This window comes from Actinomadura sp. 7K507, assembly GCF_004348425.1.
Taxonomy (GTDB): Bacteria; Actinomycetota; Actinomycetes; order Streptosporangiales; family Streptosporangiaceae; genus Spirillospora.
The window spans coordinates 1-40,827 of the sequence record NZ_SMKK01000067.1; the positions used below are offsets into that span (position 1 = coordinate 1).

Consider the following 40,827-nt stretch of genomic DNA (forward strand, 5'->3'; position numbering starts at 1 on the left):
GCGCTACGTCTGGCGGCGGACCGCGCCGCGACGGTACAGTTTGGAAACAGCGTTTCGCCAGTGGAACCAGGAGGCGGCATGGGTCCGGTCAAGGGTCCGGTCCGGGTGGCCGCCGTCCAGTTCGCGACCGGCCGGGACGCCGGCGCGAACCTGGACGCCTGCCTGCGGATGATCGACGAGGCGGCCGGCGCCGGCGCGCGCCTCATCGTCCTGCCGGAGTTCTGCAACCGCATCTCCTGGTACGACGACCGCGCCGCGGCGGAACGCGCCGCCTGCACGCCCGACGGCCCGTTCCTGGCCGCCGTCGCCGCCCGCGCCGCCGCGCACCGCGCCCACATCAAGATCAACGTGACGCTCGCCGCCGGCGGGCGGGTGACGGTCGCCAGCCTCCTCTACGGCCCGGACGGGGCCCTGCTCGGCCGCGCCGACAAGCTCGTCCTGATGGGCGCCGAGGGCGACCACCTCGACGCCGGCACCGCCGCCGGGCCCGTGATCGACACCCCGCACGGCCGGGTCGGCATGTACGCGTGCATGGAGGGCGTCACCAGCGAGGTACCCCGCGACCTGGCCGTCCGGGGCGCGCAGCTGCTGCTCAACAGCCTCAACTCGTTCGCCCTGGACGAGGCGAGCCTGCACATCCCGGTGCGGGCCGCCGAGAACCGCGTGTGGGTGGTGGCGGCCAACAAGGTCGGCCCGCTGCTTCCGGAGGAGGCGCTGCCCGCCATCGCCGCGCGGCTCGGCGTCCCCGCCGGCCTGCTGGACGGCGCGGGCGAGAGCCAGATCGTCGCCCCCGACGGCACCGTCGTGGCCAAGGCGCCGCGCACCGGCGAGGCGGTCGTCGTCGCCGACATCGACCCCGCGCTCGCCGACGACAAGGTCCGCCCGGACGGGACGGACCTGTTCGCCGCGCGCCGGCCCGCCCTCTACGCGCCGATCACCGCCCCGCCCGTCCCGCGTTCCGCGCCCGCCGGGGCCGCGAAGCTCAACGCCGCCGTGGTCCGCTCCCCCGGCCTGGTGGCCGAGGCGGTCCGGGCGGGCGCCGAGCTGGTCGTCCTGCCCGAGCTGGCGTTCGGCGCCGCGGCCCGCCCCGCCGGCGCCATCGCCGCGCTAGCCGAGGCCGTGCGCGGCACCGCCGCCCACGCGGTGACCACCGTGCGGGACGGCGACGGCGGCCACGCGGCGTACCTGGTGGGCGCGGACGGCCTCGCGGGACGCCAGCCCCGGCTGCACGGCGGCGCCGGCGAGAAGCTGGAGATCTTCACGCTTCCCTGGGGGCGGCTCGCGCTCATCGCCGGCGACGACGCGCTGTTCCCCGAGACGTTCCGGCTCGCCGCCATCGCCGACGCCGACGTCGCCGCGGTCCCGTTCACCCCCCTCGAACCGTGGGAGACCGCGCTCGGCCTGCCCGAGCGGTCCGCCGAGAACCGGCTGAACGTCGTCGCGTCCGGCCCGGACGGCGGGCTGATCCTGGCCCTGCCCGCCGACTTCACGCTTTGGACGTCCTGGGACGGCCCCTTCGAGGGACGCATCAGCCATCCCCTGGTCAACCAGGCGGGAGGGCCGGTCACCATCGCCGGCGTCCACCCCGCCCAGGCCGTCAACCGGCTCGTCTCCAAGAACACCGACCTGGTCGGCGGGCGGCCCGCGCACGCGGTCGCCGCGCTGGCCGCAGACGCACCGAGCGGAGCGCCCCGTTGAAGGAAACCCTGCAGCACGTCGAGCAGATGCTCGACGAATCCCCCACCGTGGACGTCACCGAGACCTTCCAGCGGTTCGACGCGATCCTGGACGCGCTCAAGGCGAAGATCGACGCGAGGTTCGAGACGACCCGCGACCCGTCCACGGAGGCGCTGGAGACCTACGGCACCTACCCGGACGGGCCGGGCGGGACCCTCGCCGCCTACAGCGGCCCGGAGGTCGACTGGATGGTGCGCTCCTGGCTCGGCAACCCGGCCGCGAGCTTCGCCAACCTGCACCTGACCGTGTGGCTCGGCCCCCACGTCCGGGTGCCGCACCTCGGCATCGCGCTGCTGGTCTGGCCGGAGGGCTGGTTCTACCTCGACTCGGTGCCGCGCACCAACCTCCTCAGCGACGGCGAGTACTACGACCGGTACTACGAGCCGCTCAACGAGCAGTGGCTGGCCGTCCGCGAGCAGAACCCCGGCTTCGAGTGGTTCACCAGCCGCGCCGGGTTCATCCGGGCGAGCCTGTCGCCGACCGCGCACTGCTACTCCTTCCCGCGCGCGGAGAAGAACATCGACCTCGTCGGGCGGCTGCTGGACGAGCACGTGGACCGCTGGCTCGGCTGGGTGGACGAGGCCGAGACCGTCCCCGAGGCCGAGCGCCCGGCGCTGGCCGCGACCGACCTGGCGATCCGCCGCAACATCGCCGAGCGCGACCCCGCCAACGTCATGGGCGTCCGCTACTTCGGGCAGGAGACCACCGACCTCCTCGTCCGCGGCCTGTGGGGCGGCGACCGGAAGCTGCCGCGCCCATGAACGCCCCGTCCATGAGCACGCTCCCCATGAACGTCCGGTCCCTGTGGTGGTCCGCGGCGAGCGGCGGCAGCCCCCCGTTCGGCACCTCCCACCTGAAGGTCTACTACCCGGCGCGGGCGGAGGGCACCGACGCCGAACGGCTCTCCGGGCAGATCCCGCCCGACCCCGCCGGCGCGCCCTACCCGGTGGTCGTGTTCTGCTCCGGAGTCAACGTCGAGCAGGCCGTGTACCGGCCGCTCGCCGCCGCCATCGCGGCCGCGGGCTTCGTCGTGGTGACGTTCGACCGCGTCGCCGAACTGTTCGGCGGCCAGGTCGGGCTCACCCCGGGCGTCGACCTCGACGCGGCGCGCCCGGACGCCTACGGCACCCGCCCCACCTGCCCGGCGCTGCCCGCCGTCATCGGCGCGCTGGAGGAGATCGGCCTGCTCAAGGGCGTCCTCGACCTCGACCGGATCGCCCTCGGCGGGCACTCGGCGGGCGGCACCGTGGTGCTGCAGTCGGCCCGGTTCCTGCCCGGCGTCCGGGCCTGCTTCGCCTACGGCGCCCACACGATGGTCGCCACCATGCTGGGGTGGCCCGCCGGAACCGTGCTGCCCGCGCAGGTGGACTGCCCGGTGCTGCTCGGCGCCGGCACCCGGGACGGCGTGATCATGGGCAGCAGCGACCGGTACGGGCAGGACGCCGCCGCCGACCCGATCACGCGCACCTTCACCGAGGCCCTCTCCGGCCCGGACGACATGCTCGCCCTGCTGAAGGGCGCCAACCACTTCGCCATCGCGGACCCCGTCGACCCGACGGCGGCCCGCGCCTTCCTCGACCTGGAGGCCGAGACCGACCCCGCCGCGGCCCGCGGCGCCTTCACGGACCTCACCGTCGCGTTCCTCCGCGCCCACCTGCGCGGCGAGGACGTGGCGCCGTCCGCCGACCCGGCGCACATCGACCTGCGGCGCCGATAGGGAGCCGACATGCTGAAGAACTTCTGGTACGCGGTGGAGTTCGCCGACGCCGTCACCCGCACCCCCAAGCGGGTCACGTGCCTCGGCCAGGACTTCGTCATCTACCGCAAGCGCGACGGCGCCGTGGTCTGCCTGTCGGACCTGTGCGCGCACCGCGGCGCGGCGCTGTCGAGGGGCACGCTGGTCGACGACCAGATCGCCTGCCCCTACCACGGCTGGCGGTACGACCCGGCGGGCGCCTGCACGCTGATCCCGGCCAACCCCGAGGGTCGCGGCATCCCGAAGAAGGCCCGCGTCGACTCCTACCCGGTCCGGGAGGAGTACGGGATGATCTGGGCGTTCCTCGGCGACCTGCCCGAGGACGAGAGGCCCCCGATCCCGCACTTCCCCGAGCACGACGACCCGTCGTTCGCCCGGGTGGACGTCGAGATGGTGATCGAGGCCAACTACGAGCGGACGTTCGAGAACGTCGTGGACGCCTCGCACACGCCGTTCGTGCACGGCACCCGGTTCGGAAACCCGGACAAGCCGGAGATCCCCGACTACGAGATCACCCAGGACGACTGGTCGGCCGTGGCCGACATCAAGCTCAGCCCGCCGCCCGCCCGGGGCCTGTGGAAGCGCCTCTACAAGAAGGACGGGCCCAGCGAGCTGGTGGTGACCAACGGCTGGTACCTGCCGAACATCGTCAAGCTGCACGTGCGGCTGCCGTTCGGCGACATGATCCTCTACGACCACAACATCCCGCTGAGCCGGGACCGCACCCTGATCAAGATCGTCGGCTACCGCAACTTCTTCACCGGGAAGTGGGCCGACCGCGACTCCCGCCGCCGCATCGCGAGCATCCTGCTCCAGGACAAGCCGGTGGTGGAGAGCCAGCGCCCCGAGCTGCTGCCCTACGACCTGCCCGCCGAGCTGCACCTGCGCAGCGACTCCCTCCAGGTCGCCTACCGGCGGCGCCGGCAGCAGCTGATGGCCGACGGGTGGTGGATCGGCGACGAGGACATGATGTCCGACCCCGGCCCGCGCAAGAGCGCCACCGTCATCGCCTCCCCCGCCCGCCGCGAGAACCCGGAGCTGGCACGGGCCTGGATGCACAAAGCGCGGGGCGCGGAGACACGCGGCGCGGACCCCGCGGCCGCGGAGACGTCCAACGGGACGGTGCACGAAGCGCCCGCCGAGGAGACCGCGGCGGCCGCGAAAACGACCGGCGAAGGAGAAGACAAGTGACGGCGTCCCTGCCCAGGGCACTGAGCGAACGGACCATGGCGGCGCTGTCCGGCGTCGAGGAGCTGACCCCGGTCACCGTGCGGGAACTGACGAGCCCGATGTCCCCCGGCCCCGTCGGCGAGCTGGAGGTCCTGCGCGGCGAGCGGATCGCCAAGGTCGTCCGCATCGGCCTGACGGTCGAGCAGATCGGCATGGACAGCCACATGATCTTCGCGTTCGCCCCGGCGGACTCGGCCGTCCCGCACTTCACGCTCGACTCGGTCATGGCGGGCGGCTACCTCGCCTACCACATCGACCTCGTCCAGCGCGCCGACCTGGCGTGCCACCTGGAGTACACCAACGCGGTCTACCAGCCGCTCACCCCCGCGTTCGAGGAGGTCCGGGAGCGGTTCGGGCCGTCCACCGCCGCGATCGGCCCCCGCCAGCACGCGATGATGTCGCCCTGGATGCTGGTGAACAGGGCCGACGAGGAGCACTTCGCCGCGATCGGCGAGTACCTCGACCGGTATTTCGAGCACTGGCGCGGCCTGGTCGACAAGGGCCTGCCCGCCGACGTCGTGGCGACCCTCGCCGACACCGACCTGGCCGCGCGCGACGAGCGCAGCCGCGCGAACCTGTTCAGCCCCGAGGTCGACCCGGTCTGGGCCAACGTGACGCGGCTGCTCGGCGACGAGCAGTCCGAGGCGCTGCGCGGCGAACTTCTGACGAACGAGGTGCAGGGTGGCTGAACCGAGCGAGTGGCAGACCCGGATCGCCGGCGAGTGGCACGGCCGCCCGTCGCTGTTCGACGGCACCGGCACCTGGCAGGGGTACGAGGACATCCGCCGGTCGTCGGTGTTCGAGGACGGGACGACCACCTACTACATGGACGGCGGGCTGGAGGGCGGCGGCCCGATGGCCGGCCGGTTCCGGCTGGGCGCGCCGTTCGCGTTCGGGGTGGTCGACTCCGACAGCGACCGCCTCTACACCGGCCCCGACTTCCACGGCACCGGGCAGCCCTACGGCGGCTTCGTCGACGCGCACTACTACGGGCCCGGCTGGCAGGTCGACCTCAACACCTGGAACCACGTGCTGCCCGACGGCGAGACGCAGGTCTACTCGTCCACCCTCTACCAGGGCTGGGCGGTCGTGGGCTGCTTCAACGGCGTCTACCGGCGCAGCACCGACTACGACGCCGACCCCGCGACCAGGGACGCGATCGCCGGGTTCCTGGAGGGTGAGACCCGCAACGGCCCCACCCCCTACATCCTGCCCACCAAGCAGCGCGGCGCCTACTCCGGCACCTGCGAGCTGTGGGGCGCCGACCAGAAGCTCATCGGCGATGTGACCGTGTCGGTGGAGCTGGAACCGCTCGACCTGCTGCGCACCCGCCAGCACGTCACCTGGTCCGGCGCCCTCGACCGCATGTACACGGTCGAGGCGCGGCGGGACGGCTTCCGGCACTTCTACGAGGGACCGGACGCCTGGGGCAACGCGATCTCCTTCGGCCGGGCCAACTACCCCAGCCTGCACTTCACCGACGTGTGGAAGGCCAAGGGCCGCGAATTCATGATCGACGCCGCGCCGGGGATGACCGCCGGCGAGACGCTCACCGTCGCGTACGAGCTCTTCGAGGGCAACGTGCTGACGTGCGTCCTGCACGGCGTCCTGACCTGGGAGGCCGCCCAGTGACCACGCGCGAGACCACGGTCGTCATCACGGGCGGGACGCGGGGCATCGGCCTCGGCCTGGCGCGGGAGTTCCTCGCCCGGGACGCGCGGGTCGCGATCTGCGGCCGGTCCCGCGAAGGGGTCGACAAGGCCGTCGCCGAACTCGGGGACGGCGCGTCCGGCACGGTCTGCGACGTCGCCGACCGCGACCAGGTGCAGGCCCTGTGGGACTGGGCCGCCGCCGGACTCGGCCGCGTCGACCACTGGATCAACAACGCCGGCGTCTCCACCTCCCGCCGCCCGCTCGCCGAGACGCCCGCCGGGCAGCTGGAGACCACGGTCGCCGTCAACTTCCTCGGCGTCCTGCACGGCAGCGCGGTCGCGGTCGCGGGCATGACCGCGCAGGGCGGCGGGACGGTCTGGAACATGGCCGGCCTCGGCAGCGACGGCCGCACCGTCCCCGGCCTGGTCGGATACGGGGCGACCAAGCGCGGCACCGACTACCTCACCACCGGGCTGGCCAAGGAGGTCAAGGGCGGCCCGGTGAAGGTCGCGCACCTGTCCCCCGGCATGGTCGTCACCGACCTGCTGCTCAAGGACTACTCCCCCGAGGAGCTGGAGAAGGCCAAGAAGGTCTTCAACATCCTCGCCGACCGGGTGGAGACCGTGACGCCCTGGCTGGCCGAGAAGATCCTCGCCGGGACCGGGAACGGCGGGAAGGTCGCCTGGCTGACCACCCCCAAGATCATGGGACGGTTCGCCACGGCGAAGTTCCGCAAGCGCGACCTGTTCGCCGAGGCGCCATGACCGACTACCCCGTCTCCCTCGCCGTCGAGGACTTCGTCCCCGTCGCGCTGACCGCGTTCGGGGTGGCGATGCTGCGGCACCGCCACCCCCTCGTCCTGCCGGCGGCGGTCCTGGTCGTGTCGGGCGGCTTCGCCAAGGCGACCTGGAAGCTCATCGTCGCGCTCGACGGCCCCGACATCCAGTGGATGTACCACGCGCTGTTCCCGCTGCTGGCCACCGGCTTCACCCTCCTGGTGTTCGCGCTGACGCGGGGCCGGTGGCGCGCGGCCCTGCCCGTCCCGCTCGCCGCCGCCCTGGCCGCCTCGGCGGCCCTGAGCGACACCTGGCCCGCCATGGTGTGGACGATCGCGGCGGTGACCGCCGTGGCGGTGCTGCTGGCGCTGGACGCCCGCCGCCGCGGCGACCCGCTCGCCGCGTCGCTGTTCGCGCTGTGGCTGGGCGGCCAGTACCTCCTCGGCCCGATGGCGGCGCGGGCCGAGCAGACCATCGCGCTGCAATGGGTCGAGCAGGCCTGCAACACCGTCACCCAGGCGGCCTTCGCGTTCGCCGCCTGGCGGCTCGGCCGGGCCGCGGACGCGAACAAGGAGAAAGAGGAGGCGGTGCCGGCATGACCGACGCACTCGGCTGGCGGCGCAAGTTCGGAGTGATCGCGCCGTCCACCAACACCATCGTGGAACCCGACTTCTACCGGATGGGCGTCCCGGGCGTGACGTCCCACTTCTCCCGCATCCACATCCGCGACCAGAACATGGACGGCGACGCGGGCATGGAGCGCCTGCTGGAGCAGATCCGCGACGAGATCGGCGGCGCCTGCGAGCGGGTCCTGACCTGCGAGCCCGACTACATGGTGATGGGCATGTCCGCCGAGACGTTCTGGGGCGGCGTGGAGGGCAACAAGGAGTTCGTCCGGCAGATCACCGGCATCACCGGGCTGCGGGTGGCGACCGGGGCGGAGGCGTGCGAGCGGGCACTGAACCTGCACGGCGCGCGCCGCATCGGCGTCGTCACCCCCTACCAGCCGGTCGGGGACGAGAACGTCGACCGGTTCTTCACCGAGCTCGGCTTCACCGTCGACCGGATCATCGGCCTGAAATGCCCGACGGCGGTGTCGATCGCCCACGTCGCCGAGGACGAGCTGCGCTCCGCGCTGCGGGAGCTCGCCTCGGGCGAGGTGGACGCGCTCGTCCAGTGCGGCACGAACCTGTCGATGGTCGGCCTCGCCGACGAGGCCGAACGGTGGCTGGGCCTGCCCGTCATCGCCATCAACGCCGCGACCTGGTGGATGGCGCTCCGCGACAACGGCATCGAGGACCGCGTCGAAGGCGCCGGCTCGCTCCTGCGCGATCACTGACCCCGCTCACGGGATCACGGGGTCACAGGATCACGGGGCCACGGGTCACAGGGGCGGCCACGGGATGGCGGGCCAGTCCTCCGGCGGGTAGGGGTGGATCCGGTGCTTGAGCATCAGTTCCACCCGGCGGCGCGTGGCGTCGACCTCGTCGGCGGTGAGGAGCTCGGTCAGGCGGGCGCCGAGGGCGCCGCCGCGGATGCCCTCGTCCACGCGGCCCAGTGCCTCCAGCGCCTCGGAGGTCAGCGGCTTGCCGCGCCACTGCCACAGGACGGTGCGGAGCTTGTAGTCGACGGAGAAGCACACGCCGTGGTCGCAGCCGTAGACGTGGCCGTCGCCGGGCGGCAGCAGGTGCCCGATCTTGCGGTCGGCGTTGTTGACGACGGCGTCGAACACCGCCATGCGGCGGATCGCGTCGTCGTCGGAGCGGGACAGGGCGACCAGGTCGATGTCGGGGTCGGGCTCGACCCACAGCTGCACCATGCCCGGCCCGTACGGGCCGTCGCGGTGCACGGTGGGCGGGACGGTCCCCCAGCCCATGGCCTTGGACACCTCGTACGCGGCGACCTCCCGCTCGGCGAGGGTGCCGTCCGGGAAGTCCCACAGCGGCCGTTCCCCGGCGACGGGCTTGTAGACGCAGGCGCCGGTGAGCCCGTCGAGGTCGACGGAGCAGTAGAGGGTGGCGTTGGACGCCTGGACGAGCCGGCCCTCCACGCTGAGCCGCCCGGACGACAGCAGCTCCTCGGCGGCGGCCACGTCGCGGGGAGGGACCCGGCGTCCGGGCCTGCCCCGCCCGGCGTCGTCTGCGGGCGCCCGGTCCCGGGAGGACTGCGTCATGCGCTCATTCTCCCGGCGGCCCGCTTCTTGATCCAGTACGGCGGGCCCTTTTCGTCCTCACCGGGCCGGGGCGCGGCGCACGCGCGGACGGCCCTGGGGGACGGGTTCGAGGGCGCCATATCAGCCGTGGTATCCGTTCTGGCGCGGGCACACGTGCCCCTCGGCGTCGAGCGGCAGGCCGCACAGCGGGCAGGGCGGGCGCCCCGCGGCCACGACCTTCAGGGCGCGCTCGGCGAACGCGCGGGCCTGCGCGGCGCTGATCCGCACCCGCAGCACCGCGATGGCCGGGTCCTCATCGCCGACCTCGGCGTCCTCCTCGGCCTCGGTGACCTCCTGGGCCTCGATGACGACCTGCTCGTCGTCGGGGTCCCACGCGAGCGCCATCGTGCCGACCTTGAACTCCTCCTCGACCGGCTGGTCGAGGGGGCCGTCGTCCGTGAGCTCCGACGGGGTCGCCGCCGGCACCGGGGCGTCCCCGCCGCTGCGCCGCAGCACCTCGTCCAGCAGCTCCTCGAGCCGCTCGGCCAGCAGCGTCACCTGGAACTTCTCCAGGGCGACGCTGGTGACGCGGCGGCCGGAACGCGCCTGCAGGTAGAAGGCCCGGTCGCCCGGCCGCCCGACGGCGCCCGCGACGAAGCGCTCCGGCGGGTCGTAGGAGATGACGGGCATGACAACGACCCTACGCGCCGCCGCCCACGGGCGCGTCATCCGGGCCGAGTCCGTCTTTCCCGGAACCTTCCTCCGGCGGCTCGGGAACGAGACCGGCCACATCGCCGCCGGTGTCGTTGACGCGGGCGACGAACGGCCGCGTTTCGGTGTACCGGATGACGGTCAGCGAAGCGGGGTCGGCCTGGATCCGCTGGAACTGGTCCAGGTGGAGGCCGAGCGCGTCGGCGACGACCGACTTGATGATGTCGCCGTGGCTGCACACCGCGTAGAGGGCGTCCGGGCCGTGCGCGGCGGCGATCCGCTCGTTCCAGTCGCGGACGGCGGCGACGGCGCGGTGCTGCGCCCCGGCGAGGGACTCGCCGTCCTCGCCGGGGAACCGCGCGGCGCTCGGGTGCGCCTGCACCACCCGCCAGAGGGGCTCCTCGGCCAGTTCCTTGAGGGGACGGCCCGTCCAGTCGCCGTAGCGGACCTCGCCGAACCGCTCGTCCGTCTCGATCTTCTCGATCGGGCGGCCGTGCCCGGCGGCGATCGCCTCGGCGGTCTCGGCGCAGCGTTCCAGGGGGCTGGTCACGATCGCGGCGAGCGGGAGCGGCGCCAGGCGGGCGGCGAGCCGGGTGACCTGCGCGCGGCCGCGTTCGTCGAGCCGGACCCCAGGGGTCCAGCCGGCCAGCACGGGGCCGGTCATCGCGGTCAGGCCATGCCGTACCAGGAGGAGGGTGGTCACAGCGGCCACTCTAGAAGATGACCGGCACCCGACCGGCGGCGGCCACGGCCACGATGCGGAAGAATGCCCCGTGTGATCGTGGACAAGGCCATCTACGCGGGCGGGAAGCGCCACGACATCGACGGCGACATCAGCGACGCCTTCGATCTCGCGCGCGAGAACGGCGAATGCTTCCTGTGGATCGGCCTGTTCGAACCCGACGAGGAGGAGTTCGAGCTCGTCAAGGAGGAGCTGGGGCTGCACCCGCTCGCCGCCGAGGACGCCGTGGCCGCCCACCAGCGGCCCAAGCTGGAACGCTACGACGACACGCTGTTCATCGTGCTGAAGACGATCACCTACGTCGACGAGACGTCCGACATCGAGGTCGGCGAGATCATGCTCTTCCTCGGCCGCGACTTCGTCGTCACCGTCCGGCACGGCGGCGGCAACCCGCTCGGCCCCGTCCGCAAGCGGCTGGAGGACTCGCCCGAGCTGCTCAAGCACGGCGCCACCGCCGTCCTGTACGCGGTGTGCGACGAGGTCGTCGACCAGTACGGCCTCGTCGTCCACGAGGTCGAGGTCGACATCATCGGGCTCGAACGCGCCGTGTTCGACACGGGCGCGCGGGACGTCACCGCCGACATCTACTCCCTCAAGCGGGAGGTCCTGGAGTTCCGGAGCGCCGAGGACCCGCTCGTCCCGGTGATGCAGGAGATCGTGAGGGGCCGCGTCCCCGAGTGCGCCTCCACCCGCGAGTACTTCCGCGACGTCCAGGACCACCTGCTGCGCGTGGACGGGCAGGTCGACGCGCACAACGAGCTGCTCAACAGCGTCCTCACCGCGCATCTCGCGCTGCTCGGCAAGCGGCAGAACGAGGACATGCGCAAGATCTCCGCGTGGGCCGCGATCATCGCGGTGCCGACGGCGATGGCCGGGATCTACGGCATGAACTTCGACCACATGCCCGAGCTGCACTGGACCTTCGGATACCCGCTGGCCCTCGCGGTCATGGCGGTCGTGTGCACGCTGCTGTTCCGCAGGCTCCGCAAGAGCGGCTGGCTCTAGCCGGGCGGCGCGTCATCCGCCGGCGGGGTGCCGCCTGGAGACGCGTCGCCGCCGGGCGCGTCGCCGGCGGACGCGGGGGCGGCCAGCAGCACCGCCCACAGGTGCGACTCGGCGCCCCCCGACTCCAGGCGGCGCCGCAGCCGCTCCACCCCGCCGCGGGTCGGCAGCGCCAGCCAGACCAGCAGCGGGTAGCCGACGACGAATCCGGCGACGAAGACCAGCTCGCTCTGCCCGACCATCGCCAGCGGCAGCCCCAGCAGGATCACGGCCTCGGCCAGCGCGAACCGCAGCAGCACCGCCTGCCGGAACATCAGCAGCGCGGTCCGCGCGGCCGCCGCGGGGCCGGCCCCCGGCGTCATCGCCCGCGGGGTGCGCGGACCGACCGTCATCGCGACCAGCGCCGCGGGCAGCAGCGGAAGGTAGGCCCAGGGCGGGGCGTCCTCGCCGCCCTGCACGATCAGCGGCGTGATCGCCAAGATCAGGACGGGGGCGGCCAGCAGGAAGATCATCATCGCCCGCAGGCGGCCGAGCTCGGTGCCGCCGGCCAGGGAGGCGAGGTAACCGGGGTCGTCGCCCGGTCCCGCGCCGAACACCGGCGCCACGTGCGGCCCGCCGTCGCCGTCCGGCGACTTCGGCGAGTACATCGAGAACGGGGGTGGCGCCATGGGCACGAACTTTAGCCGCGCGGCGGCCCCGGCAATAGATGTCACCAGGATCTTTGCACCGGGCGGGAATCCGCGCGGGCCGATCTCCCGCTTCTCGCGCGGCCCGCGCGGACCGCTACATTGACCGCCTATGAAGGAGCGTCACCTCGGGCGGAGCGGGCTGCTGGTGTCCCGGCTGGGCCTCGGCACCATGACCTGGGGCCAGGACACCGGTCCGGACGAGGCCGCCGCGCAGCTCACCGCGTTCGTCGAGGCCGGGGGCACGCTGGTGGACACCGCCGACGTCTACAACGAGGGCTACGGCGAGCGGATCCTCGGCCACCTGCTCCGCGAGACGGTCGACCGGGACGCCCTCGTCATCGCGACCAAGGCGGCGATCAGGCCGAACGGCCGCTACGACGGGTCCCGCCGGCACCTGCTCCGCGCCCTGGACGCCTCCCTGGACCGGATGGACCTGGAGTACGTCGACCTGTGGCAGCTGCACGTGTACGACCCGGCCACGCCGCTGGAGGAGACGCTGTCGGCGCTGGACGAGGCGGTCGCGTCCGGCCGGGCCCGCTACGTCGGGGTGTCGAACTACGCGGGCTGGCAGGTGTCCAAGGCCGCCGCCTGGCAGCGGGCGTGGCCGGGCCGCGCCCCGATCGTGTCCGCGCAGCTGGAGTACTCGCTGCTGCGCCGCGACGTCGAGCGCGAGGTCGCGCCCGCGGCGCTGGACGCCGGGGCGGGGCTGCTGCCGTGCTCGCCGCTCGGCCGCGGGGTGCTCACCGGCAAGTACCGCACCGGCATCCCCGCCGGGTCGCGCGCCGCCGCCCCGCACTTCTCCGAGTTCGTCCAGCCCTACCTCGACGACGAGTGCGCCCGGATCGTGGAGTCGGTGGTGACCGCCGCCGAGGGCCTCGGCCGCTCCCCCCTCGCCGTCGCGCTCGCGTGGGTCCGCGACCGGGCGGGGGTGGCCGCGCCGATCGTCGGCGCCCGGACGGTCGCGCAGCTCGGCGCCATTCTGGACAGCGAGGACCTGACGCTGCCGAACGAGATCCGCGGCGCGCTGGACGACGTCTCCGACACCGCGTCCGGCCCGTGACACCCTCGGGACGTTCCACCGCCAACCGTGTTCAGCCGCGACGGGAAGCCCGTGACCGAGACCCCTGACCCCGCCCCCGCAGACCTCACCCCCGCGGAGCGGGCGGCGCGCGCCGCGGAGGCGATGCGCGCCGCCGAGGCCGCCGCCGAGGCCCTCGACGTCCGGCGCGACGAGGAACCCCGCGAGCCCGCGCCCGCCGCGCCGCCGGGTCCGCCGCCGTCCGCGCGGGAGGGCCTGCGGGACCTCACCGAGCTGTTCTCCGCGACGGGCGTCCCCGCGCCGCTAGCCGCCGGCGCCGCCGCGCGGCTCGGCCCGGACGCCGCCGCCGGGCTGCGCGCCGACCCGTGGCGGCTGCTGCGCGTCCCCGGCGTCCAGCCCCGGCAGGCCGACCACTTCGCCCGCGCCCTCCTCGGGCCGGACGCCCGGCCCGACGACCCGCGCCGCGGCCGCGCGCTCGTCCTGCACGTGCTGACCGAGGCCGCGCGCGGGGGGCACACGGTCACGCCCGCCGCCGAGGTGGTGTCCGCGCTGGAGGGTTTGCGGGTCCCCGACCCGCAGGGCGCCGTGGAGGCCGCGCTGGACGAGGCGGAGGTCCTCGCCCTCACCGAGGAGCCCGCGTTCGACGAGGAGTTCCTCGACGAGGACGCCGAGCCGCCCGAACCGGAGGAGACGCTCGGCCCGGCACGGTGGGCGCTCGCGGAGGAGGCCGCCGCCGAGGGCTTCCAGCGGCTGACGGCCACCGCCGTGCCGCTGCTGGACGACGCGGCCGTCAAGGGCCTGCGCGACGGGCTGCCCGAGGACCGCTCCCTCGCCCTCACCGCCGCGCTCCGCACCGGGGTGAGCATCCTGCGCGGCACGCCGGACGACCTCGCCCAAGCCGTCACCGGCATCGCCGCGGCGGCGGCGGGCCAGGGCGTGCGGACGGCCATCGCCGCGCCCACCGACCGCGCCGCCGCCGATCTCGCCGCCGCCGTTCCCGGGGGCGCCGAGGGCGTCGCGGTCACCGGCCTGCACCGGCTGCTGGAGCCGCGGGAGGAACCGGCGGCCTCGCCGGGAACCGTCGTCTACGGGCGCGGCGAGCACCACCCGTTCGACCTCGACCTGGTCATCGTGGCGGACGCCTCGGTGCTCGACGTCGAACTGTGCGCGGTCCTGGCCGAGGCGTGCCCCGACGGCGCCCACCTCGTGCTGTGCGCCGAGCCCGGCGCCCCGCCGCCCGCCGGGCCCGGCCGCCCGCTGGACGATCTGGAGGCCTCCGAGACCGTCCCCGTCGTCGCGCTGGACGCCGCGCCGCCGTCCGGCCCGCTCGGCGCGCTCGCCGAGGCGGTGCGCGGCGGCGACCTGGCCGCCGTGGACGCGCCGGGGCGCGAGGTCGTGATCGTGCCCGCCACCGGCCCCGCGGAGGCGGTGCACCGGGCCGTCCAGCTCGTCGCCGACTCGATCCCCCGCGCGCTCGGGATCGCCGTCGAGGACGTCCAGGTCGTCGCCCCGGCCGCGGGCGGCGAGGCGGGCACCCGGGCCCTCAACGCGGCGCTCAAGGAGCGGCTGAACCCCGGGCCCGGCAGGTTCGGCGGGATGGACCCCGGCGACCGGGTGGTCGTCGCCGCGCCGCTCCCCCAGGCCGCGCCCGGCGAGACCGGCGTGGTGACCGGCGGCGGCCCGCACGGGCTGGACGTCGGCTTCCCCGGCGGCCCGGCCGTCGTCGCCCCGGCGGACGCGTCCCGGCTGCGGCACGGCTGGGCCCTCACGGTGGCGCAGGCACGCGGCACCCGGCGGCCGGCCGTGGTCGCGGTCATGTCGCCGGAGGGCCTGTCGCGTCCGCTGGTGGCCACCGCGTTCGGGCTGGCGCTCCGGCACCTTTCGGTCGTGCAGGCGTCCGGTCCGGCGCTGGCCAGGGCCGTCCGCGAGGACGGCGGCTCCGGGCGGCGCACCAGGCTCGCGAAACTGGTGACCCAGTGAGCCGGTGACGAGGTAAAGAAACCCTCGTGTCGCGGTTTACCGGCAGGCCCGTATGGGACACGATGTCAACAGGGTTGGCAAATGCTCACAAAACGGGGTGGAGGAGCGACATGGCTCAGCGGGTCAGGCGTGTCGGTACGGCTTCTGCGGTGGTCTCGGCGGGCGCGCTCGTCCTTCTCCTGGCGGCCCCGGCGTCCCAAGCCGCGGCGGCCGAGGTCTGCAAGAAGGGCGTCGACCCGGAGACCACGATCGAGAACTGGAAGTGCAACCTCGGGAACATGCGCGAGGCGCTCACCCCGAAGACGCCGACGCCCACACCGAAGCCCACCCAGTCCAAGACCACCAAGAAGACCACCACCGGCAAGAAGCCGGCGAACAAGACGCCCAAGGCCCCGGCCAGGAAGCCGCGGAAGCCGGCCTCGGCCCCCAGCGGCGGTGGCGCTCCGGCCCCGCCGGCCACCATGACCGGCTCCAGGATCCCGCAGCCGTACTCGGAGGACGCGCCGCCCGCGACGTCCGGCCTGCCCGGCGTCCTGCCGACCCCGGAGATCGCCGCGGACCCGAACGCCTACCAGAACCCGCACGCCGACACCGTCGCCATGCCGCAGACGCGCCTCATCTCGCCCGTGGCGGCCTCTCAGCAGGACGACGGCCAGATGCTCCTGGTAGCCGCCGCCGCGGCCACAGCAGGCGCCGTAGGCGCCCTCAACATCTCCGTCGTAGGCCGAGCCCTCCGCCGCCGGCGTACCTGACCGCCGCCTAGAGGCGGCGGCTGATCAGTCCATGCCGCCCATGGCGTGGAGGCCGCCGTCCACGTGGACGATCTCGCCCGTGGTGGCGGGGAACCAGTCCGACAGGAGGGCGGCGCATGCGCGGGCGGTCGGTTCGCTGTCCTTGATGTCCCAGCCGAGGGGGGCCGCCTTCGGCCACATGTCGGTCATGCCCTCGAAGCCGGGGATGCTCTTGGCCGCCATCGTGGCGAGCGGCCCGGCGGCGACGAGGTTCACCCGGATGCCCTGCGGGCCGAGGTACTTGGCCAGGTAGCGGGAGCACGACTCCAGGCCGGCCTTGGCCACGCCCATCCAGTCGTACACCGGCCACGCCTTGGTGGCGTCGAAGTCCAGGCCGACGACCGAGCCGCCGTCCTTCATCAGCGGCAGGCACGCCATCGTCAGCGACTTCAGCGAGTACGTCGAGGCGTGCACGGCGGTCGCCACGTCCTCCCAGGGCGTCTCCAGGAAGTTACCGCCGAGCGCGGTCTGCGGCGCGAACCCGATCGCGTGGACGACGCCGTCCAGGTGGTCGAAGCCGTTGTCGCGCAGGTTCCCGGCGAGGGCGTCCAGCTGCTCGGTGTTCATCACGTCCAGCTCGATCACCGGCGGCGGCGAGTCGGGACCGGACGGGAGCCGCTTGGCGGTCCTGGCGGTGAGCGTCGGGCGCGGGTAGGCGGTCAGCGCCACCTCGGCGCCCTGCTCCTGCGCGACCCGCGCGACGTGGAAGCCGATCGAGGCGTCGGTGAGGACGCCGGTGACCAGGATGCGCTTGCCTTCGAGGATTCCCATGCCCGTCAGTGCCCCATTCCCAGGCCGCCGTCGACCGGGATCACGGCCCCGGTGATGTAGGCGGCGTCCTCGCTCGCCACGAACCGCACGGCCTTGGCGACCTCGTCCGGCTCCGCCATCCGCCCCATCGGGATCGCGGACAGGATGCCCTTCTGCTGGTCCTCGGTGAGCGCCTGCGTCATGTCGGTGTCGACGAACCCCGGCGAGACCACGTTCACCGTGATGCCGCGCGAGCCCAGCTCGCGGGCCAGGGACCGCGCGAACCCGACCAGGCCCGCCTTGGACGCCGCGTAGTTGGCCTGCCCCGGCGAGCCCATCAGGCCCACGACCGACGAGACCAGCACGATGCGCCCCTTCCGCTTGCGCATCATGCCCTTCACGCCGCGCTTGGCGACGCGGAACGCGCCGGTCAGGTTGGTGTCGATCACGGACGTGAACGACTCCTCGCTCATGATCGCCAGCAGGGTGTCCTTGGTGATCCCGGCGTTGGCGACGACCACCTCGACCGGGCCCTGCTCCGCCTCGACCTTGCCGAACGCGGCGTCGACGTCCTCGGCGCTCGTCACGTCGCAGCGCACGCCGAACAGCCCCTCGGGCGGCTCGCCGGACCGGTAGGTGACGGCGACCGCGTCGCCCGCGGCGGCGAGCTCCCTGGCGATCGCCAGGCCGATGCCCCGGTTCCCCCCGGTGACGAGGACAGAGCGACTCATCACGACCCTCTCGTTGGCTGTTCGCTGATGACAGCGCACGACACTAGTGGCCTTCCGGCCCCCTGCGGATGTGCCGAACCGACAAGATCCGCTCACCCGGGTTTGTTCGGGTGCCGTCCCGGGCGCGGCGGGTAGGTTCCCAAGGGTGCATGACATCGATCCCACCTTCACCGCGCTGCCGCTTCGAGCGCTGGCCGACGCGGCGCTGTCCCGGGCCCGGGAGCTGGGCGCCGAGCACGCCGACTTCCGCCTGGAGCGCATCCGCAGCCAGACCCTCCGCCTGCACGACGCCGCGCTGGAGACCGCGCTGGACGCCGACGACGTCGGCCTCTCGGTCCGCGTCGTCAAGGACGGCACCTGGGGCTTCGCCGCCGGCATCGACCTGACGCCCGAGGGGGCCGCCCGGGTCGCGGCCCAGGCCGTCGACGTCGCCGCGGTCGCCGGGCCCGTCAACCGCGAGCCCATCGAGCTGGCCCCCGAGCCCGTGCACGGCGAGCGCACGTGGGTCTCGTCCTACGAGACCGACCCGTTCGACGTGCCGACCGCGGACAAGGTGGCGCTGCTGTCGGGCTGGAGCCGCCGGCTCCTCGGCGACGACCGCGTCGACCACGTGGACGCGACGCTGCTGCAGGTCAAGGAGAACAAGTTCTTCGCCGACCTCGCCGGGACCGTCACCACCCAGCAGCGCGTCCGGCTGCACCCCGTCGTGAACGCCGTGGGCCTGTCCGGCGGCCTCGTCGACACGATGCGCACGCTCGCGCCGCCCGCCGGGTACGGGTGGGAGTGGCTGTCGGGCGAGCACTGGGACTGGGACGGCGAGCTGGCCCGCATCCCCGAGCTCCTCGCCGAGAAGCTCGCCGCGCCGTCGGTCGAGGCGGGCGTGTACGACGTCGTCGTCGACCCGTCCAACCTCTGGCTGACGATCCACGAGTCGATCGGGCACGCCACCGAGCTGGACCGGGCGCTCGGCTACGAGGCCGCCTACGCGGGCACCTCGTTCGCCACCCCGGACAAGCTCGGGAACCTGCGGTACGGCTCCGAGGTCATGAACATCACCGGGGACCGCACCGCCGAGCACGGACTGGCCACCATCGGCTACGACGACGAGGGCGTGCGGACCCGGGCGTTCGACATCGTCTCCGGCGGGCTGTTCACCGGCTACCAGACCGACCGCCGCATCGCCCGCCTCACCGGCGCCGAGCGCTCCAACGGCTGCGCGTTCGCCGACGCCCCGTCCAGCATGCCGATCCAGCGGATGGCGAACGTCTCGCTCCAGCCCGCCGAGAACGGCCCGTCCACCGCCGAGCTGATCTCCGGCGTCGAGCGCGGCATCTACATCGTCGGCGACAAGAGCTGGTCGATCGACATGCAGCGCTACAACTTCCAGTTCACCGGGCAGCGGTTCTACCGGATCGAGAACGGGCGCCTGGCCGGGCAGCTGCGCGACGTCGCCTACCAGGCCACCACGACCGACTTCTGGAACTCCATGGAGGCCGTCGGCGGCCCGCAGACGTACGTGCTCGGCGGCGCGTTCAACTGCGGCAAGGGCCAGCCGGGACAGGTCGCGCCGGTGAGCCACGGCTGCCCGTCGGCGCTGTTCCGCGGCGTCAACATCCTCAACGCCCTGAAGGAGGCCGGCCAGTGACGACGATCAGGCCGCAGGAGGCCGTCGAGCGGGCGCTGTCGCTGTCCCGCTCGGACGACTGCATCGTCATCGCCGACGAGGCGAGCACCGCGAACCTGCGGTGGGCGGGCAACACGCTGACCACCAACGGCGTGACCCGCTCCAGCCGCCTCACCGTCATCGCGCTGCGCGACACCGCCGACGGCGTCGCGACCGGCGTGGTGTCGCGGTCGGCCGTCACCGCCGCCGGCATCGAGGACTTGGTGCGCGCCGCCGAGGCCGACGCCGCCGGGAGCGAGGCCGCGGAGGACGCCTCACCCCTGATCGCCGGGGGCGCGCCCTCGGCCGGGTGGGACGACGACCCCGCCGAGACCGGCATCGGCGTGTTCGAGGGGTTCGCGCCGGCGCTCGGCGAGGCGTTCGCCGCCGCGCAGGCCGGCGACAGGCGGCTGTACGGGTTCGCCAACCACATGCTGACCTCGACGTTCCTCGGCAGCTCCGCGGGGCTGCGGCTGCGGCACGACCAGCCGACCGGGCTGCTGGAGCTCAACGCCAAGGGCGCGGGCGGCTCGGCGTGGGCGGGCGTCGGCACCCGCGACTTCGCCGACGTCGACGTCCCCGCGCTGACCGGCGACCTCGCCAGGCGGCTGGAGTGGGGCGAGCGGCGCGTGGACCTGCCCGCCGGGCGGTACGAGACGATCCTGCCGCCCTCCGCCGTCGCCGACCTGATGATCTACCTGTACTGGTCGGCCGGCGCGCAGGACGCCCAGGACGGCCGGACGGTGTTCAGCGCGCCCGGCGGCGGCACCCGCGTCGGCGAGAAGCTCGCGGGCCTGCCGGTCACGCTGTCCAGCGACCCGGCCGCCGCGGGCATGGAGTGCGCCCCGTTCGTCGTCGCGCACGCCTCGAGCCGCGAGTCGTCGGTGTTCGACAACGGCCTGGCGCTCGGCGCCACCGACTGGATCAGCGGCGGCGACCTCGCCTCGCTCACCCAGACGCGGCACTCGGCCGAGCGCACCGGGCTGCCGCTCACCCCGCCGGTCGACAACCTGGCGATGACCGGGCCGGGCGGCGGCGCGACCCTGGAGGAGATGGTCGCCCGCACCGAGCGCGGGCTGCTGCTGACGTGCCTGTGGTACATCCGCGAGGTCGACTCGCAGAGCCTGCTGCTGACCGGGCTCACCCGCGACGGCGTCTACCTCGTCGAGGACGGCGAGGTCGTCGGCGCGGTGAACAACTTCAGGTTCAACGAGAGCCCCGTCGACCTGCTGTCACGCCTCACCGAGGTCGGCGAGACCGGTCCGACGCTGCCGCGCGAGTGGTCCGACTACTTCACCCGCGCCGCCATGCCGCCGCTGCGCGTCCCCGACTTCAACATGTCGACGGTGTCGCAGGCGTCGTGACCGTCACACCGTCCTCCAGCCCCCACCCACCACCATCCAAAGGACGAGCTTCGCTCGGCGCCTGACTGTGCACGGGCCCGCCCAGGCTTAGGGCGGGCCCGTGCGCGGCTCAGCCGTCCTCCAGGCGGAAGCCGACCTTCATGGTGACCTGCATGTGGGCGACCTCGCCGTCCTCTATGTGGCCGCGGACCTCCGTCACCTCGAACCAGTCCAGGTGGCGCAAGGTCTGCGCGGCACGCCTGACGCCATTGCGGATGGCGCTCTCGAGCGACTCCGGCGAGGTACCCACGATCTCCGTCACCCGGTACGTCCGATCGGTCATCTCGTTCCTCCGATGTCTTGACCCGTACTGCTGTCGCCAGCCGGACTCCATGGGCTTACCTTGGAATGGTGAAGGCCAATCACGAACGTGAGCCGGAGATCTACACGGTCACCGACGCTCCCCGGCCCATGTCCGAGGACATCGGGCACCGGCAGCGGCGGTATCTGATGTCCATGGGGGTCCGCACGGCGTGCTTCGTCGGCGCGATCCTGGCGGCGGTGGCCGGTGCTCCGGCGTGGCTGGCGCTCATTCTCGTGGCCGGAGCACTCGTTCTTCCCTACATCGCGGTGGTCTTCGCGAACGGCGGCCGGGAGCCGACCGCCTCCGCGACCTTCGACGATCCGGGCAAGCCGGAACAGAAGCCGGTTTCCGGACAGCGACCGGAAATCGGGTCGTGACATTCTCTTGACTAACCGCGGGGGGTTTCGGTGTACGATTTGTACCGGCGCTCTGGTCCCCCGTCGGAGCGCCCGTGCCGGTGTTCCGGGCCCCCGTCGGAACACCGATGATGCGGCGCCGGGTGGATTGCCCCCGTATCCACCCGGCGCCGCTTTTCATGTCCGGGGTCCTGTCCTGGGACTCCCCCGGGCCGGCGATGACCCGCCCTTGACGGCCGGTCCCGGCCCGCAGCACATCCCCGCGGAAAAGCAAGCCCTGGTCGTGGCCTGCTCCGGCCAGGAGCCGAAACCCCGCCGGATCGAACTTTTCTCCCGCGAATCCGTGTAGCGCGGGGCGTTCCCGGCCGGGCACGGTCGGTCAGAACGACCTGGAAGCGCACCGATCCATTCCCGTGGCTCGCTGCGTACTGCTGAGCGGCCCCGCGTACTGCTGAGCGGCCCCGCGTACTTCCGAGCGGCGGTGCGTACTTCCGAGCGGCGGCGCGCGGCCGAGGCCCCCGTCCGGTCTCGAATCGCCGGAACACTTGACGGAAGACGCCGATGAGACGAACATCACACCTGACCCTGCTGAGACACTTCCTCTATATGTCTCACAGGGCGGCTGTCACCAAGCGGCGCGCCACGCCCCGGCGCTCCCGCCCGGGAAACGGAGATCGGCGATGAGCGGACACGACGACGTGCCCGATTGGGCACCCCGGACCCCGCCGGAGACCGGCGACCCCGACGTCCCCTACACCTTCCTGGGCGCCTCCTACCCGGGCGGCGTGCCCTCCGCGTCCGGGCCGGCGGGCGGCCCCCGGGCCGGCGGGGCGCCGGGCGGCGCGGCCGCCCGCGATCCGTTCGACGCCTTCGAGAGGCCGGACCGCCCGTCCCGGCCCCCCGGCCCGGCGCACGCCGCCGCCAGGCCGGGCCGCAAGGGGCCGTGCCGGCCGCCGCGGCGGATCGGCGGCATCCTGCTCGGCCCGCTGGCCGGCGCGGTCGCGCTGGTCCTGGTGACGGGCGCCGGCGCGTACGCGCTCACCTCGGCCGGCGACGGATGCTCGGACGAGGACGCGCTCACCATCAGCGTGGCCGCCGCGCCGGACATCGCCCCGGCGGTCGTCCGGGCCGCCGAACGCTTCAACGACGACCGCAACGAGATCGCCGGGAGGTGCGCCCGCGCGCTCGTGCGGCCCGCCGACCCGGCCGCGGTCGCGACGCTCCTGTCGGGCAAGGGCGTCGCCGGCGTCGCCGAGAAGCCCGACGTCTGGATCCCCGACTCCTCGCTGTGGACCAAACTCGTCGAGGGATCCCGGCGTGCCGGGGCGGCCGGGGACCTCACGGGCCTCGGCGGGATGGCATCGACCCCGATCGTGCTGGCCATGCCCAGCGGGCTCGCGACGCGGCTGCGGGACCTGGGCGCGCCCGCGCAGCCGTCCTGGAAGGAGCTCCTCGCCGCGGCGGGGACGGCGGCGAACGCCGAGCAGGGCCCGAGCGCGCCCGCGGACGGCGCGATCCCGCCGCGGCTGTTCCGGCTGCGGGTCCCCGACCCCGACGGCACCGCGACCGGCATGGGGACGCTGCTGCTGGCCGACGCGCTGCTGTCCGGGGACCCGCAGGGCCAGGCGGGGTTCACCGGCGTGGTGCGCACGATCCGGGAAGGCGTCGCGGTGTCGGTCAAGGCCGGGTTCGCCGCGTTCGGCCAGGAGCCGGGAGAGCGCTACCCCGTCGCGCTGGCGCCGGAGCAGGCGGTGTTCGGCCACAACGCGAGGCGTCCCAGGCAGAGCGCCGTCGCCGTCTACCCGGCCGAGGGCACGATCTACCTCGACCACCCGGTCACCGTCCTGTCCGGGGACCCGGCCAAGCTGGACGCCGGACGGCTGCTGCGCAAGGAGCTGGCGAGCGGCGCCACCCGCGGCGACGTGCACCGGCTGGGCTTCCGGACGCCCGACGGCGCCGCGCCGGCGGCGTTCTCCGGGAGGACCGGGCTGAGCCGGAGCGCGCCGAAGGCGGTCCCCCCGGTGCCGGCGGCCGAGGTCGGGCGCACCATGCAGCAGTGGGCGCAGCTCTCGCTGAGCATCCGGATGCTCAGCATCATCGACATCTCCGGATCCATGGACAGGAAGATCGCGCCCGGCGCGACCCGCCTGCAGTCCACGATCCGGACGGCGCAGAACGGGCTCTCCCTGCTGCCGGACGACAGCGAGCTCGGCCAGTGGGTGTTCTCCACGGAGCTGGAGGGCGAGCGGGACTGGCGGGAGCTGGTGAGCGTGGGGCCGCTGGCCGAGCGGCTCGGCTCCGCCACCCGGCGCCAGCTCGTCCTGAGCGCGTTCGCCAGGACCAGGGTGAAGGAGGACGGCGGGACCGGCCTGTACGAGACCGCCATCGCCGCGTTCGACCACATGAAGCGGACCTACAAGCCGGAGTACGTGAACTCGATCCTGCTGTGGACGGACGGGAGGAACCAGGACCGGGAAGGTCCCTCGCTGCCGGAGACGCTGGACCACATCCGCCGCGCCTACGACCCCGAGCGCCCCGTCCAGATCAACATGTTCGGCATCGGTGATGGCGTGGACGTCGACGAGCTCCGGCAGATCGCGCGGGCGACGAACGGCGACGCGTACGTGGCCCAGACGCCGGGGCAGGTCCAGGCCCTCTTCCTCAAGGCGCTGTCCCAGCGGGTCTGCGAGCCCGACTGCTGAACCCCGCGCCGGCCGCCGGGCCGACTGCCGGAACGCCGACTCGTATTTGATTCTAGAACTCGATTCGAGTTAGGTTAGCGTTCTGTTAGTTGCGCAGCGAAAGGGGCACAGCGTGCGGCGCACCGTGTTCAACGAGGACCATGAAGCGTTCCGGGAGACGATCCGGGCCTTCATCGAGGCGGAGGTCGCGCCCGTCTTCACCGAGTGGGAGGAGGCCGGCCATCCGCCGCGCGGCTTCTACAACCAGCTCGGCGAACTCGGCGTGTTCGGGATCCAGGTGCCCGAGGAGTACGGCGGCGCGGGCGAGACCAGCTTCAAGTACCAGGCGGTGGTCTCCGAGGAGTGCGCCCGCGCCGGAGTGAGCTTCGGCGGCTACGGCGTGCACGTCAACCTCGTCCTGCCCTACCTGCTGAAGTACGGGTCGGAGGAGCAGAAGAAGCGCTGGCTGCCGCCGTTCATCTCCGGCGAGATGATGACCGCCATCGCGATGACCGAGCCCGGCACCGGCTCCGACCTCGCCGGCATGCAGACCACCGCCAAGCGCGACGGCGACCACTACGTCCTCAACGGCGCCAAGACGTTCATCACCGGCGGCGTCCTCGCCGACCGCGTGCTCGTCGTGGCGCGCACGTCACCGGCCACGCCGGAGAACCGCCGGGCGGGGCTGTCGATCCTGGCGGTGGACACCGCCAGCGAGGGCTACGCGGTCGGCCGCAAGCTGGAGAAGATCGGGCTGCGCAGCTCCGACACCGCCGAGCTGTCGTTCACCGACGTCCGCGTCCCGGCCGAGGACCTGCTCGGCGAGGAGGGACGCGGGTTCGAGTACCTGACGCACAACCTGGCCGAGGAGCGGCTCGGCATCGCGACCAGCTCCTACGCGTCCGCCGCCGCGGCCGTGGAGTTCGCGCGCCGGTACGTCCAGGACCGCAGCGTCTTCGGCAAGACCGTGTCGTCGTTCCAGAACACCAAGTTCGTCCTCGCCGAGTGCGCCACCGAGGTCGAGGCGGCCCGCTCGCTGGTCGACCGCTGCATCGAGGCGCTCGACGCCGGGGAGCTCACCCCCGCCGACGCCGCCGTGTGCAAGCTGTTCTGCACCGAGGTGCAGGCCCGCGTCGTCGACAAGTGCCTCCAGCTGCACGGCGGCTACGGCTACATCCTCGAGTACCCGATCGCGCGCCTGTACGCCGACGCCCGGGTCAGCCGCATCTACGGCGGGACCAGCGAGGTGCTCAAGACCATCATCGCCAAGGACATCCAGGTTTGAGAGGGGCAGTGGAGATGACGGACGATCGCGTTGCCATCGTCACGGGCGCGGCGCGCGGCATCGGCGCCGCCACCGCCGTGCGGCTCGCACGGGAGGGCTTCGCCGTCGCGGTCTGCGACCTCGACGAGGCCGCCTGCGCCGGCACCGTGGCGGACATCGTGAAGAACGGCGGGAAGGCCCTGGCCGTGGGCGTGGACGTCGCCGACTCCGCGCGGGTCCCGGCCGCCGTCGCCCGCGTCGCGGCGGAGCTGGGCCCGCCGGTCGTGCTGGTGAACAACGCCGGGGTCACCCGGGACAACATGCTGTTCAAGATGTCGGACGACGACTGGGACACGGTCATGTCGGTGCACCTGCGCGGCTCCTTCCTGATGAGCCGCGCCGCGCAGGAGCACATGACGAAGGCCGGGTGGGGGCGCATCGTCAACCTGTCGTCGGTGTCGGCGCTCGGCAACCGCGGGCAGGTCAACTACTCGGCGGCCAAGGCGGGCCTGCAGGGCTTCACCAAGACCCTCGCGATCGAGCTGGGCAAGTTCGGCGTGACCGCCAACGCGATCGCGCCCGGGTTCATCGCGACGGAGATGACGGCCGCGACCGCCGACCGCGTCGGCGTCGCCTGGGAGGACTTCAAGGCCGCCGCCGCCAAGGAGATCCCCGTCCGCCGCGTCGGCACCCCCGAGGACATCGCGGGGACGGTCGCGTTCCTGGTCAGCGACGACGCCTCGTTCGTGTCCGGACAGGTCATCTACGTCGCCGGAGGCCCGCGGGCGTGACGGCACCGCGGACGGCCCGCAGGGACGGCCCGGCCCGCGACCGGGAGGCGACCGAGGAGTCGCTGCGCGCGGCGGCGATCGCGCTGCTGCGGCGCGGCGGCGTCCTCGCCGGGCTGAACCTGCGGGAGGTCGCCGACAAGGCCGGCGTCAACCGCGGGCTGGTCTACCAGTACTTCGGCTCGCGGCGGGCGCTGCTGCGCTCGGCGCTGTTCCACCGGTCCCGGCCCAACGCCGAGGACGCGGTGGACGCGGCGGGGCTGCCGCTGCGCGAGCGGCTGTCGCGACTGTTCTGGACGAGCCTGCGCAACCCGGAACCGGTCGTCCTGGCGTCGCTGCTGGTGCTGGACGGCGACGACCGGCCCCGGGTCCTGCTCAACCGGGGCGCGAGCCGGGAGGACCTCGCCGCGGAGGCCGGGCGGGGCGAGCTGCCGGTGGAGGACGTGGCGGCCGTCCAGGCGGCGATCGCGTCGACGATCTACGGGTACACGCTCTTGCGCGAGCACCTGGCGCGGGAGATCGACCTGCCGCCCGAGGAGCTGGACGAGCGCATGGCCGCCTGCGTGGAGGCGATGTTCGCTCGCGGACCCGCCCGCGATGGCCGGGGCGAGGGTCAGTAGGTCCTGGCCGCGGCGAGCCGCCGCGCCAGCGCGGCCGGGGCGTCCGCGAGGGACGGGCCGTACCAGGTGAGGTACCGTCCGTCGACGAGCGCGACGTCGATGCCGGGGAACGACTCGGGGCCGTCGTCCTCGGTGAACCGGTAGGGCTCGTCCGGCAGGACGACCAGGCCGGCGCCGGCCTGGTTCAGCTCGTCCAGCGGGATCTTCGGGTACCGGTCGGGGTGGCCGCCGTAGAGGTTGGACACGCCCAGGCGGGACAGGACGTCGCCGGTGAAGGTGTCGCGGCCGACGACCATCCACGGCCGCCGCCAGATCGGGATGACGGCAGTGCGGGGAGCGCCCGGAGTGACGCCCGACCAGACGCGGGACGCCTCGTCCAGCCAGCCCGGCACGGGAACCCGGCACGCCTCGGTGAGCATGCGCCGCAGTGAGGCGAGGGCCACGTCCACGGTGCGGATCTCCGTCATCCACACCGGGATCCCGGCGGCGCGCATCGCGTCGACGTCGGCGGGACGGTTCTCCTCGGTGTTGCCGAGGACGACGTCGGGCCGCAGCTCCGCGATCCGCTCCAGGTCGGGGTTCTTGGTCCCCCTGACGCGCGGGACGTCCAGGCCGGCCGGGTGGGTGCACCAGTCCGTGGCCCCCGCCAGCAGGCCCGGCGCGGTGACGGCGACGCTCTCGGTCAGGGACGGGACGATCGACACGACCCGCCGCACCCGGTCGGGGACGGGGACCGGGGCGCCGGTGTCGTCGAGAGGGCTCATCAGGGGCCTCACACGTTGCGGCGGTACTGCCCGCCGACCTCGAAGAACGCGTCGGTGATCTGCTGCAGGCTGCACACGCGCGCCGCGTCCATCAGCACCGCGAACACGTTCTCCCCCGACCGCGCCGCCTCCCGGAGCGCGCCGAGTGCCTCCCGCGCCTGGTCGCGGTGCGCGTCCTGGTAGCCGTGGACCCGGTCGAGCTGGGACCGCTTCTCCTCCTCGGTGGCGCGGGCCAGCTCGATCGTCTCCGGCGTCCCGTCGTCGGCGCCGGGGGCGCGGAACGTGTTGACTCCGATGATCGGCAGGGAGCCGTCGTGCTTGCGCTGCTCGTACAGCATCGACTCGTCCTGGATGCGGCCGCGCTGGTAGCCGGTCTCCATCGCGCCGAGGACGCCGCCGCGCTCGCTGATGCGGTCGAACTCCGCCAGCACCGCCTCCTCGACCAGGTCGGTGAGGTCGTCGATGATGAACGACCCCTGCAGCGGGTTCTCGTTCATGGCCAGGCCCCACTCGCGGTTGATGATGAGCTGGATCGCCAGCGCCCGCCGCACCGACTCCGCCGTCGGCGTGGTGACGGCCTCGTCGTAGGCGTTGGTGTGGAGGCTGTTGCAGTTGTCGTAGATGGCGATGAGGGCCTGAAGCGTCGTGCGGATGTCGTTGAAGTCCATCTCCTGCGCGTGCAGGGACCGCCCGGACGTCTGCACGTGGTACTTGAGCTTCTGGCTGCGCTCGTTGGCGCCGTACCGGTCGCGCATCGCCACGGCCCAGATGCGGCGGGCGACGCGTCCGAGGACGCTGTACTCGGGGTCCATGCCGTTGGAGAAGAAGAACGACAGGTTGGGCGCGAAGTCGTCGACGTCCATGCCGCGCGCCAGGTACGACTCGACATAGGTGAACCCGTTGGCGAGCGTGAAGGCGAGCTGGCTGATGGGGTTCGCCCCGGCCTCGGCGATGTGGTAGCCGGAGATGGACACCGAGTAGAAGTTGCGGACCTCGTTGGCGATGAACCACTCCTGGATGTCGCCCATCATCCGCAGCGAGAACTCGGTGGAGAAGATGCAGGTGTTCTGCCCCTGGTCCTCCTTGAGGATGTCGGCCTGCACGGTGCCGCGCACGCTGGACAGCACACGCGCGCGGATCCGCGCGGCCTCCTCCTTCGACGGCTCGCGTCCGTGTTCCTCGTAGAAGGCGTCCAGCCCCTGGTCGATGGCGGTGTTGAGGAAGAACGCCAGGATCGTGGGCGCGGGGCCGTTGATGGTCATCGACACCGACGTCGTGGGCGACGACAGGTCGAACCCGTCGTAGAGCGCCTTCATGTCGTCCAGCGTGGCGATCGACACGCCGGACGTGCCGACCTTGCCGTAGACGTCGGGACGCTCGTCCGGGTCACGCCCGTAGAGGGTGACTGAGTCGAACGCCGTGGACAGGCGGGTCGCGGGCTGCCCCTCCGACAGCAGCTTGAAGCGCCGGTTGGTGCGGAACGGGTCGCCCTCCCCCGCGAACATGCGCGCGGGGTCCTCGTTGTCGCGCTTGAACGGGAACACCCCGCCGGTGAACGGGAACCGCCCCGGCAGGTTCTCGTTCCTCAGGAACCTCAGCAGCTCGCCGTGGTCGGCGTAGCGCGGCAGCGCGACCCGGGGGATCCGGCTGCCCGACAGCGACTCCCGCGTCAGCTTGGTGTGGAGCTCCCGGTCCCGGATGCGGACGACCTGCTCGTCGCCCGAGTACGACTCCGCGACCGCCGGCCACCCCTCGATCAGCTCGGCGTTCTCCGGGGCCACGTCGCGGCGCGCCTTCTCCAGCAGCCCTTCGACCTCGGACGCGTCGGCCAGCTCGGCGCGCACCTCGTCCAGGCGCTGCACGCGCCGGACGGCCTCCATCTGCGCGGCGGTGCCGGCGTGGTAGCCGCGCACGGTCTCGGCGATGCCGGACAGGTACCGGACCCGGCCCGGCGGGATGACGGTCGCCGCGCCCGTGGAGACCTTCGTGGTGATCTCGGGCAGGGCCCCGTCCGCCAGCTCCAGCCCGTGCTCGCCGAGCAGCCCGCCGAGGTGCTGGTAGAGGGCGGTGACGCCGTCGTCGTCGAAGGTGGCGGCGCTGGTGCCGAACACGGGCATGTCCTCGGGCCGCTGCCCGAACGCCTCGCGGTTGCGGACGAGCTGCCGCGACACGTCCCGCAGCGCGTCCGCCCCGCCGCGGCGCTCGAACTTGTTGATCGCCACCACGTCCGCGAAGTCGAGCATGTCGATCTTCTCCAGCTGGGACGCGGCGCCGAACTCGGGCGTCATCACGTACAGCGAGACGTCGGCCAGCGGCACGATCGCGGCGTCGCCCTGCCCGATGCCGGGCGTCTCCAGGATCACCAGGTCGTACCCGGCGGCCCGGCACGCGGTGATCATCTCCTCGATGCCGTCGGGCAGCTCGCGCGCGCCCCGCGTCGCCAGCGAGCGGAAGAACACGCGGTCGCCGTCGAGGGCGTTCATCCTGATCCGGTCGCCGAGCAGCGCGCCGCCGCCGCGCCGCCGGGTGGGGTCGACGGCCAGCACCGCGACGCGGAGCCCGTCCCGCTGGTCGACGCGGAACCGCCGCACGAGCTCGTCGGTGAGCGAGGACTTCCCGGAACCGCCCGTCCCGGTGATCCCCAGGACGGGGACGTTCCGCCCGGCCGCCGCCTCGGCGAGCACGGCCCGGTCGTCGCCGGAGAGCTTCCCGGCCTGCAGGCAGGTGAGGGTGCGGGCGAGGGCGCGCCTCTCCCCCGACAGGACCGCCTCCACCGGGACGGGCTCGGCGGCGAGGTCGGTGTCGCAGTCGCGCACCAGCTCGTTGATCATCCCGGGCAGGCCGAGCCGGTGCCCGTCCTCGGGGGAGAAGATCCGCACGCCGGATCCGGACAGCCGCGCGATCTCCTGGTGGACGATCACGCCGCCGCCCCCGCCGAACACCTTCACGTGCTCGGCGCCGGCCTCCTTGAGGCTGCGCGAGAGGTACTCGAAGTACTCGACGTGGCCGCCCTGGTAGGAGCTGATCGCCACGCCCTGCGCGTCCTCCTCCAGGACGGCGTCGACGACCTCGCGGACCGAGCGGTCGTGTCCGAGATGCACCACCTCGGCGCCCTGGGACTGCAGGATGCGGCGCATGATGTTGATCGCCGCGTCATGGCCGTCGAACAGCGCCGCCGCGGTCACGAAGCGCACCGGATGCACCGGCGTGTGCAGTTCCCCCGTCACCGTCTCCACCCCAAACCTTGGACATCCAATATTTGGAAGTTAAAATAGTTTCCGTGCGCGACCCGGTCAAGACCACATACGGTGGGGCGGTGCCCCAGACCCCCGATCCGATCTCCGAGGCCCACCGCCAGTGGAGCCTGCGCTGGCCCGAGCACGCCGACCACATGGCGGCCGTGACCTCGGTGATGCGGGCACAGCAGCTCCTGCTGAGCCGGATCGAGGCCGTCCTCAAACCGTACGCCCTGACGTTCGCCGCCTACGAGGCGCTGCGCCTGCTCGCCTTCACCCGCACGGGGACGCTCCCGATGGGCAAGATGGGCACCCGCCTCATGGTCCACCCGGCCTCGGTCACCAACGTGATCGGCCGCCTGGAGCAGCGCGGCCTCGTCGGCCGCGGCCCCTCCCCCGACGACCGCCGCGTCGTCCTGGCCCGCATCACCCCCGCCGGGCGGGACCTGGCCGAGGAGGCCACCCGCGCCCTCAACGAGGCGGGCTTCGGCCTCGCCGACGTCCCCGCCGCCGAGGCCGCCGGGATCACCACGGCCCTGCGCGCCGTCCGCGTGTCCGCCGGCGACCTGGACTGAGCACCGGCGGCCCCGGGCGGCCGCCGCACTTCACCTGCGGAACGATCCCTTATGCTGCGGGCACATCCGTTGTGTCGCAAGGAGGCGTGATGGCGGATTCGCCGACGACGACGTACGGCGGGTACCTGAAGCTCGACGAGCTCCTGGCCTGCCAGGAGCCGAGGACACGGGCCCACGACGAGCTGCTCTTCGTGATCATCCACCAGGTCTACGAGCTGTGGTTCAAGCAGATCCTGCACGAGGCCGAGCTGCTGCAGCGCAGGCTGGAGGAGGGCGGCAGCGCGGGGGCGCTGCACACCGCGCGCCGGATCGCCAAGATCCTCAAGACGGTGGTCGGGCAGCTGGACGTGCTGGAGACGATGACGCCCAGGCAGTTCGCCGCGTTCCGGGACGTCCTCGGAAGCTCCAGCGGATTCCAGAGCGAGCAGTTCCGCGAGATCGAGGCCGTCCTCGGGCGGCGCGGCTTCCCGGCCTCGGACCTGCGCGACGACGAGCGGCTCCAGGCCGCCGTGTCCCGCCCGTCCGTCTTCGACTCCCTGCTGCGGTACCTGGACGGCAAGGGCTACCCGATCCCGCGCGAGGCGCTCGAGCGGGACACCGCCCGCCCCTGGGAGGCCGACCCCGGCGTGCAGAAGGCGCTCCTCGCCGCCTACGCCGACGAGTCCGGGCCCGCCGCCGAGGTGTGCGAGGCGCTCGTCGACGTGGACGAGGGCGTTCAGGAGTGGCGGTACCGGCACCTGAAGATGGTCGAGCGGACGATCGGCGCCAAGATCGGCACGGGCGGGTCGGCCGGCGCGGACTACCTGCGCCGCACGCTGTTCACCCCCTCGTTCCCCGACCTGTGGGAGGTCCGCTCGCAGACCGAGGCGGCGAGCGCGGAGGAAGTGCCCGTCCATGACGGGTGACGGCGCCGCGCGGGAGGACGCCCCACAAGCAGGAGGGGAACGGGTCGCGATCGTCGGCGCGGGCCTGGCGGGCTGCCTGCTGGCGGTGCTGCTGGGCCGCAGGGGCATCCCCGTGACCGTGTACGAGCGGCGGCCCGACCCGCGCGTCTCGGGCGCCGAGCGTGGACGCTCGATCAACCTGGCGATCTCGGCGCGGGGCCTGGCCGCACTGGAGCAGGTGGGCCTGCGCGACCGGTCGCTCGAGCAGGCCCTGCCGATGCACGGGCGGATGGTGCACCCGGTGTCGGGCGGGCAGAACTTCCAGCCGTACAGCGCGGACGGCGAGCGCGCCATCAACTCCATCGGCCGGGCCGAGCTGAACCGCTCGCTCCTCGACACCGCCGGCGCCACGCCCGGCGTCACGCTCCGCTTCTCCCAGCGCGTCACGGGCGTGGACACCGCGGCCGGGACGGTGCTCCTGGAGGACTCCGACGACGAGCCCGCGGACGTCGTCCTGGCCGGAGACGGCGCCTACAGCGCGGTCCGCCGCTCCCTGGGGCTGGGCGAGGACGCCGACTTCCTGGAGCACGGCTACAAGGAGCTGACCGTCCCGCCGAAGGACGGCGAGTTCGCGCTGGACCCGGACGCGCTGCACATCTGGCCGCGCGGCACCTCGATGATGATCGCGCTGCCCAACCTCGACCGGTCGTTCACCTGCACGCTGTTCTGGCCGAAGGGCGACTTCGACGCGCTCGGCACGCCGGAGGAGGTCACCGCCTACTTCGAGCGCCACTACCCCGACGTCGCCGGCCTGATGCCGGACCTCGCCGACGACTACGAGCACAATCCGGTCGGGTCGCTGGTGACCGTCCGGTGCTGGCCGTGGACCCGGCACGCGGACGGGGGCGGCGGCGCGATCGTGGCGCTGCTGGGGGACGCCGCGCACGCGATCGTCCCGTTCTTCGGGCAGGGCGCCAACTGCGCGTTCGAGGACTGCATCGAGATCGACCGCTGCCTGACCGAGACCGGCGGCGACTGGGCCGGGGCGCTGTCGCTGTACCAGGAGCGCCGCAAGGCCAACACCGACGCGATCGCCGGGATGGCCCTGGACAACTTCATCGAGATGCGCGACCGGGTGTCGTCGCCGGTGTACCGGGCGAAGCAGGCGGCGACGCACGCGCTGGAGCGGCGGCTGGCGGGACGCTACGTCTCCCGCTACGAGCTGGTGTCGTTCTCGACGATGCCGTACGCGGAGATCCCGGCGCGGATCAGGCGGCAGAACCGGATCCTCGCCGGCGCCGCCGCGGGCACCGCCGCCGCCCTCGCCCTGACCGCGCTCGCCCTGCGCCGCCGGGCCTAGCCGGAGCGGCGGCCGGTCACCACGTCGGCGACGGCCGCCGCCAGCGCCGCCAGGACGAGCACCATGATGACGACCAGCCCGTACCGGAACGCGGCCGCCCAGTCCCCGGCCGTCCGGGACAGGGTGGCGAAGAACACCGACCCGACGGCGGCGATGCCCATCGCGGTGCCGACGCGCTGGCCGGTCTGCAGCACGCCCGCCGCGCTGCCGCCCTCGGTGTGGGGAACCTCCGACAGCGTGATCGTCTGGTTGGGCGCGATGACGAGGCCGCTGCCGATTCCCGCGACCAGCAGCGGCGCCGCGGTCACCCACGCCACGCCGCTCCCCGGGTGCAGTTCGACCGCCACCCAGGCCGCGCCGAGGCCCGCCAGCACCAATCCGAGCCCGGCGGCGACGAGCGGGCGGCCGTACCGCGCGACGAGCCGGCCCCCGGCGGCGGACGCGGCGCCCGACCCGACCGCGAACGGGGTGATCGCGAGTCCCGCGCCGAGCGCGCTGTAGCCCAGGCCGTTCTGCAGGTAGAGGACGAAGATGAAGAAGACCGCGGTGAACCCCGCGAAGTACAGGAGCGCGATCGTCGAGCCCAGCGCGTAGGAGCGGAGCCGGAACAGCGCGAGGTCGACCATCGGCGTCCGGGCCCGGCGCTCCCACGCGGCGAACGCCGCGATCAGCGCTACACCCGCGAGGACCAGCAGCCACTTCAGGCCGCCGCGCCACTGCTGCTCCTGGACGAGCGGCAGCAGCACGCACACGAGACCCGCGCCCAGCAGCACGACCCCGAGCGGGTCGAGGCCCTGGCGCTCCCCGTAGACGGGGGCGGGAAGCAGCCGCCACGCCAGTACCAGCGCCACCACCCCGACCGGGACGTTGACGTAGAACACCCAGCGCCAGCCCTCGTCGGGCCCCGCGAGGGCGATCAGGGCGCCGCCGAGCAGCGGGCCGACGGCCGTGGCGACCCCGATGACGGAGCCGAGGGCGCCGAACGCCCGTCCCCGGTCGGCGCCGCGGAACAGCTGCTGGATGAGTCCCGCGACCTGCGGGTTGAGGATGCCGCCCGCGACGCCCTGCACGAGCCGGGCCAGGACGAGGAACAGGACGGTCGGGGCGATCCCGGCCAGCGCGCTCGCCACCGTGAACAAGGCGAGCCCCGACATGAAGACGGCGCGGCGGCTGCGCGCGTCGCCGAGCCGCCCCGCCGGCACCAGGACGAGCCCGAACGCCAGCGCGTACCCGGACAGGACCCACTGCAGCCCGGCGTCGGACGCGTCCAGCCCCGCGCGGATCGACGGCAGCGCCACGTTGACGATGCTGACGTCCAGCAGGGTCATGAACGCCGCGACGAGGCAGACCGAAAGCGCCTGCCAGCGCCGCTTCTTGTCCCACTCCCGCTCCGGGTCCGCGGCCTCGCTGCGCACTGCCCGGTCCTATCCGGGGATCACCGTGTGAAACCCGGGCCGGGCGCGTCCCGTCCGGCCCGCTGTGCCACAGTTGGCCGATGACCGACTCCGCTCCGGGAACCGGCCCCGAAGAACCGCAGTGCTCGGCCAGGGACTGCCGCGCCGGCGCCGTGTGGGCGCTGCGGTGGAACAACCCGAAGATCCACACCCCGGACCGGCGGAAGATCTGGCTCGCCTGCGACGAGCACCGCGAGAGCCTGTCGGCGTTCCTGTCCCGCCGCGACTTCCTGAAGGACGTGGTGCCCCTCGCCGACGTGGAGCCCGGCGACGGTTAGCCGCCGGGAGTCAGGCGTCGCCGAGGACGGGTTCGCCCGCCGGGCCCGGCACCTCGGACGGCTTCCCGGCCTCGGCGTCCCAGCCCTCGGCCATCTCGGTCAGCCGGGCGGCGGCGTCCCGCGCGGGCGCGCCCCGGCCGACCGCGAGACCGAGCAGGTACGCCGTCAGCGGCGCGCCCGGCCGCGCGACCCCGTGCGCGACGTCGCGGGCGAGGTCGAGCACCAGGTCGCGGTCGATCTCGCAGCGTTCGAGGCCCAGTTCGTGACAGGCCGCGTTCATCCAGTCCTCGAGTACGGACATGGGTCCCCCTTCACGCATGGTCTCGGCGAACCTCCCCACTTTCGCACGATCAAAGCAGGCGTTCGGCGGCGGCCAGCGCCTCCGGGGTATCGCAGTCGTACCAGGCCGGGCGGGTACCCGCCGGCAACGCGACCGTGGCGGGGCCGAGCGGGCCGAGGAGCCCGCGCAGCGACGCGCCGCGGTAGCCGTCCAGTGCCGTCCGCAGCGTTGCGGCGTGCCAGCAGCCGGCCAGCCACTGCTCGCGGCCGTCCTCGTCCACCAGCACGGACCCGGGCCGCTCCCCCATCTCCTCCAGCAGCCGGTCGATGTGGGCGGGACGCAGGAACGGCAGGTCGGCGGCCAGCAGCGCCAGCCGCGGCGAGCGCACCCGCGCCAGCCCGGCGCGCAGCGCGGGCACCGGCCCGGCGCCGGGCGGGTCCTCCCGGACGAGCACGGCCCCCGGCAGGACGTCGCGCGGCGGCCCCACCACGATCAGCCGGGCCGCCCCCGACGCGGCGGCGGCCGCCCACTCGATCAGCGCGCGGCCGCCCACGGGCGCGGCGGGCTTGTCCGCGCCGAACCGGCGGGCTCGCCCGCCCGCCAGCAGGACCGCGTCGAACGGCCCGGCCGCCCCGGTCATCAGCCGCCGATCGCCGACATGGGCCGCGCGGGCTGCAGGAAGGACGGGTCGTCGATGCCGTGCCCGGCGCGTTTGGCCCACACCGCCTTGCGCCAGCGGTCGGCCAGTTCGCCGTCGGTGGCGCCGTCGCGCATCGCGTCGCGCAGGTTGGACTCCTCGGTGGCGAACAGGCAGTTGCGGACCTGCCCGTCGGCGGTGAGCCGCACCCGGTCGCACGCGCCGCAGAACGGCCGGGTCACCGAGCCGATGACGCCGACGGTCTCCGGGCCGCCGCCGATCGCGAACGACTCGGCGGGCGCGCTGCCGCGGTCGTGCTCCTCGTCCGGGGCCAGGTCGAACTTCGCCGACAGCCGCTCCAGGATCTCGTCGGCGGTGACCATGTTCTCGCGGGTCCAGCCGTGCTGGGCGTCCAGCGGCATCTGCTCGATGAACCGCAGCCGGTAGCCGTGGTCGAGGCAGTACCGCAGCAGCGGGACGGCCTCGTGGTCGTTGACGCCGCGCATCAGCACCGCGTTGACCTTGACCGGTTCGAGGCCGGCCGCCTGCGCCGCGGCCAGGCCCTTCAGCACGTCGTCCAGGCGGTCGCGGTGCGCGAGCCGCTCGAAGGTGCCGCGGTCGAGGGTGTCGAGGGAGACGTTGACCCGGTCGAGCCCGGCCTCGGCCAGCGGCGCGGCCAGCCGGTCCAGCCCGATGCCGTTGGTGGTCAGCGAGACCTGCGGGCGCGGCGCCTGCCCGGTCGTCCGCCCCACGATGCCGGGAAGGCCGCGCCGCAGCAGCGGCTCGCCGCCGGTGTAGCGGACCTCGGTGACTCCCAGGTCACGGACGGCCAGGCTCACCAGCCGCGTGACCTCGTCGTCGGTGAGCAGCTCGGGCTTGGGCAGCCAGTCCAGGCCCTCCGCCGGCATGCAGTAGGAGCATCGGAGATTGCAGCGGTCGGTGAGGGAGACCCGCAGATCCGTTGCGGTACGGCCGAAGGTATCGACCAGCACTGGCGCCCCTTCCTATTGCGGTCGGACACACCAGCCTATTCCGGTGGTTGACGATCCGTCGCCTCGCGAGAGACGGTTACGTTCCGTCGACCATGGAGGAGGCCGGAGTGACCACGTCGCGGGAGTGGGAGTTCGCGGGGACGCGGGGCGCGATCACCGCCCGCATCTGGGCGGACGGCGAGCCGCGCTACGTCGCCGTCCTCGTGCACGGCTACGGCGAGCATCTCGGCCGCTACGACCATGTCGCCGGCGTCCTCGTCCGGCACGGCGCCGTCGTCTGCGGCCCCGACCACATGGGGCACGGCCGCTCGGCGGGCGACCGCGTGCTGATCGAGGACTACGAGGACGTCGTGGCCGACCTGCACACGGTCGTGGAGTCGGCGCGCGGCGACCATCCCGGCCTGCCCGTCGTCATGATCGGCCACTCCATGGGCGGGCTCCTCGCGTCCCGGTACGCCCAGCTGCACGGCGGTCCGCTCGCCGCGCTGGTGCTGTCCGGGCCGGTGCTGGGCCGCTGGCAGGTCGTGGCGGACCTGCTCCCGCTGGACGAGATGCCGGACGAGCCGATCGACACGTCCACGCTGTCGCGCGACCCGGCCGTCGGCAAGGCCTACACCGAGGACCCGCTCATCTGGCACGGCCCGTTCAAGAAGGCCACCGTGCAGGCCCTCGACACCGCGATGAGGCGCGTCACCGACCACGGCTCCCTGGGCGCCCTCCCGACCTTCTACGTGCACGGCGAGGACGACCGGCTCGTGACGCCGGCGGACACCCGCGTCGGCGTCGAGGCGATCCGCGGCGGCGACTTCACCGAGCGGTTCTACCCCGGGGCCCGCCACGAGGTCTTCAACGAGACGAACCGCGAAGAGGTCCTCGCCGACGTCACCGCCTTCATCGACCGCGTTCTGGGCTGACCGCCGGACGGCGGTCGGCCCAGAACGGGTTCAGCCCTTCACGCAGATGAGCTGGCGAAGGTGGGCGACGACCTCGACCAGGTCGGACTGGGCCTCGATCACCGTCTCCAGGTCCTTGTAGGCGCCGGGGATCTCGTCGATGACGCCGCTGTCCTTGCGGCACTCGACGCCCTGCGTCTGCGCGACGAGGTCGTCCACGGTGAAGTTCTTGCGGGCCTTGTTGCGGCTCATCCTGCGGCCCGCGCCGTGCGAGGCGGAGTTGTAGGCGGTCTCGTTGCCGAGGCCGCGCACGATGTAGGTGCCGGTCGCCATCGACCCCGGGATGATGCCGAGGTCGCCGGCGCCCGCGCGGATCGCGCCCTTGCGGGTGACGAGGAGCTCGGTGCCGCCGTACTCCTCCTCCGCCACGTAGTTGTGGTGGCAGGAGATGCTCTGGTTCCAGCGGCAGCGCTTCTCGCCGAACCGCTTGGTCACGACGTTCTGCGCGAGCGCCATCATGACGGCGCGGTTGCGGCGCGCGTACTCCTGCGCCCAGAACAGGTCGTGGCGGTAGGCGTCCATCTTCACGGTGCCGGTGAGGAACACGGCGAGGTCGTTGTCCGGCAGGTCCTGGTTGTGCGGGAGTTTGCGGGCGGCCTCGATGTGCTGCTCGGCCAGCTCGTTGCCGATGTTGCGGGACCCCGAGTGCAGGACGAGCCAGATGGCGCCGTCGTCGTCCGCGCACAGCTCCAGGAAGTGGTTGCCGCCGCCGAGCGTGCCCATCTGCGTGCGGGCGCGGCCGTGGCGGGACCGCACCGCCGGGTGCAGCTCGTCGAACCCCTTCCAGAAGTCGTACCAGCCGCGCTCCTTCAGGTTCGGGAGCCCGTCCGGGTCCACGGCCTGGCGGTGCGAGCCGCGGCCGACGGGGATCGCCTTCTCCAGGCGGCCGCGCAGGACGGACAGGTCGTCGGGCATGTCCTCGACGGTGAGCGACGACTTCGCGGCGGTCATCCCGCAGCCGATGTCGACGCCGACGGCCGCCGGGGACACCGCGTCCTTCATCGCGATGACCGAGCCGACGGTCGCGCCCTTGCCGTAGTGGACGTCGGGCATCACCGCGAGGCCCTCCACCCACGGCAGGGCGGAGACGTTGCGGAGCTGGTCGAGGGCCTGGTCCTCGACGGTGGCCGGGTCGGTCCACATCCGGATGGGAACGCGGCCGCCCTTGATGGTCTGGTACGGCATGCCTTCTCCTTGATCGACGGGATCCGAACCGTGATCTATGACGCCAGAGCCGGGGTGCGCGGTTCAACTTGTTTTCCCACCGTGCCCCTTTCCCGCGTGCCGATGCCGGCGGGTCAGGAGCGGCGTTCGGTGAGGCCGAGGCCGTCCAGGTGGCGCAGGAGGGCGACGGCGACGCGGCGGCTGGTCGACAGGGCGTCGCCGGCCTGGCCGGGCGTGAACGGCTGCGGCAGGGCGGACAGGACGCGCAGCGCCTCCCGGTCGGCGCCCGGCAGCAGGACGATGCCGGCGCCGCCGTCGTCCTCGATCCGCAGGACGGCGCCCGCGCGCTCGGCCTCGGCGAGGGCGTCGCCGGCGAGGCCCAGCTCCGCGAGCCGGTCGGCGCCCGGTGGCGAGAACGGCGCGCCGGCGAGTTCGGCCCGGAGCCGCTCCACGGCGGCGGCCCAGGGCGGCGGCGGTGGGGCGGCGGCCGCGGCCGGCCCGGCAGCCGGTCCGGGAACCTCTCCGGTGGCCGGGCGCGGGGCGGGCGCGGGGCCGTAGACGCGTCCGGCCTCGACGCGCAGCGGCGGGCGGACCAGGGCCGCGACGAGCTGCCGGGCCGGGAGGCCGAGCCGCAGCCGGACGGTCTCCAGCGGGATCCCCGGGGCGCGGGGGCTCTCGGCGGCGTGCCGGGACGCCTCGTCGGTGAGGCGCTCGAACAGCGTGTTCCAGTGCGCGGGGTCGGCGACCCACTCGCCGTTCAGCGCGACGGCGTCCCGCGGCGCCGCGCAGCCCATGACCGACAGCTCCGACCTGCGGAGCACGCCGTGCCGGCGCAGGACGAACGTGCCGTCCGGCCGGTCCGGCCAGGACGCCAGCTCCCGCGCGCGGGCTGCGCCGGCGTCGCGCCGCACCAGCGTCGGCGGCCGGACGTCCAGGACGCTCACCCCGGCGATCGAGCGGCGCGCCGGGTCGCGCAGGATCCCGGTGTCGCCGAGGTGCAGGGCGAGCCGCGTGTTGAGGGTCAGGCGGGCCGTGTCGGGGCCGAGGGGACGCAGCCGCACCGGGACCGCGGCCGATCCGATGTGCAGGGTCATCTGCCGCGCCAGCCGGCCGGACGCCTCGCCGAAGCGGGTCCGCACGTCGACGGAGGTGGTGTGGGTCCAGGCGCCGTCGCTGACGAGGGCCATGCCGCCGTCCACGCGCCCCGCCTCGCGCAGGGTCAGCACGACCCGCGAGACGCCCCCGGCCGATTCGCGCGGCTCGCCCGCGCACCCGATCGTGCGGACGCGGACGCGTTCGCCGGCGGGCATGAGGAGCAGCTCGTCGCCGACGGTGACCGTCCCGGCGGCGAGGGTGCCGGTGACGACGGTCTGGCGTCCGGCGGTGAAGGCGTGGTCGATCCACAGCCGGACGGGGGCGGCGGGGTCGGGGA

40 protein-coding genes are annotated in these 40,827 nt (G+C 73.4%); 25 read left to right on the top strand and 15 right to left on the bottom strand.

The window, feature by feature from the left end; all coding sequences use genetic code 11:
* The first annotated feature begins 78 nt into the window (after positions 1-78).
* The 9 genes from E1285_RS17120 to E1285_RS17160 are packed head-to-tail and all read left to right on the top strand — an operon-like array spanning position 79 to position 8,491.
* On the top strand, positions 79-1,698 hold the full coding sequence (locus E1285_RS17120; protein WP_132153146.1) for a nitrilase-related carbon-nitrogen hydrolase: 1,620 nt from the start codon (positions 79-81) through the stop codon (positions 1,696-1,698).
* Positions 1,695-2,498, top strand: a complete 804-nt coding sequence (locus E1285_RS17125; RefSeq protein ID WP_132153147.1) for an oxidoreductase — start codon at positions 1,695-1,697, stop codon at positions 2,496-2,498. The genes E1285_RS17120 and E1285_RS17125 overlap by 4 nt, the downstream gene beginning before the upstream one ends.
* Positions 2,499-2,509: 11 nt before the next feature.
* A complete protein-coding gene (locus E1285_RS17130) occupies positions 2,510-3,454 on the top strand; it encodes an alpha/beta hydrolase (RefSeq protein ID WP_132153149.1) in 945 nt (314 codons plus the stop codon).
* Positions 3,455-3,463: 9 nt separating this feature from the next.
* Positions 3,464-4,684 (top strand): aromatic ring-hydroxylating dioxygenase subunit alpha, encoded by a 1,221-nt coding sequence (locus tag E1285_RS17135; protein WP_132153151.1) that lies wholly within the window; start codon positions 3,464-3,466, stop codon positions 4,682-4,684.
* Positions 4,681-5,412, top strand: coding sequence for a hypothetical protein (locus E1285_RS17140; protein WP_243722846.1), 732 nt, complete (start codon positions 4,681-4,683; stop codon positions 5,410-5,412). The genes E1285_RS17135 and E1285_RS17140 overlap by 4 nt, the downstream gene beginning before the upstream one ends.
* Positions 5,405-6,355 carry a hypothetical protein gene (locus tag E1285_RS17145; protein WP_132153153.1) on the top strand — a complete coding sequence of 317 codons (951 nt, stop codon included), beginning with the start codon at positions 5,405-5,407 and terminating at the stop codon, positions 6,353-6,355. The genes E1285_RS17140 and E1285_RS17145 overlap by 8 nt, the downstream gene beginning before the upstream one ends.
* Positions 6,352-7,140 (top strand): SDR family oxidoreductase, encoded by a 789-nt coding sequence (locus E1285_RS17150; RefSeq protein WP_132153155.1) that lies wholly within the window; start codon positions 6,352-6,354, stop codon positions 7,138-7,140. The genes E1285_RS17145 and E1285_RS17150 overlap by 4 nt, the downstream gene beginning before the upstream one ends.
* Positions 7,137-7,751 carry a hypothetical protein gene (locus E1285_RS17155; protein ID WP_132153157.1) on the top strand — a complete coding sequence of 205 codons (615 nt, stop codon included), beginning with the start codon at positions 7,137-7,139 and terminating at the stop codon, positions 7,749-7,751. The genes E1285_RS17150 and E1285_RS17155 overlap by 4 nt, the downstream gene beginning before the upstream one ends.
* Positions 7,748-8,491, top strand: coding sequence for an arylmalonate decarboxylase (locus tag E1285_RS17160; RefSeq protein ID WP_132153159.1), 744 nt, complete (start codon positions 7,748-7,750; stop codon positions 8,489-8,491). Before E1285_RS17155 ends, E1285_RS17160 begins: the two co-directional genes overlap by 4 nt.
* Before the next feature lie 45 nt (positions 8,492-8,536).
* Here E1285_RS17160 and E1285_RS17165 read toward each other — a convergent pair whose 3' ends face one another.
* From E1285_RS17165 to E1285_RS17175, 3 genes are all read right to left on the bottom strand, one after another.
* A complete protein-coding gene (locus E1285_RS17165; RefSeq protein WP_132153161.1) occupies positions 8,537-9,325 on the bottom strand; it encodes an SCO1664 family protein in 789 nt (262 codons plus the stop codon).
* A gap of 120 nt (positions 9,326-9,445) precedes the next feature.
* Complete coding sequence (locus E1285_RS17170) at positions 9,446-9,994, bottom strand: DUF3090 domain-containing protein (RefSeq protein ID WP_132153163.1); 549 nt, start codon at positions 9,992-9,994, stop codon at positions 9,446-9,448.
* A gap of 10 nt (positions 9,995-10,004) precedes the next feature.
* Positions 10,005-10,718: a histidine phosphatase family protein gene (locus tag E1285_RS17175; protein ID WP_132153165.1), complete on the bottom strand. Its 714-nt coding sequence runs from the start codon at positions 10,716-10,718 to the stop codon at positions 10,005-10,007.
* 63 nt (positions 10,719-10,781) lie between these two features.
* Between E1285_RS17175 and corA the strand changes: the two genes are divergently transcribed.
* Positions 10,782-11,762 (top strand): magnesium/cobalt transporter CorA, encoded by a 981-nt coding sequence (gene corA / locus E1285_RS17180; protein WP_132153167.1) that lies wholly within the window; start codon positions 10,782-10,784, stop codon positions 11,760-11,762.
* Here corA and E1285_RS17185 read toward each other — a convergent pair.
* Entirely contained in the window at positions 11,759-12,427 is a 669-nt protein-coding gene (locus tag E1285_RS17185) for a hypothetical protein (protein WP_207946633.1), read from the bottom strand. The two genes, corA and E1285_RS17185, sit on opposite strands and share 4 nt — an antisense overlap.
* Positions 12,428-12,557: 130 nt before the next feature.
* Here E1285_RS17185 and E1285_RS17190 point away from each other — a divergent pair, with 130 nt between their 5' ends.
* From E1285_RS17190 to E1285_RS17200, 3 genes are all read left to right on the top strand, one after another.
* Positions 12,558-13,508 (top strand): aldo/keto reductase, encoded by a 951-nt coding sequence (locus tag E1285_RS17190; RefSeq protein ID WP_132153169.1) that lies wholly within the window; start codon positions 12,558-12,560, stop codon positions 13,506-13,508.
* 51 nt (positions 13,509-13,559) lie between these two features.
* A complete protein-coding gene (locus E1285_RS17195) occupies positions 13,560-15,467 on the top strand; it encodes a helix-hairpin-helix domain-containing protein (RefSeq protein WP_243722847.1) in 1,908 nt (635 codons plus the stop codon).
* A 110-nt stretch (positions 15,468-15,577) separates the two neighbouring features.
* Entirely contained in the window at positions 15,578-16,219 is a 642-nt protein-coding gene (locus E1285_RS17200) for a hypothetical protein (protein ID WP_132153171.1), read from the top strand.
* 24 nt (positions 16,220-16,243) lie between these two features.
* Here E1285_RS17200 and fabI read toward each other — a convergent pair whose 3' ends face one another.
* Complete coding sequence (fabI, locus tag E1285_RS17205; RefSeq protein WP_132153173.1) at positions 16,244-17,029, bottom strand: enoyl-ACP reductase FabI; 786 nt, start codon at positions 17,027-17,029, stop codon at positions 16,244-16,246.
* Positions 17,030-17,034: 5 nt separating this feature from the next.
* A complete protein-coding gene (locus E1285_RS17210) occupies positions 17,035-17,739 on the bottom strand; it encodes a beta-ketoacyl-ACP reductase (RefSeq protein ID WP_132153175.1) in 705 nt (234 codons plus the stop codon).
* A 145-nt stretch (positions 17,740-17,884) separates the two neighbouring features.
* Between E1285_RS17210 and E1285_RS17215 the strand changes: the two genes are divergently transcribed.
* Positions 17,885-19,384, top strand: a complete 1,500-nt coding sequence (locus tag E1285_RS17215) for a TldD/PmbA family protein (RefSeq protein ID WP_132153177.1) — start codon at positions 17,885-17,887, stop codon at positions 19,382-19,384.
* Between the two features lie 5 nt (positions 19,385-19,389).
* The gene (locus E1285_RS17220; RefSeq protein WP_132153212.1) at positions 19,390-20,766 is read left to right on the top strand and encodes a metallopeptidase TldD-related protein; all 1,377 of its coding nucleotides are present in this window, start codon (positions 19,390-19,392) and stop codon (positions 20,764-20,766) included.
* Positions 20,767-20,875: 109 nt separating this feature from the next.
* Here E1285_RS17220 and E1285_RS17225 read toward each other — a convergent pair whose 3' ends face one another.
* Positions 20,876-21,088 (bottom strand): dodecin, encoded by a 213-nt coding sequence (locus E1285_RS17225; protein ID WP_132153179.1) that lies wholly within the window; start codon positions 21,086-21,088, stop codon positions 20,876-20,878.
* Positions 21,089-21,153: 65 nt separating this feature from the next.
* Here E1285_RS17225 and E1285_RS17230 point away from each other — a divergent pair, with 65 nt between their 5' ends.
* The 5 genes from E1285_RS17230 (at position 21,154) to E1285_RS17250 (ending at position 26,818) form a co-directional block, all read left to right on the top strand.
* The gene (locus E1285_RS17230) at positions 21,154-21,486 is read left to right on the top strand and encodes a DUF3099 domain-containing protein (protein ID WP_132153181.1); all 333 of its coding nucleotides are present in this window, start codon (positions 21,154-21,156) and stop codon (positions 21,484-21,486) included.
* A gap of 659 nt (positions 21,487-22,145) precedes the next feature.
* The gene (locus E1285_RS17235; RefSeq protein ID WP_132153183.1) at positions 22,146-24,167 is read left to right on the top strand and encodes a substrate-binding domain-containing protein; all 2,022 of its coding nucleotides are present in this window, start codon (positions 22,146-22,148) and stop codon (positions 24,165-24,167) included.
* Between the two features lie 112 nt (positions 24,168-24,279).
* Complete coding sequence (locus tag E1285_RS17240; protein ID WP_132153185.1) at positions 24,280-25,431, top strand: acyl-CoA dehydrogenase family protein; 1,152 nt, start codon at positions 24,280-24,282, stop codon at positions 25,429-25,431.
* 14 nt (positions 25,432-25,445) lie between these two features.
* On the top strand, positions 25,446-26,201 hold the full coding sequence (fabG, locus tag E1285_RS17245; protein ID WP_243722849.1) for a 3-oxoacyl-ACP reductase FabG: 756 nt from the start codon (positions 25,446-25,448) through the stop codon (positions 26,199-26,201).
* Entirely contained in the window at positions 26,198-26,818 is a 621-nt protein-coding gene (locus tag E1285_RS17250; protein WP_132153187.1) for a TetR/AcrR family transcriptional regulator, read from the top strand. The genes fabG and E1285_RS17250 overlap by 4 nt, the downstream gene beginning before the upstream one ends.
* On the opposite strand, the gene E1285_RS17255 is transcribed toward E1285_RS17250, so the two are convergent.
* Together E1285_RS17255 and icmF are read right to left on the bottom strand one after the other, a co-directional pair.
* Entirely contained in the window at positions 26,812-27,582 is a 771-nt protein-coding gene (locus tag E1285_RS17255) for a helical backbone metal receptor (RefSeq protein ID WP_132153189.1), read from the bottom strand. The two genes, E1285_RS17250 and E1285_RS17255, sit on opposite strands and share 7 nt — an antisense overlap.
* A gap of 8 nt (positions 27,583-27,590) precedes the next feature.
* Positions 27,591-30,809, bottom strand: a complete 3,219-nt coding sequence (gene icmF / locus E1285_RS17260) for a fused isobutyryl-CoA mutase/GTPase IcmF (protein ID WP_132153216.1) — start codon at positions 30,807-30,809, stop codon at positions 27,591-27,593.
* 53 nt (positions 30,810-30,862) lie between these two features.
* Between icmF and E1285_RS17265 the strand changes: the two genes are divergently transcribed.
* From E1285_RS17265 to E1285_RS17275, 3 genes are all read left to right on the top strand, one after another.
* On the top strand, positions 30,863-31,393 hold the full coding sequence (locus E1285_RS17265; RefSeq protein WP_243722851.1) for a MarR family transcriptional regulator: 531 nt from the start codon (positions 30,863-30,865) through the stop codon (positions 31,391-31,393).
* An 89-nt stretch (positions 31,394-31,482) separates the two neighbouring features.
* Complete coding sequence (locus E1285_RS17270; protein WP_132153191.1) at positions 31,483-32,298, top strand: tryptophan 2,3-dioxygenase family protein; 816 nt, start codon at positions 31,483-31,485, stop codon at positions 32,296-32,298.
* Positions 32,288-33,637, top strand: coding sequence for an NAD(P)/FAD-dependent oxidoreductase (locus tag E1285_RS17275; RefSeq protein ID WP_132153193.1), 1,350 nt, complete (start codon positions 32,288-32,290; stop codon positions 33,635-33,637). The genes E1285_RS17270 and E1285_RS17275 overlap by 11 nt, the downstream gene beginning before the upstream one ends.
* On the opposite strand, the gene E1285_RS17280 is transcribed toward E1285_RS17275, so the two are convergent.
* Positions 33,634-35,052, bottom strand: a complete 1,419-nt coding sequence (locus E1285_RS17280; RefSeq protein WP_243722852.1) for a DHA2 family efflux MFS transporter permease subunit — start codon at positions 35,050-35,052, stop codon at positions 33,634-33,636. The two genes, E1285_RS17275 and E1285_RS17280, sit on opposite strands and share 4 nt — an antisense overlap.
* A gap of 80 nt (positions 35,053-35,132) precedes the next feature.
* Between E1285_RS17280 and E1285_RS17285 the strand changes: the two genes are divergently transcribed.
* Positions 35,133-35,369 (top strand): hypothetical protein, encoded by a 237-nt coding sequence (locus E1285_RS17285; RefSeq protein WP_132153195.1) that lies wholly within the window; start codon positions 35,133-35,135, stop codon positions 35,367-35,369.
* 10 nt (positions 35,370-35,379) lie between these two features.
* On the opposite strand, the gene E1285_RS17290 is transcribed toward E1285_RS17285, so the two are convergent.
* The 3 genes from E1285_RS17290 to moaA are packed head-to-tail and all read right to left on the bottom strand — an operon-like array spanning position 35,380 to position 37,278.
* Complete coding sequence (locus E1285_RS17290) at positions 35,380-35,670, bottom strand: DUF6457 domain-containing protein (RefSeq protein ID WP_132153197.1); 291 nt, start codon at positions 35,668-35,670, stop codon at positions 35,380-35,382.
* Between the two features lie 49 nt (positions 35,671-35,719).
* Positions 35,720-36,289, bottom strand: a complete 570-nt coding sequence (locus E1285_RS17295) for a molybdenum cofactor guanylyltransferase (RefSeq protein ID WP_132153198.1) — start codon at positions 36,287-36,289, stop codon at positions 35,720-35,722.
* The gene (moaA, locus tag E1285_RS17300) at positions 36,289-37,278 is read right to left on the bottom strand and encodes a GTP 3',8-cyclase MoaA (RefSeq protein WP_132153200.1); all 990 of its coding nucleotides are present in this window, start codon (positions 37,276-37,278) and stop codon (positions 36,289-36,291) included. The genes E1285_RS17295 and moaA overlap by 1 nt, the downstream gene beginning before the upstream one ends.
* 107 nt (positions 37,279-37,385) lie before the next feature.
* On the opposite strand from moaA, the gene E1285_RS17305 reads away from it, so the two are divergent.
* On the top strand, positions 37,386-38,192 hold the full coding sequence (locus E1285_RS17305) for an alpha/beta hydrolase (protein WP_207946634.1): 807 nt from the start codon (positions 37,386-37,388) through the stop codon (positions 38,190-38,192).
* Between the two features lie 30 nt (positions 38,193-38,222).
* On the opposite strand, the gene E1285_RS17310 is transcribed toward E1285_RS17305, so the two are convergent.
* Positions 38,223-39,416, bottom strand: coding sequence for an RtcB family protein (locus E1285_RS17310; protein WP_132153204.1), 1,194 nt, complete (start codon positions 39,414-39,416; stop codon positions 38,223-38,225).
* Positions 39,417-39,529: 113 nt separating this feature from the next.
* On the bottom strand, positions 39,530-40,827 hold a 1,298-nt coding region (locus E1285_RS17315; RefSeq protein ID WP_132153206.1), incomplete at its 5' end, for a SelB C-terminal domain-containing protein.

Bases quoted from the DNA above. Each gene is read 5' to 3' on its own strand.
- E1285_RS17230 (WP_132153181.1), top strand. From the start codon at position 21,154: ATGGTGAAGGCCAATCACGAACGTGAGCCGGAGATCTACACGGTCACC.
- E1285_RS17155 (WP_132153157.1), top strand. From the start codon at position 7,137: ATGACCGACTACCCCGTCTCCCTCGCCGTCGAGGACTTCGTCCCCGTC.
- E1285_RS17185 (WP_207946633.1), bottom strand. From the start codon at position 12,427: ATGGCGCCACCCCCGTTCTCGATGTACTCGCCGAAGTCGCCGGACGGC.
- E1285_RS17255 (WP_132153189.1), bottom strand. From the start codon at position 27,582: ATGAGCCCTCTCGACGACACCGGCGCCCCGGTCCCCGTCCCCGACCGG.
- E1285_RS17285 (WP_132153195.1), top strand. From the start codon at position 35,133: ATGACCGACTCCGCTCCGGGAACCGGCCCCGAAGAACCGCAGTGCTCG.
- E1285_RS17120 (WP_132153146.1), top strand. From the start codon at position 79: ATGGGTCCGGTCAAGGGTCCGGTCCGGGTGGCCGCCGTCCAGTTCGCG.
- E1285_RS17170 (WP_132153163.1), bottom strand. From the start codon at position 9,994: ATGCCCGTCATCTCCTACGACCCGCCGGAGCGCTTCGTCGCGGGCGCC.
- E1285_RS17275 (WP_132153193.1), top strand. From the start codon at position 32,288: ATGACGGGTGACGGCGCCGCGCGGGAGGACGCCCCACAAGCAGGAGGG.
- E1285_RS17235 (WP_132153183.1), top strand. From the start codon at position 22,146: ATGAGCGGACACGACGACGTGCCCGATTGGGCACCCCGGACCCCGCCG.
- E1285_RS17310 (WP_132153204.1), bottom strand. From the start codon at position 39,416: ATGCCGTACCAGACCATCAAGGGCGGCCGCGTTCCCATCCGGATGTGG.
- E1285_RS17225 (WP_132153179.1), bottom strand. From the start codon at position 21,088: ATGACCGATCGGACGTACCGGGTGACGGAGATCGTGGGTACCTCGCCG.
- E1285_RS17135 (WP_132153151.1), top strand. From the start codon at position 3,464: ATGCTGAAGAACTTCTGGTACGCGGTGGAGTTCGCCGACGCCGTCACC.
- E1285_RS17190 (WP_132153169.1), top strand. From the start codon at position 12,558: ATGAAGGAGCGTCACCTCGGGCGGAGCGGGCTGCTGGTGTCCCGGCTG.
- E1285_RS17210 (WP_132153175.1), bottom strand. From the start codon at position 17,739: ATGAGTCGCTCTGTCCTCGTCACCGGGGGGAACCGGGGCATCGGCCTG.
- E1285_RS17290 (WP_132153197.1), bottom strand. From the start codon at position 35,670: ATGTCCGTACTCGAGGACTGGATGAACGCGGCCTGTCACGAACTGGGC.
- E1285_RS17200 (WP_132153171.1), top strand. From the start codon at position 15,578: ATGGCTCAGCGGGTCAGGCGTGTCGGTACGGCTTCTGCGGTGGTCTCG.
- corA (WP_132153167.1), top strand. From the start codon at position 10,782: ATGCCCCGTGTGATCGTGGACAAGGCCATCTACGCGGGCGGGAAGCGC.
- E1285_RS17160 (WP_132153159.1), top strand. From the start codon at position 7,748: ATGACCGACGCACTCGGCTGGCGGCGCAAGTTCGGAGTGATCGCGCCG.
- E1285_RS17130 (WP_132153149.1), top strand. From the start codon at position 2,510: ATGAGCACGCTCCCCATGAACGTCCGGTCCCTGTGGTGGTCCGCGGCG.
- E1285_RS17165 (WP_132153161.1), bottom strand. From the start codon at position 9,325: ATGACGCAGTCCTCCCGGGACCGGGCGCCCGCAGACGACGCCGGGCGG.
- fabG (WP_243722849.1), top strand. From the start codon at position 25,446: ATGACGGACGATCGCGTTGCCATCGTCACGGGCGCGGCGCGCGGCATC.
- E1285_RS17270 (WP_132153191.1), top strand. From the start codon at position 31,483: ATGGCGGATTCGCCGACGACGACGTACGGCGGGTACCTGAAGCTCGAC.
- E1285_RS17295 (WP_132153198.1), bottom strand. From the start codon at position 36,289: ATGACCGGGGCGGCCGGGCCGTTCGACGCGGTCCTGCTGGCGGGCGGG.
- fabI (WP_132153173.1), bottom strand. From the start codon at position 17,029: ATGGGAATCCTCGAAGGCAAGCGCATCCTGGTCACCGGCGTCCTCACC.